The 57,671-nt window shown below is 47.6% G+C and carries 63 protein-coding genes (2 of these 63 running past the window's edge); all 63 read left to right on the forward strand.

Annotated elements, in window-relative coordinates:
* Positions 1-707, forward strand: partial view of a ribonuclease HII gene (locus tag P397_RS0107030; protein WP_028106011.1) — the 3' portion only. 46 nt of this gene lie to the left of the window's left edge; the window shows 707 of its 753 coding nt (coding positions 47-753); its start codon lies off the left edge, out of view; its stop codon occupies positions 705-707.
* Between the two features lie 13 nt (positions 708-720).
* The gene (locus P397_RS0107035) at positions 721-1,599 is read left to right on the forward strand and encodes a flagellar hook-length control protein FliK (RefSeq protein WP_028106012.1); all 879 of its coding nucleotides are present in this window, start codon (positions 721-723) and stop codon (positions 1,597-1,599) included.
* Positions 1,596-1,856 (forward strand): EscU/YscU/HrcU family type III secretion system export apparatus switch protein, encoded by a 261-nt coding sequence (locus tag P397_RS0107040; protein WP_026832618.1) that lies wholly within the window; start codon positions 1,596-1,598, stop codon positions 1,854-1,856. The genes P397_RS0107035 and P397_RS0107040 overlap by 4 nt, the downstream gene beginning before the upstream one ends.
* Positions 1,857-1,944: 88 nt before the next feature.
* Positions 1,945-3,105 (forward strand): ADP-forming succinate--CoA ligase subunit beta, encoded by a 1,161-nt coding sequence (gene sucC, locus P397_RS0107045; RefSeq protein ID WP_026832619.1) that lies wholly within the window; start codon positions 1,945-1,947, stop codon positions 3,103-3,105.
* A gap of 13 nt (positions 3,106-3,118) precedes the next feature.
* On the forward strand, positions 3,119-4,033 hold the full coding sequence (gene sucD, locus P397_RS0107050; RefSeq protein WP_028106013.1) for a succinate--CoA ligase subunit alpha: 915 nt from the start codon (positions 3,119-3,121) through the stop codon (positions 4,031-4,033).
* Between the two features lie 64 nt (positions 4,034-4,097).
* The gene (gene dprA, locus P397_RS17155; protein ID WP_035414093.1) at positions 4,098-4,925 is read left to right on the forward strand and encodes a DNA-processing protein DprA; all 828 of its coding nucleotides are present in this window, start codon (positions 4,098-4,100) and stop codon (positions 4,923-4,925) included.
* Positions 4,926-4,972: 47 nt separating this feature from the next.
* The gene (topA, locus tag P397_RS0107060) at positions 4,973-7,069 is read left to right on the forward strand and encodes a type I DNA topoisomerase (protein WP_026832621.1); all 2,097 of its coding nucleotides are present in this window, start codon (positions 4,973-4,975) and stop codon (positions 7,067-7,069) included.
* 3 nt (positions 7,070-7,072) lie between these two features.
* A complete protein-coding gene (gene trmFO / locus P397_RS0107065; protein WP_026832622.1) occupies positions 7,073-8,377 on the forward strand; it encodes an FADH(2)-oxidizing methylenetetrahydrofolate--tRNA-(uracil(54)-C(5))-methyltransferase TrmFO in 1,305 nt (434 codons plus the stop codon).
* Between the two features lie 172 nt (positions 8,378-8,549).
* Positions 8,550-9,428, forward strand: coding sequence for a tyrosine-type recombinase/integrase (locus tag P397_RS0107070; protein WP_028106014.1), 879 nt, complete (start codon positions 8,550-8,552; stop codon positions 9,426-9,428).
* Positions 9,429-9,441: 13 nt separating this feature from the next.
* Positions 9,442-9,993, forward strand: coding sequence for an ATP-dependent protease subunit HslV (gene hslV, locus P397_RS0107075; RefSeq protein ID WP_026832624.1), 552 nt, complete (start codon positions 9,442-9,444; stop codon positions 9,991-9,993).
* Complete coding sequence (gene hslU, locus P397_RS0107080; RefSeq protein WP_026832625.1) at positions 9,980-11,356, forward strand: ATP-dependent protease ATPase subunit HslU; 1,377 nt, start codon at positions 9,980-9,982, stop codon at positions 11,354-11,356. Before hslV ends, hslU begins: the two co-directional genes overlap by 14 nt.
* A gap of 16 nt (positions 11,357-11,372) precedes the next feature.
* The gene (gene codY, locus P397_RS0107085; RefSeq protein ID WP_026832626.1) at positions 11,373-12,152 is read left to right on the forward strand and encodes a GTP-sensing pleiotropic transcriptional regulator CodY; all 780 of its coding nucleotides are present in this window, start codon (positions 11,373-11,375) and stop codon (positions 12,150-12,152) included.
* Between the two features lie 251 nt (positions 12,153-12,403).
* On the forward strand, positions 12,404-12,766 hold the full coding sequence (flgB, locus tag P397_RS0107090; protein WP_028106015.1) for a flagellar basal body rod protein FlgB: 363 nt from the start codon (positions 12,404-12,406) through the stop codon (positions 12,764-12,766).
* Positions 12,767-12,769: 3 nt separating this feature from the next.
* Positions 12,770-13,168: a flagellar basal body rod protein FlgC gene (gene flgC, locus P397_RS0107095; RefSeq protein WP_026832628.1), complete on the forward strand. Its 399-nt coding sequence runs from the start codon at positions 12,770-12,772 to the stop codon at positions 13,166-13,168.
* Positions 13,169-13,184: 16 nt separating this feature from the next.
* Positions 13,185-13,472 carry a flagellar hook-basal body complex protein FliE gene (gene fliE / locus P397_RS0107100; RefSeq protein ID WP_026832629.1) on the forward strand — a complete coding sequence of 96 codons (288 nt, stop codon included), beginning with the start codon at positions 13,185-13,187 and terminating at the stop codon, positions 13,470-13,472.
* 28 nt (positions 13,473-13,500) lie between these two features.
* The gene (gene fliF, locus P397_RS0107105) at positions 13,501-15,069 is read left to right on the forward strand and encodes a flagellar basal-body MS-ring/collar protein FliF (RefSeq protein WP_028106016.1); all 1,569 of its coding nucleotides are present in this window, start codon (positions 13,501-13,503) and stop codon (positions 15,067-15,069) included.
* A gap of 4 nt (positions 15,070-15,073) precedes the next feature.
* The gene (fliG, locus tag P397_RS0107110) at positions 15,074-16,081 is read left to right on the forward strand and encodes a flagellar motor switch protein FliG (RefSeq protein ID WP_028106017.1); all 1,008 of its coding nucleotides are present in this window, start codon (positions 15,074-15,076) and stop codon (positions 16,079-16,081) included.
* The gene (locus P397_RS0107115; RefSeq protein WP_035414096.1) at positions 16,065-16,790 is read left to right on the forward strand and encodes a FliH/SctL family protein; all 726 of its coding nucleotides are present in this window, start codon (positions 16,065-16,067) and stop codon (positions 16,788-16,790) included. Before fliG ends, P397_RS0107115 begins: the two co-directional genes overlap by 17 nt.
* Complete coding sequence (fliI, locus tag P397_RS0107120) at positions 16,783-18,096, forward strand: flagellar protein export ATPase FliI (RefSeq protein ID WP_028106019.1); 1,314 nt, start codon at positions 16,783-16,785, stop codon at positions 18,094-18,096. The genes P397_RS0107115 and fliI overlap by 8 nt, the downstream gene beginning before the upstream one ends.
* A 13-nt stretch (positions 18,097-18,109) precedes the next feature.
* Complete coding sequence (locus tag P397_RS0107125; RefSeq protein ID WP_026832634.1) at positions 18,110-18,544, forward strand: flagellar export protein FliJ; 435 nt, start codon at positions 18,110-18,112, stop codon at positions 18,542-18,544.
* Positions 18,541-19,095 carry a MotE family protein gene (locus tag P397_RS0107130; protein ID WP_028106020.1) on the forward strand — a complete coding sequence of 185 codons (555 nt, stop codon included), beginning with the start codon at positions 18,541-18,543 and terminating at the stop codon, positions 19,093-19,095. Before P397_RS0107125 ends, P397_RS0107130 begins: the two co-directional genes overlap by 4 nt.
* Before the next feature lie 16 nt (positions 19,096-19,111).
* Entirely contained in the window at positions 19,112-20,269 is a 1,158-nt protein-coding gene (locus P397_RS0107135; RefSeq protein ID WP_028106021.1) for a flagellar hook-length control protein FliK, read from the forward strand.
* Complete coding sequence (locus P397_RS0107140) at positions 20,262-20,732, forward strand: flagellar hook capping FlgD N-terminal domain-containing protein (RefSeq protein WP_028106022.1); 471 nt, start codon at positions 20,262-20,264, stop codon at positions 20,730-20,732. The genes P397_RS0107135 and P397_RS0107140 overlap by 8 nt, the downstream gene beginning before the upstream one ends.
* Positions 20,732-21,568 (forward strand): flagellar basal body rod protein FlgG, encoded by an 837-nt coding sequence (gene flgG, locus P397_RS0107145; protein WP_028106023.1) that lies wholly within the window; start codon positions 20,732-20,734, stop codon positions 21,566-21,568. Before P397_RS0107140 ends, flgG begins: the two co-directional genes overlap by 1 nt.
* On the forward strand, positions 21,565-21,801 hold the full coding sequence (locus tag P397_RS0107150; protein WP_026832639.1) for a flagellar FlbD family protein: 237 nt from the start codon (positions 21,565-21,567) through the stop codon (positions 21,799-21,801). The genes flgG and P397_RS0107150 overlap by 4 nt, the downstream gene beginning before the upstream one ends.
* Positions 21,776-22,225 (forward strand): flagellar basal body-associated FliL family protein, encoded by a 450-nt coding sequence (locus tag P397_RS0107155; RefSeq protein ID WP_028106024.1) that lies wholly within the window; start codon positions 21,776-21,778, stop codon positions 22,223-22,225. Before P397_RS0107150 ends, P397_RS0107155 begins: the two co-directional genes overlap by 26 nt.
* A 9-nt stretch (positions 22,226-22,234) precedes the next feature.
* Positions 22,235-23,218, forward strand: a complete 984-nt coding sequence (gene fliM / locus P397_RS0107160) for a flagellar motor switch protein FliM (RefSeq protein ID WP_012370738.1) — start codon at positions 22,235-22,237, stop codon at positions 23,216-23,218.
* 1 nt (position 23,219) lies between these two features.
* Positions 23,220-24,350: a flagellar motor switch phosphatase FliY gene (gene fliY / locus P397_RS0107165; RefSeq protein WP_028106025.1), complete on the forward strand. Its 1,131-nt coding sequence runs from the start codon at positions 23,220-23,222 to the stop codon at positions 24,348-24,350.
* A 12-nt stretch (positions 24,351-24,362) separates the two neighbouring features.
* The gene (locus P397_RS0107170) at positions 24,363-24,728 is read left to right on the forward strand and encodes a response regulator (RefSeq protein WP_026832642.1); all 366 of its coding nucleotides are present in this window, start codon (positions 24,363-24,365) and stop codon (positions 24,726-24,728) included.
* A 14-nt stretch (positions 24,729-24,742) separates the two neighbouring features.
* Complete coding sequence (locus P397_RS0107175; RefSeq protein ID WP_235183952.1) at positions 24,743-25,222, forward strand: flagellar biosynthetic protein FliO; 480 nt, start codon at positions 24,743-24,745, stop codon at positions 25,220-25,222.
* On the forward strand, positions 25,219-25,887 hold the full coding sequence (gene fliP / locus P397_RS0107180; RefSeq protein ID WP_028106027.1) for a flagellar type III secretion system pore protein FliP: 669 nt from the start codon (positions 25,219-25,221) through the stop codon (positions 25,885-25,887). The genes P397_RS0107175 and fliP overlap by 4 nt, the downstream gene beginning before the upstream one ends.
* Positions 25,888-25,897: 10 nt before the next feature.
* Positions 25,898-26,170 (forward strand): flagellar biosynthesis protein FliQ, encoded by a 273-nt coding sequence (fliQ, locus tag P397_RS0107185; RefSeq protein WP_012370733.1) that lies wholly within the window; start codon positions 25,898-25,900, stop codon positions 26,168-26,170.
* Complete coding sequence (gene fliR / locus P397_RS0107190) at positions 26,167-26,934, forward strand: flagellar biosynthetic protein FliR (protein ID WP_028106028.1); 768 nt, start codon at positions 26,167-26,169, stop codon at positions 26,932-26,934. The genes fliQ and fliR overlap by 4 nt, the downstream gene beginning before the upstream one ends.
* A 1-nt stretch (position 26,935) precedes the next feature.
* On the forward strand, positions 26,936-28,027 hold the full coding sequence (gene flhB, locus P397_RS0107195) for a flagellar biosynthesis protein FlhB (protein WP_026832646.1): 1,092 nt from the start codon (positions 26,936-26,938) through the stop codon (positions 28,025-28,027).
* Positions 28,028-28,041: 14 nt separating this feature from the next.
* Positions 28,042-30,066 (forward strand): flagellar biosynthesis protein FlhA, encoded by a 2,025-nt coding sequence (gene flhA / locus P397_RS0107200; RefSeq protein ID WP_026832647.1) that lies wholly within the window; start codon positions 28,042-28,044, stop codon positions 30,064-30,066.
* A gap of 3 nt (positions 30,067-30,069) precedes the next feature.
* Complete coding sequence (locus P397_RS0107205) at positions 30,070-31,128, forward strand: flagellar biosynthesis protein FlhF (protein ID WP_028106029.1); 1,059 nt, start codon at positions 30,070-30,072, stop codon at positions 31,126-31,128.
* Entirely contained in the window at positions 31,128-31,979 is an 852-nt protein-coding gene (locus P397_RS0107210; RefSeq protein WP_235183953.1) for a MinD/ParA family protein, read from the forward strand. The genes P397_RS0107205 and P397_RS0107210 overlap by 1 nt, the downstream gene beginning before the upstream one ends.
* A 21-nt stretch (positions 31,980-32,000) precedes the next feature.
* Complete coding sequence (locus P397_RS0107215) at positions 32,001-34,001, forward strand: chemotaxis protein CheA (RefSeq protein ID WP_028106030.1); 2,001 nt, start codon at positions 32,001-32,003, stop codon at positions 33,999-34,001.
* Positions 34,002-34,012: 11 nt separating this feature from the next.
* Positions 34,013-34,441 (forward strand): chemotaxis protein CheW, encoded by a 429-nt coding sequence (locus tag P397_RS0107220; protein WP_028106031.1) that lies wholly within the window; start codon positions 34,013-34,015, stop codon positions 34,439-34,441.
* On the forward strand, positions 34,434-35,042 hold the full coding sequence (locus P397_RS0107225) for a chemotaxis protein CheC (protein WP_026832652.1): 609 nt from the start codon (positions 34,434-34,436) through the stop codon (positions 35,040-35,042). The genes P397_RS0107220 and P397_RS0107225 overlap by 8 nt, the downstream gene beginning before the upstream one ends.
* Positions 35,035-35,517: a chemotaxis protein CheD gene (locus tag P397_RS0107230; protein ID WP_026832653.1), complete on the forward strand. Its 483-nt coding sequence runs from the start codon at positions 35,035-35,037 to the stop codon at positions 35,515-35,517. The genes P397_RS0107225 and P397_RS0107230 overlap by 8 nt, the downstream gene beginning before the upstream one ends.
* Positions 35,518-35,530: 13 nt before the next feature.
* Entirely contained in the window at positions 35,531-36,304 is a 774-nt protein-coding gene (locus P397_RS0107235; protein ID WP_026832654.1) for a FliA/WhiG family RNA polymerase sigma factor, read from the forward strand.
* Positions 36,305-36,315: 11 nt separating this feature from the next.
* Complete coding sequence (locus P397_RS0107240; protein ID WP_152539588.1) at positions 36,316-36,735, forward strand: hypothetical protein; 420 nt, start codon at positions 36,316-36,318, stop codon at positions 36,733-36,735.
* A 129-nt stretch (positions 36,736-36,864) separates the two neighbouring features.
* Positions 36,865-37,599: a 30S ribosomal protein S2 gene (gene rpsB, locus P397_RS0107245; RefSeq protein ID WP_012370721.1), complete on the forward strand. Its 735-nt coding sequence runs from the start codon at positions 36,865-36,867 to the stop codon at positions 37,597-37,599.
* Between the two features lie 82 nt (positions 37,600-37,681).
* On the forward strand, positions 37,682-38,563 hold the full coding sequence (gene tsf, locus P397_RS0107250; RefSeq protein ID WP_026832656.1) for a translation elongation factor Ts: 882 nt from the start codon (positions 37,682-37,684) through the stop codon (positions 38,561-38,563).
* Between the two features lie 110 nt (positions 38,564-38,673).
* Positions 38,674-39,393, forward strand: coding sequence for a UMP kinase (gene pyrH / locus P397_RS0107255; protein ID WP_026832657.1), 720 nt, complete (start codon positions 38,674-38,676; stop codon positions 39,391-39,393).
* A 1-nt stretch (position 39,394) separates the two neighbouring features.
* Positions 39,395-39,952, forward strand: coding sequence for a ribosome recycling factor (gene frr, locus P397_RS0107260; protein WP_014970659.1), 558 nt, complete (start codon positions 39,395-39,397; stop codon positions 39,950-39,952).
* A gap of 83 nt (positions 39,953-40,035) precedes the next feature.
* A complete protein-coding gene (locus P397_RS0107265) occupies positions 40,036-40,773 on the forward strand; it encodes an isoprenyl transferase (RefSeq protein WP_026832658.1) in 738 nt (245 codons plus the stop codon).
* A gap of 19 nt (positions 40,774-40,792) precedes the next feature.
* Complete coding sequence (locus P397_RS0107270; RefSeq protein ID WP_028106033.1) at positions 40,793-41,593, forward strand: phosphatidate cytidylyltransferase; 801 nt, start codon at positions 40,793-40,795, stop codon at positions 41,591-41,593.
* A 12-nt stretch (positions 41,594-41,605) separates the two neighbouring features.
* The gene (locus P397_RS0107275) at positions 41,606-42,760 is read left to right on the forward strand and encodes a 1-deoxy-D-xylulose-5-phosphate reductoisomerase (protein WP_026832660.1); all 1,155 of its coding nucleotides are present in this window, start codon (positions 41,606-41,608) and stop codon (positions 42,758-42,760) included.
* Positions 42,761-42,773: 13 nt separating this feature from the next.
* The gene (gene rseP, locus P397_RS0107280; RefSeq protein ID WP_026832661.1) at positions 42,774-44,015 is read left to right on the forward strand and encodes an RIP metalloprotease RseP; all 1,242 of its coding nucleotides are present in this window, start codon (positions 42,774-42,776) and stop codon (positions 44,013-44,015) included.
* Between the two features lie 29 nt (positions 44,016-44,044).
* A complete protein-coding gene (locus P397_RS0107285) occupies positions 44,045-45,745 on the forward strand; it encodes a proline--tRNA ligase (protein WP_028106034.1) in 1,701 nt (566 codons plus the stop codon).
* A 124-nt stretch (positions 45,746-45,869) separates the two neighbouring features.
* The gene (locus P397_RS0107290) at positions 45,870-50,165 is read left to right on the forward strand and encodes a PolC-type DNA polymerase III (protein WP_026832663.1); all 4,296 of its coding nucleotides are present in this window, start codon (positions 45,870-45,872) and stop codon (positions 50,163-50,165) included.
* Positions 50,166-50,294: 129 nt separating this feature from the next.
* Positions 50,295-50,762 carry a ribosome maturation factor RimP gene (gene rimP / locus P397_RS0107295; RefSeq protein ID WP_026832664.1) on the forward strand — a complete coding sequence of 156 codons (468 nt, stop codon included), beginning with the start codon at positions 50,295-50,297 and terminating at the stop codon, positions 50,760-50,762.
* Positions 50,763-50,778: 16 nt separating this feature from the next.
* Entirely contained in the window at positions 50,779-51,903 is a 1,125-nt protein-coding gene (gene nusA, locus P397_RS0107300) for a transcription termination factor NusA (protein WP_026832665.1), read from the forward strand.
* A gap of 3 nt (positions 51,904-51,906) precedes the next feature.
* Positions 51,907-52,176, forward strand: a complete 270-nt coding sequence (gene rnpM / locus P397_RS0107305) for an RNase P modulator RnpM (RefSeq protein ID WP_026832666.1) — start codon at positions 51,907-51,909, stop codon at positions 52,174-52,176.
* The gene (locus tag P397_RS0107310; protein WP_012370708.1) at positions 52,169-52,471 is read left to right on the forward strand and encodes a YlxQ family RNA-binding protein; all 303 of its coding nucleotides are present in this window, start codon (positions 52,169-52,171) and stop codon (positions 52,469-52,471) included. The genes rnpM and P397_RS0107310 overlap by 8 nt, the downstream gene beginning before the upstream one ends.
* Before the next feature lie 15 nt (positions 52,472-52,486).
* Positions 52,487-54,655 carry a translation initiation factor IF-2 gene (gene infB / locus P397_RS0107315; protein WP_026832667.1) on the forward strand — a complete coding sequence of 723 codons (2,169 nt, stop codon included), beginning with the start codon at positions 52,487-52,489 and terminating at the stop codon, positions 54,653-54,655.
* Between the two features lie 36 nt (positions 54,656-54,691).
* Positions 54,692-55,033, forward strand: coding sequence for a 30S ribosome-binding factor RbfA (rbfA, locus tag P397_RS0107320; protein WP_026832668.1), 342 nt, complete (start codon positions 54,692-54,694; stop codon positions 55,031-55,033).
* Between the two features lie 56 nt (positions 55,034-55,089).
* Positions 55,090-55,998 (forward strand): tRNA pseudouridine(55) synthase TruB, encoded by a 909-nt coding sequence (truB, locus tag P397_RS0107325; protein ID WP_028106035.1) that lies wholly within the window; start codon positions 55,090-55,092, stop codon positions 55,996-55,998.
* Between the two features lie 16 nt (positions 55,999-56,014).
* Positions 56,015-56,944, forward strand: coding sequence for a bifunctional riboflavin kinase/FAD synthetase (locus P397_RS0107330; protein WP_026832670.1), 930 nt, complete (start codon positions 56,015-56,017; stop codon positions 56,942-56,944).
* Positions 56,945-57,067: 123 nt separating this feature from the next.
* A complete protein-coding gene (rpsO, locus tag P397_RS0107335) occupies positions 57,068-57,337 on the forward strand; it encodes a 30S ribosomal protein S15 (protein ID WP_012370703.1) in 270 nt (89 codons plus the stop codon).
* 136 nt (positions 57,338-57,473) lie between these two features.
* Positions 57,474-57,671 carry the start of a polyribonucleotide nucleotidyltransferase gene (pnp, locus tag P397_RS0107340; RefSeq protein ID WP_028106036.1) on the forward strand. Its footprint extends 2,022 nt past the window's final position, so the window shows 198 of its 2,220 coding nt (coding positions 1-198); the start codon lies at positions 57,474-57,476; the stop codon falls past the right edge of the window.

The following is a 57,671-nucleotide window of genomic DNA, read 5'->3' on the forward strand; positions in this document are numbered from 1 at the left end:
GTGAGCTGGAAGAATGGAAAGTGCGGCTCGGCGACGATTCACGAAAAGGAGTCATCACCGCCCTTAAACAAGCGGAACGACGATTGGAGCGTGAAGAACAGCAACGCTTCCACTTTCAAGAACGGTCGTCTTTTGAAGAGCAGTACCGCGAGCAAGGATACACGCGGATTGCCGGTGTCGATGAGGTCGGACGGGGACCGCTGGCAGGTCCAGTCGTGGCGGCAGCTGTCATTTTACCGGTTGATTTTTACCATCCGGGTCTGACCGACTCGAAACAAATGTCGAAAAAACAACGGCTCGCTGCCTATCAACACATTCAGGAAGTCGCAGAAGTCGCAATCGGCATCATCGAACCGGAAGAGATCGACCGGATCAATATCTATCAGGCATCGAAACAAGCGATGCAACAAGCCGTCTCGACGTTGCAGCCGGAAGCCTTGTTGGTGGATGCGATGGAACTGAACGTCGAGATTCCGCAGCTGTCCTTGATCAAAGGCGATGCCCGCAGTATCTCGATCGCAGCCGCGAGTGTCATTGCGAAAGAAACACGGGATACGATGATGGAACAGTACGCCCGACTGTATCCGGAGTATGGTTTTGAACAACATGCGGGGTACGGAACAGCACAACATTTACGCGCACTTGACACTGTAGGCGTGACCCCGATTCATCGGAAAACATTTAAGCCGGTCTTGGACCGACTCTAGGAGGTGAGTGGTCGTGCAGATTGAACATCGTGCCTTACTGCCGTTCAAGATCATTGATGCGTCCAATCAACCGTTGCGTGAAGGGGCGAATGTCATCGGGAAAGTGTTGAAGTTATTACCCGACGGTTTGATGGAGCTGCAAGTCGGTCAACGCGTTTTGACAGCCGGAACGACAGCGGAGCTCAAGGAAGGAGCGACCTATCGGTTCACCGTCACCAGTGCCGAAGGACAACCGGTCCTGAAAATCGTGTCGCAGGAAATGGCGTCGCCGAAAACGGTCACGTTGCCCGTGTTTGACCGTCTCGGACAATTTTTGACAGAACCGGTTCCGCAAACGACACGGGATCTTTTGCAACAACTTGGTCAAAAGGTCATGGAAGGATCAGGACCTGCCTTTAAGCAAGCCATCATCGAACTGGTACAATTGGCGCGCAGTGCGGACGGGACGACGGAGGGACAACTCGACCGGAAAACGAGTGATCAGGTACTCGCGCAACAGGTCATGCAGGCGACAAATGAGACGGGGCGCGGTGTTTTTTTGTTTCACTTACCACAGTTCGGTCCGTTTGAAGAAGTGGATTTGACGATGGAGGCACCGTTTGACCAAAAAGAGTTTAACCCGGATCATGCACGCATTGCCTTTTACTTAAAACTGCCTCAGCTCGGAGAAATTGCCCTCGATCTGTTAATCACGGACCGGAAAATCGCGATTTCTGTTTTCCATCCGGACGAACGGGTTGCAGCCTTCATGGCGCATTACCAACCCGCGATCGAACAACGTCTGCAGGAGCAAGGATATGAATTGATCCGCTTTGAACAAGTGGAAGCGGTGAAAGAACGGATTTCCTTTCAACCGACGAACCGTGACGGAAGGGTGGATTATCAGATATGAAAAAAGCCATCGCGTTATCCTACGAAGAACAGATGCAAGCGCCTAAAGTCGTTGCCAAAGGTTCGGAACGGGTTGCCGAACGGATTCTCGAGGAAGCGTTGCAACACGGGATTCCGATTCGCCAAGATGAGACGCTGATCACCTTACTCGATGCCGTCCAAGTATCGGAACAAATCCCCAACGAATTGTATGGGGTCATCGCCGAGTTGTTTGCCTTTTTATATCAGCTTGACCAAACCGGAATTTCGAAGAAATAAATGCTTTCGGTCGATAACGATAGACAGCGCTTCCAATTTTAACTACAATGAAAGAGCCGAAACTAAAGGGGTTAAGGGGGATTTTTTCATGAATGTACATGAATATCAGGCAAAAGAGTTACTTCGTTCATACGGTGTACCCGTTCCGAACGGAATTGCGGCATTTACAGTCGAAGAGGCAGTCGATGCAGCGGAACAATTGTCAGGTCCGATCAAAGTCGTAAAAGCACAGATTCACGCAGGGGGTCGCGGTAAAGCCGGTGGTGTTAAATTGGCGAAATCGCAAGAAGAAGTGAAGGAATATGCGACAGAGTTACTCGGCAAAACACTCGTCACGCATCAAACAGGTCCAGAAGGTAAAGTCATTCAACGTCTTCTTGTAGAAGAAGGATGCGCCATCGATAAAGAATACTATCTCGGGATTGTCCTTGACCGTGTAACAGGACGGGTCGTCATCATGGGTTCAAGTGAAGGCGGAATGGACATCGAAGAAGTGGCGGAAGCGACTCCGGAAAAAATCATCAAAGAAGTGGTGGATCCGGCAGTAGGTCTTCAAGCGTTCCAAGCCCGTAAACTCGCATTTGCGATGGGTGTTCCGGTTAAACTCGTCAACAAGTTCGTCGGCATGGTCACGAAGCTGTATACGTTCTTCGTCGACAAGGATTGTTCAATCGCTGAAATCAATCCGCTTGTCACAACAAAAGATGGGGATGTATTGGCTCTTGATGCCAAGCTCAACTTTGATTCAAATGCACTGTACCGTCATCCGGACGTCGTCGCACTGCGTGACGAAACGGAAGAAGATCCGCGTGAAGTCGAAGCTTCTAAAAATGACTTAAACTACATCGCGCTCGACGGCAATATCGGATGTCTTGTCAACGGTGCGGGACTCGCAATGGCAACGATGGATATCATCAAACACTTCAGCGGGGACCCGGCAAACTTCCTCGATGTCGGCGGTGGCGCGACAAAAGAGAAAGTAACGGAAGCCTTCAAACTGATTTTGTCAGATGAAAACGTCAAAGGAATTTTTGTTAACATCTTTGGTGGAATCATGAAGTGTGACGTCATTGCAGAGGGTATCGTGGCCGCGACAAAAGAAGTCGGCTTAGAATTGCCGCTTGTCGTCCGTCTTGAAGGAACAAACGTCGATGCCGGAAAACAAATTCTCAAAGATTCAGGTCTAGCGATTACAGCAGCTACATCAATGGCAGACGGCGCAGAAAAAATTGCTGCGCTCGTGAAGTAAGGGGGAGCTAAGGATGAGTATTTGGGTAAATGAATCAACAAAAGTCATCATTCAAGGAATTACAGGGAATCAAGGGATGTTCCACGGGGAACAGATGATTGATTACGGAACAAACCTCGTCGGTGGTGTCACACCAGGTAAGGGTGGAACGGAAGTATTAGGTGTACCCGTGTTTGATACAGTCGCTCAAGCGGTTGAAAAAACAGGTGCTAATGCTTCCATCATCTACGTACCGCCTGCATTCGCAGCGGATGCAATCATGGAGGCAGCAGATGCCAATATCGCATTGATCATCTGTATCACAGAAGGTATTCCGGTACTTGACATGGTCAAAGTGAAACGTTACTTGGGCGGGAAACCGGTCCGGTTGATCGGACCAAACTGTCCGGGTGTCATCACGCCGGGCGTGGCGAAACTCGGAATCATGCCGGGATATATCCACACACCGGGTCATGTCGGAATCGTGTCGCGTTCTGGAACGTTGACGTACGAAGCGGTGCATCAATTAACGACAGCAGGAATTGGTCAATCAACAGCTGTCGGTATTGGTGGCGATCCCGTCAACGGAACGGACTTCATCGATACGCTTCAAGCGTTTAATGAAGATCCGGACACAAAAGCCGTCATCATGCTTGGTGAAATCGGTGGAACGGCGGAAGAAGAAGCGGCGGAGTGGGTCAAAGCCAATATGACGAAGCCGGTCATCGGATTCATCGGCGGACAGACTGCGCCTGAAGGCAAACGGATGGGTCATGCCGGTGCTATCATTTCAGGTGGTAAAGGAACAGCTGCTGAAAAAATCAAAACCCTTCGTGCGAATGGCATCGAAGTGGCAGAAACACCAGCGATCATTGGTGAGACATTGATTCGTGTCATCAAAGAAGCCGGAATTTATGATGAATGTGTCACAGGTTCAACAGTAAAATAAAAAAGATGATGGCTGTCCTGATGAAATCAGGACGGCTTTCTTCTATATAAAAGGAGCCTCTTGGATGAACAGAGAACTGTATGCACGTTTTGCGACTTGCCGCGTTCCGTATTCACTCGTTGTCTTGATCGAGCAGTATGGTCTTTTGCCTGCAGAAGACTTACCGGTCGCAAAAGCCGTTAAACATCGCTACCAACAAGCCTTACGATTGGATCAGGTCCCAACGAACCTCCTTGTTCCGGGTGATCCTCATTTTCCGCTTCAGTTGCTCCAGATTCCCCATCCCGTCTATGGCTTGTTTTATCAAGGGGATTCGTCCCTTCTACAGCAACCGATGATCGGTATCATCGGAAGCCGGAATCCGTCCACCACTCATGAAAAACGTCTCTCTTTTCTTCAACCCTTTTTTAAACCGCCATTCGTTACCGTCTCCGGTGGAGCTCTCGGCATCGATTCGCTTGTCCATCGCCTTTCCCTGAAACATCACCAAGCAACAATTGCTGTCATGGCAAGCGGCTTCGAGACCCTTTATCCGGCACAACACCTTCCTTTATTTCAACGCATCCAACAATCCGGACTACTCCTGTCCGAATATCCACCTTCCACACCTATTCGAAAATATCACTTCTTAGAACGGAACCGTATCATTTCCGGTCTGTCTTCCAGCTTGATCATCGTCGAAGCAGCACAGAAAAGCGGTACGATGAATACAGCCGGTCATGCACTCGAACAGGGCAAAGACGTGTATTGCCTGCCGGGATGTCCAATAGAAAAAAACTTTCAAGGAACAAATCAATTGATTGCTGAAGGCGCCATTCCACTGTTAAATCCTGAAGAAGTTTCAAAAAGTATCTTGATGAACGTTGACAAATGGGAATCGAGACTACTATGATAAGTGAGATTAAAATACGAGTACGCCTCTAATAGGGAGCGATTGCAATGGCAAAATATCTAGTAATCGTCGAATCACCTGCAAAGGCAAAAACCATCAAACGTTATCTCGGTTCGAACTATACCGTGAAAGCTTCGATGGGGCATGTTATCGATTTGCCAAAGAGCCAAATGGGTGTTGACGTTGAACATGACTATGAACCGAAGTATATTACGATTCGTGGTAAAGGTCCGGTATTAAAAGAATTAAAAACTGCGGCTAAAAAAGCACAAAAAATTTATCTCGCGGCCGACCCCGACCGTGAAGGGGAAGCGATCGCCTGGCACTTGGCGAAAGCCCTCGGCGTCGATGAATCGACGGAATGTCGGGTCGTCTTTAATGAGATCACAAAAGATGCCATCAAAGATTCGTTCAAGAGACCCCGCAAGATCAACTATGATCTTGTCGATGCACAACAGGCACGGCGTATCTTGGACCGTCTTGTGGGATACAGCATGAGTCCGTTACTTTGGAAAAAAATCAAAAAAGGATTATCGGCAGGACGTGTTCAATCCGTTGCGGTGAAGATGATCATTGACCGGGAACAGGAAATCAATGCCTTTTTACCAGAAGAGTACTGGACGATCAAACTCGAGTTGGATGCCAACGGTGAAAAACTAGAAGCAAACTTTTATGGAATAGATGGCAAAAAACGTGAGTTGCACTCGGAAGAAGAGGTCAACGAAGTGTTGGCGCAACTTTCCCAGTCGTTTACCGTTGATTCTGTGACGAAAAAAGAGCGGCGGCGTAATCCGGCACTTCCGTTTACGACCAGTTCGCTTCAACAAGAAGCAGCGCGTAAACTGAATTTCCGAGCGAAGAAGACGATGATGATTGCCCAGCAATTGTATGAAGGAATCGAGCTCGGAAAAGAAGGGACCGTCGGTTTGATCACCTACATGCGAACAGACTCGACACGAACTTCTGAAACGGCGAATCTCGAAGCGCACGGCTTCATTGAAAATGCGTACGGAAAAGAATACATTGCCGTTGAGAAACGGAAAGAGAAAAAAGCGGCAAATTCGCAAGATGCCCACGAAGCCGTTCGTCCGACATCCACGATGCGGGACCCGCAACTGGTCAAATCGTATTTGTCACGCGATCAGTTCCGTTTGTACAAACTGATTTGGGAACGGTTTGTCGCCAGCCAGATGGCACCTGCCGTCCTGGACACTGTAAAAGTGGATCTTGTTTCAAACGGAGTGACGTTCCGCGCAAACGGTTCAACGGTCAAGTTCGCAGGATTCATGAAAGTCTATATCGAGGATACAGACGACGAAGCCGTGACTGACGTTAAGGAAGGGTTATTGCCTCCACTTGACGATGGAGAAGTGTTGCAACAAGAAATGATTGAACCGAAACAACATTTCACGCAACCACCGCCACGTTATACAGAGGCACGTCTTGTCCGGGCGATGGAAGAACTCGGGATTGGTCGTCCGTCGACATATGCTCCGACACTGGATACGATTCAAAAACGTGGGTATGTGACGCTGGAAGAGAAAAAATTCTTGCCGACGGAACTCGGTGAACTCGTCATCGATATGATCAGCGACTACTTCCAAGAATTCATCACCGTCCAGTTTACGGCCGATATGGAAGCCTTGCTTGATGCGATCGAAAAGGGTGATATGCAGTGGACAGAAGTCGTCGATCCGATTTATAAATCGTTCGCGAAACGTTTGACACGGGCAGAAGCCGAGATTGAAAAAATCGAAATCAAGGATGAACCAGCCGGAGAAGACTGTGAAGTCTGTGGGCACGCAATGGTCATCAAGATGGGCCGTTATGGTAAATTCATGGCGTGCTCGAATTTCCCGGAATGCCGGAACACCAAACCGATTCAAGTTGAAATCGGTGTCAAATGTCCGACATGCGGAACGGGTGAGATTGTGGAACGCCGGAGTAAAAAGGGCCGCCTGTTCTACGGTTGCTCCAATTATCCGGAATGTGAATTCGTTTCGTGGGATAAACCGGTCGAAGAACCATGTCCGGTGTGCAGCAGTATGATGGTACAAAAGAAAATCAAGAACGGTGTGAAAGTAGAATGTACGTCTTGTGGACATCATGAAACACGCATCGATCAGGAGCAAGAGGAGGAATGACCGGTGAAACGAGTAACCGTGATCGGCGCCGGACTCGCAGGTTCTGAAGCAGCATGGCAACTTGCGAAACGTGGCGTTCAAGTAGATTTATATGAAATGCGACCGGTGAAGCAGACCCCTGCTCACCATACGGATCAATTTGCAGAGCTCGTTTGTTCAAATTCACTACGGGCGAATCAATTGACGAATGCAGTCGGTGTATTAAAAGAAGAAATGCGTCAACTGGATTCCTTGATCATGAAGGCAGCTGACTTGGCGAGTGTTCCGGCAGGTGGAGCACTTGCCGTCGACCGCCATGACTTTGCAGGATACGTGACCGAGACACTAAAGAATCACCCGAACGTTACCGTTCATCATGAAGAGATTGAAGCGATTCCGGACGGTCCAACGATCGTTGCGACGGGACCGTTGACGAGTGCTGCTTTATCGGAGTCATTAAAACAGTTCACAGGAGAAGATTATCTCTACTTCTTTGATGCCGCAGCACCGATTCTTGACGGTGATACGATCGACCGGGAGAAGGTCTACCTCAAGTCACGTTATGACAAGGGCGAAGCCGCTTACTTGAACTGTCCGATGACAGAAGAAGAGTTTACGCATTTCCATAACGAATTGATTCAAGCGGAAGTCGTTCCGCTAAAAGAATTCGAAAAGGAAATTTATTTTGAAGGCTGCATGCCGTTTGAAGTACTCGCATCGCGCGGACCAAAGACGTTATTATTCGGACCGATGAAACCGGTGGGTCTCGAAGATCCGAAAACCGGAAAACGTCCGTATGCCGTCGTTCAACTTCGTCAAGATAATTCAGCCGGTACGCTGTTCAATCTGGTCGGTTTCCAAACGCATCTGAAGTGGGGCGAACAAAAACGGATCATCCGCCTGATTCCAGGTCTTGAGAATGCAGAGATCGTCCGCTATGGCGTCATGCACCGGAATACGTTTGTGAACTCGCCGAACCTGCTCCAACCGACTTATCAAACGCGGACACGTCATGATTTGTTCTTTGCCGGACAAATGACGGGTGTGGAAGGGTATGTCGAATCGGCCGCTTCTGGTTTGATGGCAGGAATCAATGCAGCGCGTCTAATTAATGAAGCAGAACCGGTGGCTTTCCCGAAAGAGACGATGATGGGGGCAATGGCTCACTACATAACGACGACGGAAGGAAAGAACTTCCAACCGATGAATGCAAACTTTGGACTTGTTCCGGCGCTGGTCGGACAGACCGGACGCATGAAGAAACCAGAGAAGTATGCACTCTTTGCCGAACGGGCACTCGAAGCAATCAAAGACTTTACGGATATGTAAGAAAAGATGGGGGAAAAGGCGCATTTCAGCGTTCTTTTCGCCCATTTCTTAATTTGTCATAAAAGCGTGATAATTTTGTCATCTTTCTGGTTTTTGGTCTATTGTCAGACTACTTCCGGTATGCTATGCTAAGGTCGATTCGAGTATGAAATGGTTAGAAGGAGGCTCACTTATGGGAGTAGACTCAGAGTTTGACCTACTGCGGAAATCTTTTTTGCGGTATGTACACATCGAACGTCAATTATCTCCAAATACGGGCCGCTCTTATGGTCAAACACTTCGACAATACGCCGCTTTTTGCCTCGATCATCAGCTGAGATCGATTGAATTGGCAACTGCACGGCGTTATTTGTTTGCCCTTTACGATCAAAACGCATCCAGATCGACCATTGCCCAAAAAGTCTCTTGCTTAAAACAGTTCGGACGGTTTATTACACGGGATACGGACAACGTGAATCCATTCGACGGACTGAAGGCACCAAAACGTGTTCAGACGTTACCAACGTTTTTAGTACCGTCCGAATACGAACGTTTTCTGGAGGCTTTCCGGACGTCAGATGCGTTTGGTGTCCGAAACGTGGCATTGATCGAATTGCTGTATGCAACTGGCATGCGTGTCAGTGAACTAGCCGGATTGAACCTCAAGGATTTGGATCAGGATTTAGAATATGTTCATGTGTATGGAAAAGGGAGAAAGGAACGCATTACACCCATTGGATCGTTTGCGAGAAAAGCGCTAGCCGCTTACTTAGTTGAGCGGACACCAATGGAGGGTGATGAACAGGCGCTGTTTCTTTCCCGGTCAGGTCGGCGTTTGACGACCGACGGGATTCGAAAGATTCTCAAAAAAGGGGATCCCCTGCTTTCGAAACACGTCACACCACATGCCTTACGACATAGCTTTGCAACAGATCTTCTGGAACGTGGAGCCGATTTACGAGCTGTACAGGAATTGCTTGGTCATGCTTCATTATCGACAACAGGACAGTACACACACGTCACGACGGAACGCCTTCGTCATGTTTACCAGCAAGCGCATCCGCGTGCCTAAGGGAGGAAACAAAATGTTTCATGCAACGACGATTTTTGCCATTCAACATAACGGTCAATCCGCGATGAGCGGGGATGGACAAGTGACCTTCGGAAACCAAGTCATCATGAAGAAAAGTGCGAAAAAAGTACGACGTCTCTATGGCGGCAAAGTGATTGCCGGTTTTGCTGGAAGTGTTGCCGATGCGTTCACACTATTTGAAAAGTTTGAAGCGAAACTCGAGATGTACAACGGGAACCTGCAACGAGCTGCTGTCGAATTAGCAAAAGAATGGCGCGGCGATAAGATGTTACGGCAACTTGAAGCGTTATTGCTCGTCATGGACGGCAGTCATTTGTTGCTTGTATCCGGAAACGGGGAAGTGATTGAGCCGGATGATGGGATCTTAGCAATCGGCTCAGGCGGCAACTATGCTCTGGCAGCAGGACGGGCGTTAGTACGCCATGCAGCACATCTGACGGCTGAAGAAATCGCACGGGCGGCTCTTGAAACAGCTGGAGAGTTATGTGTGTTTACGAATGATCAAATCATTTTAGAAACGATTGGGGGAAGTGCAGATGCATGAATTTACACCGAGACAAATCGTGGAAAAACTAAATGAACATGTCATTGGTCAAGCCGATGCCAAACGGGCTGTTGCGATTGCGCTTCGTAATCGTTACCGTCGTCAGTTACTTGATCCAAGTTTGCGTGATGAAGTGACACCTAAAAATATTTTGATGATCGGACCGACTGGCGTCGGTAAAACGGAGATTGCACGCCGACTGGCGAAATTAGTCCGGGCACCGTTCGTCAAAATTGAAGCGACAAAGTTTACGGAAGTCGGCTATGTCGGACGAGACGTCGAATCGATGGTCCGTGATTTAGTGGAGGCATCACTTCGCCTCGTAAAGGATGAGAAGAAAGAAGCCCTGAAAGAACGTGCCGAGGCAGTCGCAAACGAACGAATCGTCGACGCTCTGGTCGGGAAAAAATCTTCCGCTGGTCTTGGAGGCGGCAATCCGTTTGAGATGTTATTCGGAGGCAACCAAAAACCACCTGAACAAGAAACTGCGAACGATACAGCAGACCGCTCGGTGATTCGTCAACAACTTTTCCAAGGTCAACTAGAAGACCGCATGATTGATGTTGACATCGAAGAGCGGCAAATGGATCTGTTCTCCGGCCAACAGGGGATGGAAGGTCTAGCAAACTTACAAGACATGCTCGGACAAGTGATGCCGAAGAAAACGAAAAAGCGTCAATTGAGTGTCAAAGAAGCACGCCCGATTTTGACGGCGGAAGAAGCGGAACGGTTACTCGATTTAAATGAAGTGCATGATGAAGCGGTCCGTCGCGCGGAACAGATGGGCATCATCTTCGTCGATGAAATCGATAAGATTGCGACAAAAGGTCACGACAGTGCCGGTGTGTCGCGTGAAGGCGTCCAGCGGGACATCTTACCGATTGTCGAAGGGTCAACGGTCGTCACGAAATATGGACCGGTCAAGACCGATCACATGTTATTTATTGCAGCCGGTGCCTTTCATATGGCAAAACCGTCCGATTTGATTCCCGAACTGCAGGGACGTTTTCCGATCCGGGTGGAACTCGACAGTCTGACGGAAGACGATTTCGTTAAAATTCTGACAGAACCAAACCAAGCTTTACTCAAACAATACAAAGCCTTACTTGGGGCGGAACAGGTACATGTGACCTTTACCGAAGAAGCCATTCGTCAAATTGCACGGATTGCGGCACAAGTGAATGATGAAACAGATAATATCGGTGCTCGCCGTTTATATACCATCATGGAGCGTGTGCTGGAAGAATTATCATTTGAAGCGGCAGATATGCCGGAAACAGATGTGACCATTACACCGCAATATGTCATGGATCGAGTCGGAAAAGTAGCAGATGATCGTGACCTAAGTCAGTTCATCTTATAAGTGGAGGAAGAAAATCATGAATTTACTGGCAAAAACACGAAAGCTCAACACGATGTTACAACAAGAAGCAAGCACACACGTAGACTTTAAGGTCATGGCAGATCGTTTAAGCGAAGTCATGGAGTCGAATACATTCATTGTCAGCCGTCGTGGAAAGTTGCTTGGCATTGCGATCAAGCAACAGATTGAAAACGCACGGATTCGTGGTTTCCTCGAAGAACGCCAGTTCCCGGAAGATTACACGAAAAAATTATTTAACGTAACAGAAACGACGGCAAACATTGCCATCGACAGCGAGCATACGGCTTTTCCGATTGATAACCGGGAGATGTTTGAGACATCAAAAACAACGATCGTTCCAATCATCGGCGGTGGAGAACGCCTTGGAACGCTTGTTCTTGGTCGAATGATCGAAGATTTCAACGAAGAGGACCTTGTTTTGGCAGAGTACGGAGCAACCGTCGTCGGAATGGAAATCTTGCGTGAAAAGGCACATGAAGCAGAAGACAAGGCGCGAAAGAAAGCGGTCGTTCAAATGGCGATCAATTCACTCTCCTATTCGGAGCTTGAAGCCATCGAACACATCTTTGAAGAGTTGGATGGGAACGAAGGATTACTCGTTGCTTCAAAAATTGCGGATCGTGTCGGCATTACACGTTCAGTCATCGTCAATGCACTTCGTAAGCTCGAGAGTGCCGGTGTCATTGAATCCCGTTCACTCGGGATGAAGGGCACATACATCAAAATCTTGAACGATAACTTCCTTTATGAATTAGAACGGATTAAATCGAACTAAAAAAAAGGAAATGTAAGAATTATGAAGAAGACCTAGTAAAGTACTAGGTCTTCTTTTTTTATAGGTATTATTTATCATTTTTATAAGAAAAGGGTTTAAAAAGCGAATAATTAACATCTCATTCCCCTCTTTTTCAAAAAACTTCTTTTCAAACATTGACCTATTTGTTTCAATTATTTCAGATATATTACTAACCGCTTACGGTATAATACTAAGTTTTACCATATAAAAATAAGAGTGGAGGTTGAATGATGAACTGGCTTGGTTCAGATTATGCAACGATGACACAGGCCGTCAATCGGACGGTGGCAGCGCAAAAAGTAATTTCAACAAATATTGCGAATGTCGACACCCCGGGTTATAAAGCAAAACGTCTTGTGTTTGGGGATGTCTTGAATTCGGAAATGAAAATGAGTTTAAAACGCCACGCCACGATTGGATCTTCCGGGAGTATCGTTGAACAATCATCTGCGATGCGTAACGATGGCAACGGTGTCGATATTGATCTCGAAATGTCTGAATTATCACGCAACCAGATTGAGTATGAAGCACTGGTCGAACAGTTGAACCGGAAATTCTCTGGCATTCAATCTGTCATTCGGGGAGGACGTTAAACAATGAGTATGTTCTCGGGATTTCATACATCTGCAACGGGACTGACAGCACAACGGCTTCGACTGGATACCGTTTCGGCGAATATCGCCAATGCTCAGACGACACGTGGAGAATTGGTCAACGGCGAATGGCAGCCTTACGCCCGAAAATTGGCGGTCTTAAAAGAAACGGGCAACGGTGTGACCGTGAGTGAGATTCGAAAGGATCAAGAGCCGTTTAAATTAGAATACAATCCGAACCATCCAGATGCGGATGATTTAGGATATGTCAAAATGCCGAATGTCGATTTATTAAAGGAAATGGTCGATATGATGGGGGCGACACGCTCCTATGAAGCGAATGTCACCGCGTTGAATGCAACAAAAGCAATGTTAGTCAAAGCAATGGAAATCGGTAAGTAATGAAGGAGATGACAAGATGGCGATTCAACCGATTCAAAATATGCAGATGGTCCTACCGTCTCAGTCTGTCGCAAAAACGACACCAAGTGATTTCAGTGAAGTATTGAGTCAAGCCATGAACGGATTAAATGAGGCTCAACAAGCTTCGTCTCAGGCACGGGTCGATCTTGCGACCGGAAAGACAACCGACTTACATAACATCATGATCAAAACAGAAGAAGCATCGCTTTCTATGCAGCTCGCTATCGAAGTCCGCAATAAAGGCATCGAAGCATACCAAGAAATGATGCGTATGCAACTGTGATTGTTGAGGAAAGCGTGGGAGATGTTTGATGAATGAAGGACTAAAAACGCGCTTTGGCGCATTAAAAACGACGTGGCAAGAATGGTCACTGGCGAAAAAGGCGACCATCATCGGATTGGTTCTAGTGGTAATAGCAGCCATCATCGTCGCATCGATCTGGTTGACGAAACCAACAATGACACCATTATATTCGAAACTTTCTCCAGAAGAAGCAGGTCAAGTAACAGAGAAACTAAATGAAGATGGCGTCAAATCAGAAGTTGTCAGCGGTACGGACGGTGTGACGATTCTTGTCCCGGAAGAAAGTGCTGAAAACCTAAAAGTTGAACTCGCAACAGCGGGTATTCCAAAGTCCGGTCAAATCGATTATTCCTTCTTTAGTGAAAACGCCGGTTTCGGAACGACGGACAAAGAAATGAATATTTTAGAGCGAGACACCATGCAGACCGAACTCGAAAACTTGATTACACAAGTGAACGGGATTGACGCAGCGAAAGTCATGATCACCTTACCTGAGAAAAGCGTCTTTTTATCCGATCAGGAAGAAACCTCAACGGTGTCGGTCGTCTTGACGTCTAGTGCCGGGAGTGACTTGAATCAACAGACCGTCCAAGGGCTGTACCATTTGATCGCAAAAAGTATTCCGAACTTAAAAGAGGAAAACATTACGATCATGGATCAATACTTTACGTACTATGAACCGGGCAAAGGATCACAGACTGCTGGCGGTACAGATCCGATGCAATTAAAAAAGACGACGGAAAACGATTTACGAAAACAAATCCAACAGATGTTGTCGGTTGTCCTAGGACCACAAAAGGCGTTGGTTTCCGTGACAGCGGACGTAGATGTCACCCAACGCCAAGAAGAACAAAAATTAGTTGAACCGGTTGATCCGGATAAAATCGAAGGAATCGTCACGTCTGCTGAAAAAGTAGCGGAAGCCTACACAGGAGCAGCCAACGAAGGCACAGCCGGAACCGGTGAGAACGAAACGATCAACTTCCCGGAAGGTACCGGCACGACAGGTGATACCAGTGAAAAAACACACGATATCATCAACTATGAAGTGAATCGGATTACGAAACAAATCACGGGTGCACCTTATGAAATCCGCGATTTAGGGATTCAAGTCATCGTCGAGCCACCAAAAGGTCAAAATCAAATCGATCCACAACTGCAAACCGATCTTCAGACGATGATGTATTCCATCATTCGCACATCTTTAACAAAAGAAGATGCCAAAACGACGTTAACGGATGCAGAACTGGCGAATAAAGTCGTCGTCATGTCTCGTCCATTTGCTGAGACACCAAAAGAAACGGTGACAACGGAAACGACACCGATGTGGGTCTGGTTCGCACTCGGTGCTGCCGCATTGGTGGTAGTAGGTGCAATCTTCCTCTTGATGCGCAGAAAACGAACAGCTGAAATCGAGGAACTGGAAGAGTGGACGCCGATTGAAACGGATATTCCTGAGCTGTCAACGGAAGATACAAGTGACGGTGCAGTCAAACGGAAACAGCTTGAAAAACTTGCCTCATCTAATCCAGATGAATTTGCGAAGTTATTACGCACATGGTTAGCGGAGGATTGATGACATGAAAAAATTAGAAATGAACAGTCGCGAAAAAGCTGCGATTTTAATGATTTCGCTTGGACCGGAAGTGGCAGCGAGTGTCTATAAACATCTGTCGGAAGAAGAGATGGAATGGCTGACCTTACAAATTTCCAGTATGAAACGGATTGATCCGGAAGAAAAACTGGAAGTGCTGGAAGAATTCCATGAGTTGGCAATGGCACAAAACTACATCACACAAGGTGGCATTGGATTTGCGAAATCGGTTCTTGAAAAAGCGCTCGGTGAAGAGAAGGCGATGGAGCTCATCTATCGCCTGACATCGACCTTGCAGGTCAGACCGTTTGAATTCGCAAGAAAGGCGGATCCGAAGCAATTACTGAATTTCATTCAAAATGAACATCCGCAGACGATTGCCTTGGTATTAGCGCATCTGGACCCGGCAAAATCGGGACAAATTCTATCCGAACTTCCGGCAGAAGCGCAATCAGATGTGGCGCGACGGATTGCGACGATGGATCGGATGAATCCAGAAATTATCAGTGAGGTCGAACAAATTCTGGAACGGAACCTGTCACAAGCCGGCATGCAAGATTACGCCCAGTCGGGTGGTATTGAAGCCGTTGTCCAAGTCTTGAACGGTGTCGATCGAACAACCGAACGGACCATTTTGGATACGCTTGAAATTCAAGATCCGGAATTAGCAGAAGAAATCAAAAAACGGATGTTTGTCTTTGAAGACATTGTCACACTCGATGCCCGTGCCATTCAACGCATCATCCGCGAAGTATCGAATGAAGACTTGTTGCTTTCGCTTAAAGTGTCTTCAGACGATGTCAAAGAAATGGTGTACCGAAACATGTCGCAACGAATGGTCGAATCATTTAAAGAAGACATGGAATTCATGGGACCCGTTCGGTTGCGTGATGTTGAAGAAGCACAAAGTCGGATTGTCGGCATCATTCGCCGCTTAGAAGATATGGGTGAGATCGTGGTAGCGCGTGGTGGAGGAGATGATATCGTTGTCTAACGTCATTAAACGGCAAATTGTTTTTGAACGGGATCAGAAAACGATTTTTCACCAGACAAGCTCACCGCAGACAGTTGATCCGGAACCCGTCGTTTCGTATGAAGAGATGATGAATGAAGGACAGGAACGACTGCAACAACAACAAGCGGTATTAGAACAACAAGAACAGGCGCGGCGGGCTGCACTGGAACAAGACCGAATCGCTGTGCTAGAAGAAGCGCGACAACAAGGATATGCGGATGGTTTTGAATCCGGGCAACAAGCTGGACAAAATGTGTATCAACAACGGATTGAAGAGACGAATCAATTTACGCAACGTCTTGAACAAATGTTTGCTGACCGAATTGTCATGATGGAAGACGAACTATGTGCGCTTTCGCTGCAACTGACACATCAGTTTTTGGAACGGCTACATGATACGGACGAAGAAGCACTGTATCAGACCATTCATAAGTTGATTTTGCAATTCCGCGATCGTGAAAAACTAATTGTTTACACATCTGCCGAAGACTTTGAACGGGTCGTCTTACTAGAGGAGCGACTGCATACGATTTTAGGCGGAACGGCGACCATCAGCCTGCGGATTGATCCGGAACTGGCAGCGCGGGACTTCCGGGTTGACTCGGAGAACGGAGCGATTACAGGTGGATTGACTGCCGGTTATGATCTATTGCTAGCGCAGTTATCTGAGGTGTTGCAGGATGTATAAACTCAAACAATTGCAAGCCGCGATTCGGGATGTCCGTCCGGAAGATTTGGTCCAACATTCGGGTAAAGTCGTTCAAGTCATCGGATTGATGATTGAATCGCGTGGACCAACGGCGGTCGCAATCGGAGAACGGTGTTTGATCCGGATTCATCGCGGAGAGGAAATCGAAGCGGAAGTGGTCGGATTCAGAGAAGGACATGTCTTGTTGATGCCGTACGGTGAGACGACAGCCATTGCTCCCGGGTCAATCGTCATCGCAACCGGGAAACCACTCCATGTTCCGGTCGGAGAAGAATTGATTGGCAAAGTCCTCGACGGATTAGGACGTTCCTTGGACGGAGAGTCACTGAAACATTTACGAACGACGTCAATCGTCCGTAAACCACCGAGTCCACTGGATCGTCCGCGGATCGATCAAGTATTATCGACCGGAATTCGTGCCATTGATGGGTTACTGACGGTCGGACAGGGGCAACGGGTTGGATTGTTCGCCGGTTCCGGAGTCGGGAAATCGACCTTGCTTGGGATGATTGCGAAACGTTCGACAGCCGACATCAACGTCATTGCACTGATTGGTGAGCGGGGGCGTGAAGTGAAGGAATTCATCGAAGCGGAACTCGGTGAAGAAGGCATGAGTCGGTCGATCATCGTCGTAGCGACCAGTGATCAACCGCCACTCGTCCGACTGAAAGGCGCTTATACGGCAACGGCGATTGCAGAATATTTCCGGGATCAAGGCAAAAATGTCGTGCTGATGATGGACTCCGTCACCCGGTTTGCCATGGCGCAACGGGAGATTGGTCTTGCAACGGGAGAACCGCCGGCATCAAAAGGTTATACGCCGAGTGTATTTGCCTTGTTGCCTCAATTGCTCGAACGCAGCGGGAAAACGACAGAAGGTTCGATTACCGCCTTTTACACGGTTTTAGTGGACGGGGATGACATGAATGAGCCGATTGCCGATGCGGTTCGCGGAATTCTCGACGGTCACTTCGTGTTAGATCGAAATTTGGCCAATAAAGGGCAGTATCCGGCGATTCATGTGTTGCGCTCAATCAGCCGGGTCATGAATCAAATCACATCCACTGAACATAAGGACAGTGCCATTACATTTCGGCAATTGCTTTCGACCTATCTCGATGCAGAGGATTTAATCAATATCGGTGCCTATAAAAGCGGTACGAATAAGGAGATTGATCGTGCGGTCGAAAAGTATCCCGAGTTGATCGGGTTTTTGAAACAACGGGTGGAAGAAAAATCTGATTTTGAAGAAGGAATGAATCGTTTGATCACGACAATCCGTTAAAGGAGGTGCAAGTATGAAGACGATATATGAACGCATCATCCCTTTAGCGGAGGCGGAAAAGGATCGTGTTTCAAAACATACTGCTGAAAAAAAGAAACAATATGAAGTGGAAGTTGAAAAGTTGTATCACCTTCTGGTTCGTTATGAAGCGTTTTTAAAAGCTCAAAACGAGACGGGCGCCGTTGAATTGTTAGCCTCCCAGTACCGGGAGCGTGCACGCGATGTCGTTAAACAACAAATTGAGCGGCAACAATTGTACGTGACACAAGCTAAAAACCAATATGAGCGGGCTCAAATCGATTTAAAAGAAGCATTAATCGAAGAAAAGAAGTTTACCCGACTGCAATCCAATCAATTAGAAGAAAATCGGCGGTCACTTGCACTGGTCGAGCAAAATCAGATGGATGAATTGGCCTTACTACAGTTTGGAAGAAGGCGAACGACATGAGTGATCAAAAATCATCAAAACAATGGATTCTGCCGTTATTGATCATTCCGTTATTATTGCTCTTATTTACAGCTTATCTGGTCTTAAATTATGCAAACGGTCGTCCGATTTTTTCAATGCCTTTTTCTTCTGAGGAAACGACCACACAATCGTCAACGTCGAGTCAACAAGCCGATCTTGAAAAACGCTTGAAGTTGGCGAACGCAGAAATTAAGAAATTACGTGTTCAAGCTACGGAACAAGCGGACGTCCTTCAAGCCAAAGAACAGGAAGTCGTCCGGTTAATCGCAGAGCGGGATCGGTTGAAAAAAACACCTGTTACACCCGCTGCAACAAGCGAAGACACGGACAAGAAAAAAAAGGCGGCAAATGTGACGGATGTTTACGCAGAAATGCCTGCAAAAGAAGCAGCTAACATTTTAAATGAATTGAGCCCAACGGAAGTTGTGCCAATCATCCAAGACATTGACGCTGAACAACAAGCCGCGATCATGGCAAAGATGGATCCTAAAAAAGCAGCCACGTTGACGCAATTGTTGGCAGTCGAATGAGAGGTGAATCGAAACGATGAATTTGATGGAACTGCAACAGGTACAGACAGCGAAACCGATTACGAAGTTGAACGGAAAGGACATTCCGGCGACGGGCGTCGGAAACTTTGCATCGTTACTGCAGTATTTTGCGCAGACGGCGACAGCGGGATCGGAAAACGTGTCACAGGAACAAAACACAACGCCAGTAGAATCGAATGAAGCAGAAGTGGAACAACTTGTGCTTCAGTTGGCGAAGCAGCCCGAACAGGTCTTGCAATTATTGGACCAACCTGTCCTTGAAGAATTGAAACAAGATCCGAAAAAGGCGATGGAATTGATTCAGTTCATTAAAACGATGCAAGAGGGGCAAGGCGAGCAAGCACTGGATCTGTTGCAACAGGTATCACCTCCGGTCCAGCAAGCGATTGTAGCCGCCATCTCGTCGATTGTTGGTGCAATCAAAGAGAACACCTCCCCTAAAGAGGTGACTGGAAATCCGGTAATCCGAGCGAATGTGGATCCAAAAGCAGTGGTTCCTTTCAACACACTCCCGGCGGTGAATCCGACAGGAATCGCTAAAGCCGGACAGAAGTCAGCCGATTCACCGATTCTGAATCGTCCCGTTTCGGCAGAGTTAATGGGCAATACAGTCAAGACTTGGATTGAGGGAAAAAAAGGACTTGAACCAATGAAAGTAGTGGCTGATCCGGAAGGAAAAGAACAACCCGTCGCGTTAACCGGATTAAAAATCGACCGGATGACGTTAGCGGCGCCGACACTCACACGTAATCTGATCCCGAACTCGAGTGTCGATGAACAATTGGCCAACCGAATCGAAGCGGCTCTCAAACAAGCCCCCTTCTTAAAAGGCGCTGATGGCTCGACCCGGATGTCGATTCGTCTGTATCCCGAGCAGTTGGGTGAAGTCGTCGTTCAGCTGGATCGTAAAGAAGGAATGTTGACGGTCAAGCTATTTGCAGCAACAGAACAAGCCAAGCAACTGATGGATCAACAGCTTGGAAAACTGCATACGTCCTTGCAAGCACAAGCACCACTCGTCAAAGTCGAAACGGGACTGCTTGCTTCGACCGTAAAGGAGTTTGAACAAGGATTACCGCAGGAACGCCGAGAACGGCAACAAGAAGAACCTGTACCTTACGAGGAAGAACCAGAGGAGGATGAAGATGACTGATTCCATCAAAAATGAGGCATCGTCTTACCAGTTACCGGAGAAAACAAAAGTACCATCCAGTAATTCGATGGACAAAGACATGTTCATGAAAATCCTGATTGCCCAGTTATCGAATCAGGATCCGACCGCCCCGATGGAAGATAAAGAGTTCATCTCCCAAATGGCGCAGTTTTCTTCACTCGAACAGATGCAATCGATCGGCAAAGGGATTGAAACAATGATGCTCAATCAACATGCGGGTGCCTTGATGACGTACAGTAACCTGATCGGAAAATCCGTCAGTTACGAAAGTGAGACCGTCACAAAAGATGCCTCTGGAGCAGATACGACGTCGACCGTTAAAGAAACAGCGAGCGTTTTAAGTGTCAAACGCGACGGAGTCGACATCATCGCCGAGTTATCGAACGGAAAAAGCGTCAGTGTCTACGACCTGACTGAGATCAAAACAAAGGAGGAAAAATAATGTTACGTTCAATGTATTCAGGAATCAGTGGGTTAAAGAACTTCCAAACGAAGTTAGACGTGGTCGGGAATAACATCGCCAACGTCAATACGTTTGGGTATAAAAAAGGCCGTGTCACGTTTAAGGATCTTGTCAGTCAATCCGTCGGTTCTGCATCAGGTAACGGTGGTGGAGTCGGTGGGGCAAACCCGAAACAGGTCGGACTCGGGGCATCGATGTCGACGGTTGACAGTGTCTCGAATCAAGGGGCGTTACAAAATACAGGTCGTACACTGGATATCGCCATTTCGGGCGAAGGTTTTTTCCAGATTCAAACGGCTGACGGTGTTCGTTATGCACGGTCTGGTAACTTCTATACTGATCTTGACGGGAATTTAGTAACCGGAGACGGGAACTACGTCATTGGATCGAACAACGCTGGTCCTTTAGGAACACCAACAATTCCGTTAGGTGGTGACTACAAAACAATCCAAATTCCGGCTAATGCGCAAAATCTGGCAATTGCAAAAGATGGTCTCGTCACTTATGTTGACCCGGCAGGCACGCTTCAGCAAGCAGGCTATATCTCGTTAGCAAACTTCCCGAACCCGGGTGGTCTTGAGAAGTCAGGGTCGAACTTATACGCGATTTCACAAAACTCTGGTTTACCGACATCGGCGACACCAAGCACAAATGGTCTGGGACAATTGACATCCGGAACGCTCGAAATGTCGAACGTCGATTTATCGGAAGAATTCACGGAAATGATCATTGCCCAACGTGGATTCCAAGCGAATACGCGAATCATCACGACGTCTGATCAAATTTTAGAAGAACTCGTCAATCTCAAACGATGATTACGCTGACGACATTACGTGAAGCGCCGCTTGTCTTAAATGCAATCTTGATTGAAGCGGTTCGGTCAACACCCGATACAACGATCCAACTGGTCGGGGGACAGACTTATGTCGTAAAGGAATCGTTAGAAGAGGTAAAAGCAGCGACAATCGACTTTTACCGACAAGTCGGTTTAACGGGCTTGAACAGTGCTAGGAGGCTCGAAGATGGCAGAAGAAAAGAAGAAGAGTAAATTAAAATTACCACTCATCATGATCATCGTCGCAATCATGATGGTCGGTGCCGGGTATATGCTTTCGAAATATTTGTTAACGAGTGATGCGACGGAAGCAAAAGTAGAACAACCGACCGGTGCCGAACTTGAGGAACGAAGTTTTCAAACCGATGACTTGACGACGAACATCGCAGACGAGCGGTTTTTAAATGTTCAGTTCACGATTGTCACGGATGATGCGGCGACGCGGGAAGAATTAGAGTTACGAAAATTCCAAATCAACAACATCATATTAGGGGACTTGGCTTCGATGAAAAAGCAAGATTTGGATTCAAAACAAGACATGGCGAAGCTGGAAGAAAAATTACGGGGGCAATTTAAAAAGCTTCTGCAAGAAGGCGATGTTCAACGTGTCTACACGACGAAAAAAATCATCCAGTGAGGTGGGCGCATGAGCGAAGTATTATCACAACATGAAATTGACGCCCTGCTATCAGCCATTTCAAGCGGAGATATGGAAGTCGAGGAAATACGCAGTCAAGAAGAGGAACGACGGGTAAAAGTATATGACTTTAAACGGGCGTTACGATTCTCAAAAGATCAAATGCGTAACCTGACACGAATCCACGAGCAATTCGCTCGGGTTCTGACGACACATTTCTCAGCACAACTTCGGACGTACGTCCAGTTTACAGTCAACACAGTGGAACAACTGCCGTATGACGAATTCATCCATTCGATTCCGAACATGACGTTGATCAATCTCGTCAACCTCCATCCATTGGATGGACGGGTCATCTTTGAAGTCAACCCGAACATCGCCTATGCGATGCTTGACCGTCTGCTTGGCGGTCCGGGTGAAGGGATGAACAAAATCGAGAATTTGACCGAAATCGAGACACGGATTTTAACACAACTGTTTAAGCGGGCCTTTGTCCAGTACGGTGCAGCATGGGAATCGATCGCGGAGATCGAAGCGGAATATGACGATTTAGAAATCAATCCGCAGTTTCTCCAACTCGTTTCGCCGAATGAGACGGTCATTCTTGTCTCGATCTATGTAACGGTCGGTGAGGTCAGCGGGACGCTGAACGTCTGTCTGCCGTTCGTGACACTCGAACCGATCATCCCGAAACTGTCCAGCCACTTTTGGATGCAACAAGAAAAACGAAAGTCAGCCGATAACCAAGAGTCGGAACATATGCAAACACAGTTGATGGGATCAATCGTCGATTTGAAAGCAGTGCTCGGCCAGACGGAACTTTCGTTTGGAGAATTGTTACACCTCGAGGTAGGCGACTGCCTGTCCCTGCAGACACGTACATCCGATCCGGTTGAATTGTTCGTCGATGATCGGAAAATGTTCAAAGCGCGACCTGGTCTGAATGGGAAGCATCTCGCTTTACAAGTCTTACAACGAATTGAGGAGGAATAACATGAGCGATATGCTTTCGCAAGATGAAATCGATGCGTTATTACGCGGGACCCCATCAGCTGACGAACCAACTGACACAAGTTCGTCAGATGAATTAAATCAACTGGATGACATGGAAATTGATGCACTCGGCGAAGTCGGGAATATCTCGCTTGGCAATTCGGCGACCGCTTTGTCCGCCTTATTGAATCAAAAAGTTGAAATCACAACACCGCATGTCCGGATGATTACGATGGAAGAGTTGCGGAGTCGGTATCCGATTCCACACGTCGCCCTTCGTGTCGGCTATACGGAAGGTTTTAAAGGCGAAAATGTCTTGATTTTAACGCAACGGGATGCTTCCGTCATTGCGAATTTGATGATGGGGGGAGACGGTGTCGTCGACGAAAGTTTGGAGATGGAGCCGATTGCGTTATCCGCCGTTCAGGAAGCGATGAACCAAATGATGGGTGCGGCAGCGACTTCGATGTCGACCGTCTTCTCGATGCGGATCGATATTTCGCCACCTGCGGTTGAGATCTTTGACTTCTCGCAAGAAAAAAGTATCGTTGACAGCTTCTCGTTATGGGAGAGTATGGTCATCATTGAGTTTGATTTAAAAATCGGGACACTGATTGATTCCAAAATCGTACAGTTGGCACCTCTTGAATTTTCCAAACAATTGATTCAGAAATTATTCAGTGCCAGTACGACAACAACCGAGCCGGCTCCAGCGGCTCCAATCAGTAGACCTGAGCCGGTCCAAGAACAGCCGGCTGCGTCCCAAGCGGCACCGGAACCACGGTATGAAGCGCCACCGGAACCGAAAAAAGAGCCGGTCGGTGTCAGTCCCGTTCAATTCGGTCAGTTTTCCGATGTGCAACAAGAAGGTCCTCCGGGAAATATCGGGATGCTGTACGATGTCCCGTTGAATGTCACCGTTGAGCTTGGACGGACACGCCGCTCAGTCCGGGATATTTTGGAACTGACGCAAGGTTCAATCATTGAACTCGATAAATTAGCAGGTGAACCGGTTGATGTATTCGTAAACAATACATTGATTGCAACAGGTGAAGTCGTCGTCATCGAAGAAAACTTCGGTGTACGGATTACAGAGATCGTTAATACAAAAGAACGTCTGCGGATGTTCTAAGGAGGAAATAGGATGAGTGCAAAAGTTTTGATCGTAGATGACGCAGCTTTCATGCGAATGATGATTAAGGAAATTTTATCGAAAAATGGATACGACGTCGTGGGGGAAGCGGAAAACGGTCGTGAGGCTGTTTCGAAATACAAAGAGTTATCTCCGGATCTCGTTACACTGGATATCACAATGCCTGAAATGGACGGAATTTCTGCTTTGAAAGAAATTAAAGCCTTTAACCCGGCTGCGAAAGTCATTATGTGTTCTGCGATGGGACAACAATCGATGGTTATTGACGCGATTCAAGCAGGGGCAAAAGATTTCATCGTCAAACCGTTCCAAGCGGATCGGGTACTCGAAGCCGTTTCGAAAACTGTTTCGTCATGAGAAGATTGGCCTGTTTGACCTGTCTTCTCCTGTTATTGCTGACGAACCATGCGGGTGCGGAAACAGTAGAAGAGAATTTGAATCCATCTAAGAATAACGAACCTACAACACAACAGGTCGACGGGTCATCGACGGTGGTCACGGTCGTAAAAGTCGTCGTGGCCCTCGTAGTCTTAATTGGCGGGTTTTTACTTGCCGTCCGTTTCATCAATGAACGGACAAAAGGAGTCCGTCATTCGAGCCGTCTTTCGCATCTCGGAGGTGTGCCGCTCGGTAAAGATCGATCCGTTCAGCTTGTCAAGGTTCACGGGAAGATCTATGTGGTCGGTGTCGGTCAGAATGTTGAATTGCTTGATACGATTGAAGACGATGAGGAGTGGACATCGTCTGCGGATCTTCCGGACAGTCAACACCCGTCGTCGTCTGCCTCTCCCTTTCTGGAATCGTTTAAGCAACAGCTGGAGCAGTTCCAGAAGAATCGAGGACAGTCATGACGACGATTGAAAATCTGATTTCGCTCGATACACCGTCGGATACAGCGACGTCCATCAAACTGTTAGTCTTACTTACATTGTTATCGCTTGCTCCCTCTTTGTTGATTTTAATGACCTGTTTCACCCGAGTCATCGTTGTCTTGTCCTTTGTCCGTTCGGCACTCGGGACGCAACAGACACCTCCCAACCAACTGCTGGTTGGACTGGCATTGTTTATCACGTTGTTCGTCATGGCACCCGTTTTGACGGAACTGAACACGACGGCACTACAACCGTATATGGATGACAAAATCAGTCAGGACGAAGCCTTTGAAGAGGCCGGCGGGACGATGAAACGTTTTATGTCGCAGTACACACGAACCAATGATTTGGAATTATTTTTGAAATACGGCAATTATGAGAAACCGGAAAAGGTCGAAGATATTCCGCTCGTCGCGTTGGTACCAGCCTATGCGATCAGTGAATTGAAGACGGCTTTCCAAATCGGCTTTATGATCTTCATTCCGTTTTTAGTCATCGACATGGTCGTTTCGAGTGTCTTGATGTCAATGGGGATGATGATGCTGCCGCCTGTCATGATTGCCTTACCATTTAAATTATTACTGTTCATTTTAGTAGATGGTTGGCATTTGATTGTCGAGTCTCTGCTGGTCAGCATGCGATAGGGGGGACGACATGACGCAGGAAATGATTATTCAGTTGGCAAGTTCAGCGGTTTGGACGTTGCTTAAGGTGTCGGCACCGCTCTTGCTCGTCTCACTCGTCGTGGGTCTTCTCGTCAGTATTCTACAAGCGACGACTCAAATTCAAGAACAGACGTTATCGTTTGTCCCAAAAATCGTTGCCGTCTTCTTGGCGCTTGTCTTTTTTGGGCCGTGGATCATGGAAGAGTTAAAAACGTTTACGATTGAAATTTTCAAACAGATTGCCGAGGTTTCACGAAAATGACGTTATTGTCCTTTGTGAGTGTGTTTTTACTCGTTTTTGGTCGACTCGTCGGTTTTCTTGTCGCAGCCCCATTGTTTTCATCCAAACAGTTACCGGCTCAGCATAAATTGGCGATTGCCGCCGGACTCGCTTATTTTGCGAGTTATGCGGTCAAGACGAATGTCCAAGTGGATGACATCGATTTCTTTTTCCGGATGGGCACAGAAGTCATCATCGGACTGGCGCTCGGTTTACTCGCCAGTTTCTTGCTCTATGCACCACAAATTGCCGGATCCATCATTGATTTACAGATGGGTCTTGCGATGGCCTCGGCGTATGATCCGATGTTTGGAGGACAATCACCGATTATCGGTCGATTTTATTACATGATGACACTCCTCGTGCTGCTTGCGTCCGATATGCATTTGATTTTACTGGACGGTGTTTATACGAGCTTTCAAATTTTTCCGCCTGGCAGTGCAATCCAGGTTTCCGGCGAAGCGGGGATGAGTTTAGTCGTCCGCATCATCGGTCTTGCGATGTTGACGGCTTTACAAATGGCCATGCCGTTAGTCGTCTCCTTGTTTCTGGTCGATTTGGCACTCGGATTTTTAGCCAAAACAGCTCCCCAGTTTAACATCTTTGCGATTGGTTTCTCCGTTAAACTACTGATGGGTTACGCCATTTTGTTTTTACTGGCCGGCGCGATGATTACCGGGATTTCTCGATTCATCCCGCTGTTACAAGAATTATTGTCGGACGCGATTCAATTACTGGGAGGTTGAGATGAAGACGTATAAATTAACTCTCGACCTTCAGTATTTTGCAGGCGAAAAGACAGAAAAAGCTTCCCCGCGAAAACGGGATGACTCTCGTAAAAAAGGTCAGGTAGCAAAATCAGCCGATTTGACGAGCAGTCTGATGTTATTTGCAATGTTTTTAGTGCTGTTTTTCTTTGGTCCGTTTTTAGGGAAACGATTCGTCATGGTGCTGGAAGATGGATTAAGTGCCCAAACGGTATTGGTCGCAGTCGAAGAGGGGCGGATCCAGGAAATCATGATTGAGATGTTGGTTCAGATGGCGATTCTTGTCGCACCATTCTTCTTGACCGCCGTCGTAATCGGAATTTTAGGAAATTTCGTGCAAATCGGTGCCCTGCTCAGTGCGGAATCAATTCAACCGAAATTGGATCGGATCAATCCGCTGCAAGGTGTAAAACGGATCGTCAGTATGAAAGCATTCATTGAATTTTTAAAATCAGTTTTTAAACTCCTTGTCATTGGTGTGACCAGCGGAACCGTCTTATGGAACAACAAGGTCGAAATTTCACGATTGACATCAGAACCGATTGGAGACGCCTTGGCAATTGTGGGTCACTTAACCTTTTTACTCGGTATATCGGTCAGTATTGCATTGATTGCACTGGCGATTCTTGATTTTGCCTATCAAAAGTTCGATTTTGAAAAATCGATCCGGATGAGTAAACAAGATTTAAAAGACGAGCATAAAAATACAGAAGGTGATCCGCAGATTAAAGGAAAAATCAAACAGCAACAACGTGAAATGGCAATGCGGCGGATGATGCAAGAAATACCGAATGCCGATGTTGTCATTACGAATCCGACCCATTATGCGGTGGCGATTCAATATGATGACGGCAAACATGCAGCACCGATCGTCGTTGCCAAGGGAGTGGATGCTGTCGCATTCCGGATTCGGGAGAAGGCGACAGCCGCTGAGATTCCCATTATTGAAAATAGACCGCTCGCACGAGCATTATTCGCAAAATCAGAAATAGGAATGGCAGTGGATGAATCATTTTATCAGGCACTCGCTGAAACACTTGCCTTTGTCTATCAAATGAAACAAGCGAAATGAAAGGATGAAGCATCATGACCATTTCAACACGAGATTTAACCGTCCTGCTAGGCGTCATTATGATTGTCTTCATGCTCGTCATTCCACTGCCAGGATTTTTACTCGATTTCTTAATCATCATTAATATTTTAATCGCATTGATGGTCTTACTTGTCGCGATGAACGCCAAGGAAGCATTGGAGTTCTCGGTTTTCCCGACCTTACTTTTGATTGTGACCTTATTCCGGTTGGCACTGAACGTGTCGACGACCCGTGCGATTCTCTCGAACGGGAACGGCGGGGAAGTCATTGAAGCGTTTGGTAGTTTCGTGGTCGGAGGAAACGCCCTTGTCGGATTCGTCGTCTTCTTGATTCTTGTCTTGATTCAGTTTCTGGTCATCACAAAGGGATCGGAGCGTGTTTCGGAAGTTTCGGCACGTTTTACGTTAGATGCGATGCCCGGAAAACAGATGGCGATTGACGCTGATTTGAACTCCGGGATGATCGACGAGTTGCAAGCACGGACACGGCGGCAAAAAATTCAATCGGAAGCTGATTTTTACGGAGCGATGGATGGAGCTTCGAAGTTCGTCAAAGGAGACGCAATCGCCGGAATCATCATCGTCATCATCAACTTGATTTTCGGAATGATCATCGGGGTAGTGCAACAAGGACTCCCGATGACGGAGTCAATCGAATTGTACACACTATTGACGGTCGGAGACGGACTTGTCAGTCAAATTCCGGCACTGTTGATTTCTGTCGCGACGGGTATCATCGTCACCCGTTCAACTTCGGACGGAAATTTAGGAGAAGACATCGTCGGACAGCTTTCGCGGACACCATTGCTTGTCATGATCGGTGCCGGCGCAATCTTCTTGTTAGGGTTATTCACGGCCATTCCGGATTACGTGACGATTCCTGTTGCAGCTGCAGCCGGTTTCTTCGCCTGGCAATTGACCCGGACGTCGAAAACAACCAAAGAAGAGGTCGCCGTCGAAGAAGCACCTGCGGAAAATCTGCGGTCAAGCGAATCAGTCATCTCCCTTTTGAATGTCGATACGATCGAATTCGAATTTGGATATGGGTTGATTCCGCTCGCGGATGAAGCACAGGGCGGTGACTTGCTGGACCGGGTCGTCATGATCCGCCGGCAATTGGCGCTTGAACTTGGGTTTGTGTTGCCGACGGTTCGGATTCGTGATCATCTGCAACTGCCTCCAAATCATTACCGGATTAAGATTCGAGGTAGCGAGATGGCGACAGGTGAATTGTTGCTCGACCATTACTTAGCGATGAGCCCCGGCGTCGATGATCCGGAGATCCAAGGGATCGAAACGGTTGAACCGGCATTTGGCATGCCGGCTCTCTGGATTGATGAACGGACAAGAAGTCGGGCCGAGATGTCCGGTTATACGGTCGTTGATCCACCATCCGTCGTAGCGACACATTTAACGGAGTTGTTAAAGAAACATGCCGCTGATTTATTGGGACGAGAAGAGACGAAGCAGCTGGTTGATCATCTGAAGGAGTCTCATCCAATCTTAGTCGACGAAGTGACGCCACAGTTGTTATCGATTGGGGAGTTACAGAAAGTCTTCGTTCAGTTGTTAAAAGAAAAAATTTCGATCCGAAATCTGCCGTTGATTTTTGAAACGTTAGCCGATTATGCCACTGTGACAAAAGACAGTGACCTGCTAGCAGAATATGTCCGCCAAGCGTTGGCACGACAGATCACGGAACAAGTGTTGCAAGGTGAGATTCTTCATGTCGTCACTGTATCAAGTGAGATGGAACTGGACATTCAATCGGCGATTCAAAAAACCGAGTTCGGTAATTATTTAGCACTTGATCCGGATCGAGCGACCCGCTTCATCGAATCGTTCAACGAACTGACGACGGAATTCGAGCGTTACGGCGCTCAACCGATCATCTTAGCGTCTCCAAGTATCCGGATGTTCGTTCGTCAATTGACAGAACGTTATTTCCCTGATGTTCCTGTCCTGTCTTACAACGAGTTAATTCCGACGATCGAAGTCAAGAGTATTGGGGTGATTTAACAGATGATGGTCAAACGAGTTATTGCGAATTCCGTCAGTGAAGCGATGGAACTGGTCAAAAAAGATATGGGCGAAGATGCGATTATCTTAAATACCCGACAGATTAAAGTAGGCGGATGGTTGGGTCTGTTCGCTCAAAAAAAAGTTGAATTGGTTGCTTCGATCGAAGAACATCCGGTTCAGGTCCCGGTGTCTAAAAAACAGGTACCTATTGTACCACCAGTCAAACTGCCTGTTCGAAACGACCGCGGGACGCAACCGGTCATTCCAAAAATCGTGTCGTTCGCCTCACGCCGGATGCCGGATGCTCTCCGGGCGTATGAAGCCCTGTTAGCGGAGCCGGCTCTTCAACAACGAGCAGAAGAACTCTACGATATGATGGTGTCGACGTATTACAAGACGAATGATGTGACGCAAGTGGAACGCGTGTTGCTTGATACGGTTGAACAAGACATTCGCGTCACGCAGGCGACCGCACGCTTCATCATGGTGACAGGTCCGACGGGGGTCGGCAAAACGACGACCCTTGCCAAACTGGCTGCCTACTATCGTTTGACGAAACAACAAACGGTAGGATTAATTACGACAGATACATACCGGATTTCAGCCATCGAACAGTTGCGCACCTATGCGGATATCATCGATATTCCGTTGCGTGTCGCCTATGACTTACAGGAATTTGAACAGGCGAAAGCTGACTTGGCCGATTGTGATGTCATCTTGATTGATACAGCAGGACGCAATTTCCTTGATGCAGGTTACGTCGAACAGTTGAAAAAGCGGCATGATTTTTCGGATACGGATGTGTTCCTTGTCCTCAGTTTAACGTCAAAATATCGTGACTTGGAACAAATTCAACAACGGTTTGACCAAGTACCGCTTGCTGGATTTATTTTTACCAAGGCCGATGAAACGACGGAATTATGGTCGATTTACGGTTTGGCGATGCAAACGCGGATTCCTGTGTTTTGTCTGACGACAGGTCAAGAAGTGCCTGAAGACATCATCTGGCCGACAAGTGCAGAAATTTCCCGAATGATTGTAGAAAGAGGGTTAAGATGATGCGAGAAGATCAGGCCCGCGCTTTGCGGTCTAAAGTTTCGGTGCGACAAACGAAAACAATCGCCATTGTCAGTGGCAAAGGCGGCGTAGGCAAAACGAACGTCGCAGTGAATCTCGGGGTTGCGTTATCATTACAAGCAAAAAAAGTATTGATCATTGATTTAGATATCGGGATGGCGAACGTCGGGGTTTTACTCGGAAAGTCTTCTAAAACTTCCTTGATGGACTGCGTCAAAGAGCGGACATCCTTGACCCAAGCCGTCGTCGAGGCGACACCGGAATTACATTTCATTCATGGGGGAAGCGGCTTCACGGAATTGATGGATCTGACCGACCATGATGTTGAGTTCATGATGAGCGAGTTTCGGTTTTTTTACGACTATGACTTCGTGTTACTTGACTTAGGAGCGGGCGCAACACATCAAACGTTTGATTTTATCAGCAGTGCGGATGAAGCATGGTTGGTCGTTACGCCGGAACCGACGTCGATCATGGACGGATATGCGTTCGTCAAACTTGCGCATCATCACGCTAATGAACTTCCGGTTGCCGTCGTCGTCAATCGGGCGACGAACGGACAAGAAGCACTCGAGACGTTTGATCGTCTCCATCAAGTGAGTCAAAATTTCTTAGACAAATCCTTACGGTTCATTGGATTTTTACCAGATGATCCGACCGTCATGAAAGCAGTCAAAGCCCAGCGTCCGTTTTATCTGTTTGACCGGACGAGTGACGTCAGCTGGCGGCTCGATCACATTACGACGGCACTGACAGGCATTCAAGTACAGGAACAAAAATTTTTAGATCGGTTATTGAACCGTTTGAAAAAACGACATAATCGGGTGCGCTAATCACGAAGGAGGATATGATCCATGGATTTAAATGAATATTTAGGCTTGTTTCTCGATGAGTCAGTCGAACATTTACAAGCAATCAACTCGAGTCTGTTGATTTTTGAGCAACGTCTCGATGACGAAGCCGTCATCGATCAGATTTTCCGCTCTGCCCACACACTAAAAGGGATGGCGGGAACGATGGGGTATGATGCGATTGCGGATTTGACGCATGAAATGGAAAGTGCTCTGGATTTAGTGCGCTCGAAAACGCAACCGGCGACGCCGGAATTGATTGATGTCTTGTTCGTCGCGGCGGAACAGCTCGAGACGATGGTAGAAGATATCAGTCAAGGCGGAACAGGAAAATTGGATGTGGCGGCGACCGTCGTCCGTCTCAAAAAATTCATTCAAACGGATTCAGAAACAGAAGTGACTGTAGCTGAGACACTCATCCCGGTTTTGAAAAATTTTGAGTGTGATGTCTATTCCGAGTCGGTTGTCCGTCAATCAATGGCGTCCGGTTATCATGCCTATGTAATAACCGTTGAGTTGTCAGCGGATGTGATTTTGAAGGCAGCACGTGTGTACATGGTCTTTGACCGTCTGCAGAGTCTCGGGGATGTCATTTTGTCGAACCCGACATCTGACGAACTCGAACAAGAACAGTTTGAAACCAGTTTTGATGTCCTGTTCGTGACGATGAAATCGGAACAAGAAATTCAAGAAGGCATCAAGTCCGTCTCGGAAGTAGCCCATGTGACGATCCAACCGTTTGAAGCGCCGATTGAAGCGGTCGCGGCAACGGAAACCTTGCTTGTCCCAACGACAAATGAGGCGGCGACCGTCAAGACAGTTGAAGTGACGGAAGCGACGGAAGTTCAGGCACCGGTTGCAGCGAAGACGATTCGAGTCAATTTAGAGCGGATCGACCGATTGATGAACTTATTTGAAGAATTCATCATCGACCGCGGACGTTTGGAGCGGATTGCGGCGGAAGCCGGTTCGTCTGATTTGACGGAGACCGTCGAACGGATTAAACGGGGAACAAACGAACTACAATCGCTTGTCCTGACGTTGCGGATGATGCCGATCGAACAAGTATTCAACCGTTTCCCGCGGATGGTGCGGTCCGTTTCAAAAGATGTCGGGAAAAACATCAAACTCCACATTACAGGAGCGGAAACCGAACTTGATCGGACGGTCATTGACGAGATTGGCGATCCCCTCGTTCATTTGATTCGTAATGCAGTCGATCACGGAATCGAGAGTAAAGCCGACCGGATTTTAGCCGGAAAACCGGTGGAAGGAAATCTGTCGTTGCGGGCGTATCACTCCGGGAACCGTGTATTTATCGAGATTGAAGATGATGGAGCGGGAATCAACCACGAGCGTGTCACACAAATCGCGCTTGAAAAAGGGTTGGTGACGGATGAAGAAGCAGCGTTGTTAACGCCAGAAGAAGCATCAATGTTATTGTTTGCACCTGGGTTCTCGACGGCAGAAACAGTGACCGATCTGTCAGGACGCGGTGTCGGGTTGGATGTCGTCAAATCGAAAATCGAATCGCTTGGCGGTGAAGTGTTCGTCGAAACGAAACGTGGAGCAGGCACCATTTTTAGAATCAGTCTGCCGCTGACGTTATCCATCATTTCCGCAATGTTAGTCAAATTGGGACAAGAGACATATGCCATCCCGTTGACGGCCATCATTGAGACGACCTCGCTCAAACAAGAGGCGATTTTACAAGCGCACCGGGAGAAAGTCTTTGATTTCCGGGGCCAACTCGTTCCGTTGATTTCATTGAATCAAGTGTACGGATTGCCGCAAACGGATGCAGAAGCCTACTCCGTTGTCGTCGTAAGAAGCGGCGAAAAATTAGCCGGTCTGATCGTATCTGAATTGATTGGTCAACAGGAGATTGTCATGAAACCGCTCGGAAGTTATCTTGAAGGAATTCGTGCGATTTCCGGTGCGACGATTCTTGGCGACGGACAAGTGGCATTGATCATCGACAGTAATGCATTGTTACGAAAGTGAGGGAATGAAGAATGGAACAAAAATGGGTTGTCTTTCAACTAGAAGAAAATGCGTACGGAATTGATGTCCAATCTGTTCGTTCGATTGAACGGGTCATCCCGATTACACGTATCCCGAATGCGGCATCGTATGTCAAAGGTGTCATCAATCTGCGCGGTGTCGTGACACCGGTCATTGACTTACGGACACGGTTAGGTTTTGAAACGATCGACGAAACAGAAGAGACGCGGATCATCATTGCGACACTGGAACATGGGGATGCCGGCTTTATTGTTGATCGAGCCAACGAAGTCGTCGAAGCAACCGATGTTCGGATTGAACCGTTGACGGATCAGAAGCAAGATGAATCCAACTACTTGACCGCCATCGCTAAAGGGGAAAATCAATTGTTTTCGTTGCTTGAACCAAATCGTTTGTTTGAAGAGATCGTCCATGCTTAATCGGATGGAACAAGACGTCTTTCGGGAAATCGGCAATATTGGAGCTGCGCACGCGGCAACGGCCTTATCGACATTGCTTGGACAACCGGTCGAAATCGAAGTCCCTTCAGCAGATTTGGAAAGCTTTTCAACGATCATCGAACGGGTGGGGGGAGCCGAGGCGTATACCGCCGGTGCACTCCTTCGCTTTTCGGGGGATATAAAAGCCTGTTTATTATTTTTAATGCCGCTCGAAGATGCAGAAAAATTGGTTGCCCAGTTGCTTCAACAGCCGTTTCGATTTTTCTCGGATCAGCATGCGCTCGGGGTTTCCGCATGGGAAGAAATCGGCAACATTTTGATCGGCGCCTATGCCCGCTCGATTTCCGACTGGCTGAATCTATCGGTCCATGTGACGGTCCCGGCATCTGCTTTTGATATGGTCGGAGCAATTTTGGAAGTAGCCTTACTTGAGTCGACAAAATTTGGTAACATGGCAGTATACATCGATACACGTTTATCCAGTTCAGGGAATGACTTGAATGGTCATTTACTGTTATTACCTGAAGAGGGTGCGTTCACATCAGTATTCGAACGATTGGGTGTGGACATCGATGGATGAAGTCGTTCGGATCGGAATAGCAGAATATGCCGTCAGCCAAAAACCGATCATTCTTCGAACAGCTGGCTTAGGCTCTTGTGTCGGTGTCATCATTTACGATCAAGAACGTGGACTTTCCAGTATGGCGCACGTCATGCTGCCAGACTCCGCGATCAGTCGGAACGTTGCACTTGAAATCGGTAAGTTTGCCGATACGGCGGTCGTGGAATTAGCGCGTCGTCTTAGACACAGCGGTGCCATCCGCTTACGGGCGAAGATTGCCGGCGGCGCCCAAATGTTTCAATTCAAGTACGAACATGAATCGATGCGGATCGGTGAACGAAACATTGCGGCAGTCAAACTGGCTTTACGAAAAGCAAACGTCCCACTCGTTGCGGAAGACGTCGGGGGAACGAACGGTCGGACGATCGAGTTCCACTCCACTACTGGCCGACTCGTGATTCGGACAGTGAACGTCGGAACGCTGGAAATTTAGAGGAGGAATGGTCATGCGTGAGGAATTACAACAACTTTGGGATCAATGGCTATCGACGCGTGATATAGCGGTAGCTGACCGGTTACTTCTGAATTATGAACCTCTAGTTCAATACCACGTTCAACGTCTCAGTGCGACACTTCCGAAAAGTGTTGACCGTGATGAGTTAAAAAGTCTCGGGATGATGGGGCTGTATGATGCCTTACAGAAATTCGATCAAAACCATAACAATAAATTTGACACGTACGCCGCTTTTCGGATTCGTGGTGCGATTCTCGATGGACTGCGGAAAATTGATTGGCTGCCCCGGTCGTTACGGGAAAAATCAAAACGCGTCGAAGCAGCGGTTGAAATTTTAGAGCAGAGCCTCCAACGGACACCGACAATCGATGAAGTGTCTTCGATCGTCGAGATGAGTCCGGAAGAAGTGAAGACGGCGCTTGCAGAAAGTTATTTCGCGAACATCTTATCGATCGACGAAGCCGTGACGTTGCAGGATGAAGGAAAAGCAATGTCGGTCTCTTACCTGGATCCCGATGCCGCGACGCCGGAAGATACGTTACTGATGCGTGAACTGATTTCGAAATTAGCGGAAGAAGTCGAGCAACTATCAGAAAAAGAACAGTATGTCGTGTCGCTCTTTTATTTTGAAGAGTTGACACTAACGGAAATCGGAGAAGTGTTGGGGCTGTCGACTTCCCGGATTTCGCAGATTCATTCGAAAGCGCTCCGGAAATTGAAACAGGCGTTAGGAAGTGCGTATCTTTCTGATCGTGTCGCGATGTGAAAGGATTAATGATGACACTCTTTTATATTTTACTTGCTGCACTCATGTGTTATGGTCTGTTGCTTTTATTTAAACAACAGGCAATGTTGAAGGACCGGATTACGAATCTAGAACGTCAAAAACAAGAAACGGAAGAAATCTTGTTGCAATTCATGGAGCATGTCAATGAATTGACGGGTACGGAAGCATCCGTCTCTTCTCCTCGACAAAACATCGAATTGATTGTACCGGCGGACGAAGACGAACGGCCAGAACCTCTTACAGAGGGAAAACCAGTCGAACTTGTTCCGGAAAAGCCGGTCTTTGATGTAAAACAACAGCTGGAGGAAGGGGCCGATCTGGATCAATTAGCCCGTTCCTTGAACCGGGGGGCGGGAGAGGTCGCCTTGATTGCCAAACTTTCTAAGAAAACGAAGGTTGCCCGGCGCTAATCTTTATGCTATATTAGTCTACGGTGTTAATTACGCACGCATGTATCGCCGGCTGCGGTGCCTTTAATAGGTTAGCTGGAACAACGATCATCGCGGAGGACATCCAAAACCCAAAAGGAGGAATTCATCATGGCAGTAATCTCGATGAAACAATTGTTAGAAGCTGGTGTACACTTCGGTCACCAAACACGCCGTTGGAACCCAAAAATGGCAAAATACATCTTCACAGAACGTAACGGAATCTACATCATTGACCTACAAAAAACGGTTAAAAAAGTAGACGAAGCTTACAACTTCATCCGTGAAGTAGCGTCTGAAGGCGGAAACGTTCTTTTCGTTGGTACGAAAAAACAAGCTCAAGACACTGTGAAAGAAGAAGCGATCCGTGCGGGTCAATACTTCATCAACGAACGTTGGTTGGGTGGAACACTCACGAACTTCTCAACAATTAAAAAACGGATTAACCGTTTAAAACAACTCGAAAAAATGGAAGAGAACGGTACATTCGAAGTTCTTCCTAAAAAAGAAGTCATCATTCTTAAAAAAGAAATGACTCGTCTTGAGAAATTCCTTGGCGGTATCAAAGATATGCCAGGCGTTCCAGATGCACTCTTCATCGTTGACCCACGCAAAGAGCGTATCGCGATTGCAGAAGCACACAAACTCAACATCCCAATCGTTGCGATCGTTGATACAAACTGTGATCCAGACGAAATCGACTACGTCATCCCAGCAAACGACGATGCGATCCGTGCAGTCAAATTGCTTACTGGTAAAATGGCTGACGCAATCCTCGAAGTTAAACAAGGCGAAGATAACGTAGCACCTGAAACTACTGAAGAAGTAGTAGCAGACGCTGAGTAATTCGTGATGCCAGGTGATAAAGGGAATTGACCTTTTATCACCTTTTTTTTGAAAATAAGGACGTTATAAGGAGGAATATCGAATGGCTATTACAGCAGCTATGGTAAAAGAACTTCGTGAAAAAACTGGTGCAGGGATGCTTGACTGCAAAAAAGCACTCGTCGAAGCAGACGGGGACATGAACGCAGCAATCGATTTCTTACGTGAAAAAGGAATCGCGAAAGCAGCAGCAAAAGGCGATCGTATTGCAGCAGAAGGTTTGACAGCTGTCGCAGTTGACGGAAACAAAGCAGCACTCGTTGAAATCAACTCAGAAACAGACTTCGTTGCGAAAAACGAACGTTTCCAATCACTCGTTCAAAACATTGCAGACGCAGTACTCCGCAATGGTTCTGAAACGGCTGAAGCAGCACTTGCTTCTGAATACGAAGCAGGAAAAACAATCGACACATACATTTCTGAAGAAGCATCAACAATCGGAGAGAAAATTTCACTCCGTCGTGTGGCTCTCTTCGCTAAAGAAGATAACGCAGCATTCGGTTCTTACCTCCACATGGGTGGACGGATCGGTTCTGTTGTCGTCATCGAAGGAACAACAGACGAAGCTGTCGCAAAAGACGTTTCAATGCACATCGCTGCAGCACGCCCACTTTACGTGGACCGTTCTTCTGTCACAGAAGAAGAAAAAGCACGTGAAGAAAAAGTCTTGACAGAGCAAGCATTAAACGAAGGCAAACCTGCCAACATCGTTGAAAAAATGATTGCTGGTCGCATGAACAAATTCTACGAAGAGATCTGCCTCGTCGATCAGACGTTTGTTAAAGATCCAGACTTCAAAGTCGGTAAATACGTAGAATCAAAAGGCGGAAAAATCGTTTCATTCGTACGCTTCGAAGTTGGAGAAGGTATGGAAAAACGTGAAGAAAACTTCGCTGAAGAAGTTATGAATCAACTTAAAAAATAAGAATCAGGATTTCCTGATGACAAAAGAAGGAACACGTATGCTTCAATCCACTTTCGTGTGGAAGTGGGTCGTGTTCCTTTTTTACGGAATTTAGCAAGGGGGACATAGTCATGCAACCGAAATATAACCGGATTGTGTTAAAATTGAGCGGAGAAGCGCTCGCAGGAGATCAAGGGTTCGGAATCCATCCTGGAATTGTCAATTCAATTTCCAATCAGATTAAAGAATTGGTTGAATTGAACGTTGAAGTCGCTGTTGTCGTAGGTGCAGGAAACATCTGGCGCGGTAAAACAGGAGCAGAGCTTGGAATGGACCGGGCCAATGCCGATTATATGGGGATGCTTGCAACCGTCATGAACTCGCTCGCTTTACAAGATAGTTTGGAGTCGGTCGGTGTTGAGACACGCGTCCAGACGTCGATTGAAATGCGACAAGTTGCTGAACCGTACATCCGTCGTCGGGCAATGCGTCATCTTGAAAAAGGACGTGTTGTCATCTTTGCCGCCGGAACAGGGAATCCTTATTTCTCAACAGACACGACGGCAGCACTTCGGGCAGCTGAAATCGAGGCGGAAGTCATCTTGATGGCGAAAAACAACGTCGACGGTGTCTATTCTGCTGATCCGAATCTCGATCCAGAAGCGAAGAAGTTCGAAACGTTATCTTATCTGGATGTTTTAAAAGATGGCCTTCAAGTCATGGATTCGACAGCGACATCGCTTTGTATGGATAATGATATCCCGCTCATCGTCTTCTCGTTAATGGAAGAAGGAAACATTAAACGGGTCGTCATCGGTGATGAAATCGGGACACTCGTAAGGGGGAAATAATATGTCACAAGCAATCATGAAACAAGCAGAAGAACGGATGGAGAAAGCGCATCTGTCACTTAAAAAAGAACTCGCGACATTACGTGCGGGTCGTGCCAACGTAGCGATTCTTGATCCGGTCCAAGTGGAATATTACGGTTCACCGACACCACTGAACCAGGTGGCGAACGTCAATACACCGGAAGCCCGCTTGATTTTGATCACGCCGTGGGATAAATCCATGGTAACGGAAATCGAAAAAGCGATTCAACGCGCTGATTTAGGGCTCGCTCCTTCATCGGACGGAACGGTGATTCGTCTTGCGATTCCACCACTGACAGAGGATCGTCGGAAAGAACTCGTGAAACTTGTCAAAAAGTACACGGAAGAAGGAAAAGTTGCTCTTCGGAACATCCGTCGTGACACAAATGAACAATTGAAGAAACAAGAAAAAGACGGAGCGTTGACGGAAGATGATCTTCGTGGTTACACAGAAGACGTTCAGACGTTAACGGATAAGTTCGTTAAATTGCTGGATCAAACGGCAACAGATAAAGAACAAGAAATCATGGAAGTATGACGCAATACGACGTCATGTTGGGGACTCTTTGTCACACGAAGAGTCCCTTTCTTCTTAAACTAAACGAGGGGAGGAAGAAGTAAATGTTTCAATGGTTAAACCAGACTAAAGAAGTGATTGGACAACAAGTGCCTGAACATATTGCAATCATTATGGATGGAAACGGACGTTGGGCTAAAAAACGAGGCCTTCCCCGCATCATGGGTCATCGTGAAGGAATGAAATCCGTTCGAGAAGTCGTCCGGACCGCGAATGAATTAGGTGTCAAAAGTTTGACGTTATACGCCTTCTCAACCGAGAATTGGACACGTCCTGAAGAAGAAGTCAGTTTCTTGATGAAGTTACCGGCACAATTTTTAGAGTCCGATCTAAAAGATCTGAAGGAACGGAATGTGAAGGTCGAAGTAGCGGGCGAAGTTTCCCGTTTACCGATCTACACACGTGAAGCCGTCCAGCAAGCCAAAGAAGATACGGCAGGCAACACGGGATTACGATTGATTTTTGCCTTGAACTATGGCGGACGGGATGAGATCGTTCAAGTCATGCAGAAAATTGCCGAAAAAGTGCAGAGCGGTGTGCTGCTCCCTGAGATGATCACGAACGAAGTCATCGAACAAGAATTGATGACCGGTTCGATGACGGATGTCGACTTAGTCATTCGGACGAGCGGTGAGCAACGGCTGTCGAATTTCTTGTTGTGGCAAGCAGCGTACGCGGAATTTTACTTTACAGACGTCTTGTGGCCGGAGTTTCGGCGCGATCAGTTCCTGGCGGCGATCGAAGACTACAATCAACGGACACGTCGCTTTGGCGGAGTCTGACTAAACGAGGATATTGCTTATGAAAACACGAATCATTACCGGAATTTGGGCAGGGGCGATCTTTTTAGGATTACTGTATTTAGGCGGCCTCCCATTCCTGGCATTTATGGCAGTTTTAACTGTGATCGGTTATACGGAATTAATCAAAATGAGGCAACTGTCGTTTAAGACGATTCCTGTCCTCTTATTTGGACTTGGCACATTGCTCCCGTTCATCGGCATTTATGAACAGGCGAGTGCACAGACCCTCTCACTTGGTTTAACACCGCTTGCTTGGGGCATGCTGATTGTCTTAATTGCTTTATTTTGGACGGTTTTTTCGAAAAATGTCTTTACGTTTGATGATGTGGCATTTCTCTTGTTGACCTCTGTTTATGTAGGCGTCGGATTTGCATCGTTTACGTATATCCGCCTGCTTGAAGACGGACTGGTCTTTTCGTTGCTGATCATTCTGCTGATTTGGTTTACGGATTCAGGTGCCTATTTTATCGGGAAAAGTCTCGGCAAAACAAAGTTGTGGCCTGCGATCAGTCCAAACAAAACAGTAGAAGGGGCAATTGGTGGAGTCGTACTCGCCATCGTGCTCGGACTTGTGTTTGAATGGATTCATCCGACAGTCGGTTTTGGACAAGTCGTCTTGTTGGCAATGATTGTTGCCGTAGTCGGTCAGTTGGGCGATTTGGTCCAATCGGCGTACAAACGTCACTACGGCGTAAAAGATTCTGGTGCGTTGCTACCGGGACATGGTGGGATTCTTGATCGATTCGACAGTATGATCATCGTCTTTACCGTACTGATCGTACTCGGTATATTCGGCTAAGGGGGAAAAACGATGAAACATGTCAGTATTATTGGTGGAACCGGTTCGATCGGAACACAAACATTGGATGTCATTTCGGCAAACCCTGATCGTTTTCAATTGGTCAGCTTTGCATTTGGTAAAAACGTACAGGTTGCGTTACCGTGGTTGAATCGTTTGCGTCCGGATCTCGTTGCCGTGTTAGATGAAACGGTCAAGAGCGAGTTGGAAGCGGTTCTCGACTATACGCCGACAATTCTTGTTGGAGAAGCGGGATTAATTGCGGTCGCGACGGCAGAAGCAGCCGATATCGTGATCACGGCAGTTGTCGGGGCAGTGGGACTGCGTCCGACGCTTGCAGCGATTGAAGCCGGAAAAACAATCGGGTTGGCCAATAAAGAAACGCTTGTGACGGCAGGACACCTCGTGATGAAAAAAGCACGTGAAAAAGGCGTCATGATTCTCCCGGTAGACAGTGAACATGCGGCCATTTTCCAGTGTTTGAACGGGGAACGCCGTCAGGACGTCCGGCAAATTATTTTGACGGCATCAGGCGGGAGTTTCCGGGATCAGACGCGGGAAGAGTTGGCGAACGTAACCGTCGAACAGGCACTTGATCATCCGAACTGGTCGATGGGCGCAAAGATTACGATTGATTCGGCAACGATGATGAACAAAGGGTTCGAAGTGATTGAGGCCCACTGGTTGTTTGATGTCACGTATGATGAAATTGATGTCGTCATCCACCGCGAATCGATCATTCATTCGATGGTCGAATTTAATGACGGAGCGGTCATGGCGCAACTGGGAATGCCGGATATGCGTGAACCGATTCAATATGCCCTTACATATCCGTCCCGCCTTGAAATTCAAGGGGGAGAACGGTTAAACTTAAAACAAATCGGACGCCTGAATTTTGCGGAAGCTTCATTTGAACGCTATCCACTGCTCCGTCTTGCGTTTGAGGCAGGACGTGCCGGTGGTTCGATGCCTTCCGTGCTGAATGCTGCGAACGAACAAGCCGTGGACCGCTTTTTAAAAGGGGAAATCAGCTTTTTAGAAATTGAAGCGAGCGTCGAGGCGGCCCTTCAAGCACACGAAAATGTCGAAGATCCGTCTCTTGAACAAATCCTTACGGCGGACCGATGGGCACGTGCGTTTGTCGCGTCACTCTCACTCGCTAACTAAGGATGGGATAGCAATGACGACCTTTATATCAATCGTATTGATGTTCGGTGTACTAGTTGCCGTACATGAATGGGGTCATCTCGTAATGGCGAAACGCGCGGGAATTCTTTGCCGTGAGTTTGCCATCGGGTTTGGTCCAAAAATCTTTTCTTTTTTTAAAAACGAGACACTGTATACGGTTCGTCTTCTACCAATCGGCGGTTATGTCAAGATGGCCGGAGAAGAACCTGAATTTGTTGAAGTCAAACCCGGTCAAACGATTGGTTTGGCGCTTCAAGACGGAGTCATCCAAAAGATGTATCTGGACCCGGCACACCCGAAGACGGATCAAGTCGTCACGGTTGAAAGCATCGACTTGTTGCATAAGTTAGAAGTAGTCGCTTTACAAGATGAGGTCTCGACCCGTTATCCGGTCTCAAAGACGGCATTCCTGGTCGAAGGACAAACGGAAACACAAATTGCTCCGTATGACCGGACGTTCGGATCGAAGTCAGTCTTTAAGCGGGTCTTAGCGATTGCGGCAGGTCCGGCGATGAACTTTGTCCTCGCCTTCGTCATCTTGTTTGGACTTGCTTTATACAACGGTTCACCAACCGGCGACAGCGTAATCGGAACGGTTCAAAAAGGTTCACCTGCCGATCAGGCGGGTCTTGTCGAAGGAGACCGGATCGTTTCCGTTAATGGTGATCAGACGGAGAAATGGACGGACTTGCGTGCCGGATTCCAAGATCAGGCCGGCAAAGAAACAACCGTCGTCTACGAACGAGACGGGCAAGAGAACACAACGGCGATCACACCAAAGGTTCAACAACAAGGGGATCAGAAGGTCGGCATCATCGGCGTCACGAATGAGACCGAAAAATCATTCGGAACGGCTCTGCAGACCGGTGTTTCTGAAACATGGCGGATGTCAACGCTGATCGTCGGTGCTGTCGGCGATCTTGTGACAGGCGTCGTCGGTGTTGATCAATTGTCTGGTCCGGTCGGTATCGTCAAAATGACCGATCAAGTCGCAGACAGTGGTTTTTCGATGTTGTTGACATGGACAGCGTTGCTTTCGGTCAACTTGGCGGTATTTAACTTATTGCCGCTGCCGGCTCTTGATGGTGGACGATTGTTGTTCCTCTTCCTCGAAGCGTTGCGTGGAAAACCAGTTGATCCGCAAAAAGAAGGGTTGGTCCACTTTGTTGGATTTGCACTTTTGATGCTCTTGATGTTAGTCGTCACATGGAACGATATCCAGAAATTCTTTTAAATTATTAGTCAAAGGGGTTCACGACTCAAATGAAACAATCCAAACTATTTATGCCAACTTTGCGTGAAGTACCATCTGATGCAGAAGCCGTCAGCCACCAACTGTTGTTACGGGCAGGCTTCATGCGTCAAAATGCTGCCGGAATCTATTCTTACCTGCCGTTAGCCAAACGTGTCCTCGGCAAAATCGAGACGATTGTGCGTCAGGAAATGGAAGCGGCTGGAGCGCAGGAACTGTTGATGCCAGCGATTCAGCCGGCTGAACTATGGGAAGAGACAGGGCGTTGGGACATCTACGGTCCGGAATTGATGCGTCTGACCGATCGTCACGACCGCCGGTTTGCGCTTGGTGCTACTCATGAAGAATTGATCACATCGATTGTTCGTGATGAGTTGAACTCTTATAAAAAGCTCCCTGTTAACTTGTTCCAAATTCAAATGAAGTACCGTGATGAGCGACGCCCACGTTTCGGATTACTCCGCGGACGCGAATTCATCATGAAGGATGCGTATTCGTTCCATGCGACACAAGAAAGCCTCGAGGACGAATATCAAAATATGTTTGATGCCTATACGAAAATCTTTACCCGTGTAGGACTCGAATTCCGTCCGGTCGTCGCCGACTCCGGTGCCATTGGGGGAAGCGGGACACACGAATTCCACGCGTTGGCTGCAATCGGAGAAGACACGATCGTCTACTCGGATCAGTCGGATTACGCGGCGAACCTGGAGATGGCGGAATCGGTTGATGCCTACACGAAACAAAATCAAACACCGGAAGCGCTCGAAGAAGTGCATACAGGTGAGGCGAAGACGATTGAAGCGGTCAGTGAAGTCTTAGGACTGCCTGCTGTTGAATCAATCAAAACGGTCATTTTCAAGACGGAACAAGGTCTTGTCATGGCGCTTGTCCGGGGAGATCATGAAGTCAATGACATCAAGCTGAAGAACTATCTTGGTGCACTGGACATCACGATGGCATCCGATGAAGAAATCGAACAGGCTCTTCATTCGACACCAGGTACACTCGGACCGATCGGAGCAGAGATGAAAATCGTTGCGGACTACGCCGTTCGGGCGTTGACGAATGCTGTTTGCGGTGCGAACAAGTCGGAAACGCATTACGTTCATGTTGATCCAAGCCGTGATTTCGAAGCGGAATATACGGACTTACGGTTTGTCGAAGAAGGTGATGTGTCACCGGACGGTGCAGGACACGTCAAATTTGCCCGCGGGATTGAAGTCGGACAAGTCTTCAAACTCGGCACACGTTACTCAGAAGGTATGAACGCAACGTTCCTTGATGAAGGCGGAAAAGCGCAACCGTTGATCATGGGTTGTTACGGCATCGGTGTTTCGCGGACGTTATCTGCTGTCGTCGAGCAACATTACGATGAGCGTGGGATCATCTGGCCAAAAGCGATTGCACCGTTTGATGTTCATTTGATTGCCGTCAACGGAAAAAATGCCGATCAGATGCAAGTCGCAGAAACTGTTTATCAAGAACTGACGGACGCTGGATTTAGCGTATTGTTTGACGATCGAAAAGAACGAGCGGGTGTGAAATTTGCTGATGCAGACTTAATCGGCTTACCTGTCCGAATCAATGTCGGTAAAAAAGCACCGGAAGGAATCGTTGAACTCAAAGCCCGTCGTGGCGGCGAAGCTGAAGAGATTGAACAAACAAATCTTCTTGAGGCTGTTCGTTCGCTTTATGAAGGTTTAGAATAAACTATGGGAACGGTCACTTTTCGTAAAGTGACTGTTTTCTTGTCTCACACCCATTCGCCCCTTGGGCAATCTGCAAGAGGAGGAGGAGTGGCTGTCACGGTGTGAAGCGATAACGACAGCACAAATGCGAGTGGATACACAACAACGCATGGCGCTCTTAATGAGCGATTTGGAATTACCGACGGGGATCGTCGAAGAATATTTTACCGATGCCTCGCTCGAAAAATTACGTGTTCAAAAAGCAACCGCGACGTGGACCTTCCATATCCGGATTGCACAAGTCTTACCCCAAAACGTCTATCAGATGTTTTACAGCCGTCTCAAAAGTCGTTACCAACAATTTGCGGAAGTCAAATTGTATCTGGAATCGGAGGGACGCCCGGATGCAAAACTGTTTATTGATTACTGGCCCTATATCGTCGAAGACTTGGCGGATGCCTCATCCGCGATGCGGAATCATCTCAGCCGTGTCTTGCCGGAGTATCGCGACCATAAATTATTTATCCCTGTTCGAAGTGAGCCGGAAGCCGGCTTTCTCAAAAATGATCTATGCGGCGAAATGCAACTCTTGTACGGCGCATATGGTTTTCCAAAATTCAATTGTGAACCAGTCGTCCAAATGGATCAGACAACGCAAGAAGCGTTACGCAATCAAGTGAAACAAGAAGATATTGAAGAAGCGAAACGGATGCTCGAACTTCAATTCAAGCGGGAACAATCACGTGACGACGATGAGGGACCGGTCGATATTCGAATCGGAAAACCGATTCAAGATGAAGTCGTCCCGATTAAGACGATTCAAGACGAAGAACGCCGGATTGCAATCCGTGGTCTCGTCTTTTCAGCTGAGAGCCGCGAACTGCGGAGCGGAAAAACGATCTTTACGTTCAAACTGACGGACTATACCGATTCTTTGGTCGTCAAAATGTTTGCGCGGGATGAAACCGATGTCAAAATCTTGTCGGCGATAAAAAAAGGCATGTGGATTCAAGTCGCAGGTCGGGTTGAGTTTGATACATTCCTACGCGATTTATGCATGATGATCGCGCAATTATCTGAAGTCAAGATGGAGTTGCCGGCCGATCCATGGGCGGGCGAGAAGCGTGTCGAATTGCATGCCCATTCCCAAATGAGTCAGATGGATGCGGTCATGAACGTGACGAAATACGTCGAACGTGCGGCAGCATGGGGACACCCGGCAGTTGCCATCACAGATCATGCCGGGGCGCAAAGCTTCCCGGATGCGTATTATGCCGGAAAGAAAAACGATATCAAGATTTTGTACGGCATTGAAGCGAACGTCGTCAATGACGGGGTGCAAGTCGCGTATCATCCGGTCGATCAGGAGTTAGAGAAAGCAACGTTCGTCGTGTTTGACGTCGAGACAACCGGATTGTCTGCGATGTATAACAAAATCATTGAGCTCGCGGCAGTCAAAATTTACGATGGGGATGTCATCGACAAGTTTGAAGCGTTTGCGGATCCGAAACATTTGTTATCAGCGACGACAATCGATTTGACCGGCATCACGGATGAGATGGTACGGGGGAAACCGGATCCGGAACAAGTCGTCAAAGAGTTCATGGACTGGGCGGGAGATTCGATCCTTGTTGCCCACAATGCCTCATTTGATATCGGGTTCTTGAATGCGACGTTACGGTCCGGCGGTCACGACGAGTCACTGTTACCCGTCATTGATACGTTGGAGCTTGCACGTGTCCTGATGCCAAGTCTTAAAAATCACCGGCTGAATACACTTGCGAAACGGTTTGATATCGAATTGACCCAGCATCACCGGGCAATTTATGATGCGGAAGCGACCGGATACTTGATGCTCAAGTTACTCCAAATGGCGGATGAGATGTTTAACATGAAAACCCATCTCTCGCTCAACCGGGAAATGGGGAAAGATATTTCGCGGGCCCGTCCATACCATGCGACGGTTTATGCGAAAAATCGGACCGGACTTAAAAACCTGTACCGCTTGATTTCGCTTGCGCATACGAAACACGTCCACCGTGTCGTTCGGACACCACGCTCGCAACTTGTGGCGCACCGAGACGGTCTTCTGATCGGTTCGGCTTGTGACAACGGTGAAGTGTTTGATGCGGCACTCAATAAATCAGATGAAGACTTGGCGAAGGTCATGCGTTTTTACGATTTTATCGAAATCCAGCCTCCTGCCATGTACGGTCATCTGATCGAACGGGAAATCGTTCAAAATGAGTTGGAACTGCGGGAACTGATCAAAAAAGTCATTCGCGTGGCTGAAGAAAATGACATTTTGCCGGTTGCGACAGGAAACGTCCATTACCTCGATCAACATGACGCGACCTACCGGGAAGTGCTGATTCGGACGCAAGGCGGCGCCAACATGTTGAACATGCGAAAACAATTGCCGCCGGCCCATTTCCGGACGACACAGGAAATGATGCATGACTTTAAGTTTTTAGGACCGGACCTGTCAGAGCGGCTTGTCATCACGAACAGCCAACAAGTGGCCGACTGGTTTGAAAATATCGATATCATTCCAAAGGATTTGTTTACGCCGAAAATCGAAGGAGCCGACGAGGAAGTCCGGTCACTGTCTTATGATATGGCACATCAGATTTACGGGGATGTATTACCGGAAATCGTTGAAGCACGTCTTGAAAAAGAGTTGAAATCGATCATCGGTCACGGATTTGCCGTCATCTATTTGATTTCCCATAAACTCGTTAAAAAATCACTTGATGACGGATATCTCGTCGGTTCCCGTGGTTCCGTCGGTTCCAGTCTCGTGGCGACGATGACGGAAATCACGGAAGTGAATCCGTTGCCGCCGCACTATGTCTGTCCGAATTGTAAAGAATCGGAATTCTTTGATGACGGGTCGGTGGGTTCCGGCTTCGATTTACCGGATAAAGCATGTAAAACATGTGATGTCCCATTGATTAAAGACGGACATGATATCCCGTTCGAAACATTCCTTGGTTTCAAAGGGGATAAAGTACCGGATATCGACTTGAACTTCAGTGGGGAATACCAACCTAAAGCCCATGCCTATACGAAAGTCTTGTTCGGGGACGACTATGTCTACCGGGCGGGCACGATCGGTACGATTGCTGAAAAAACGGCGTATGGTTACGTCAAAGGGTACCAGTCTGAAAATGATCTTAATTACCGGAATGCCGAAGTAGACCGGCTGGTCAGTGGTGTGACCGGCGTCAAACGGACGACGGGGCAACACCCGGGCGGAATCATCGTTGTGCCGGATTACATGGACATCTATGACATCAGTCCGATTCAGTTTCCGGCGGACGACATGGGCTCCGAGTGGAAAACGACTCACTTTGACTTCCACTCGATTCACGATAATCTGCTGAAGCTCGATATCCTCGGACATGATGATCCGACGATGATCCGTATGTTACAGGATTTATCCGGACGCGATCCGAAAACGATTCCCGTCGATGATGCGGAAGTCATGAAGATCTTTAGTTCGACGGAATCGATTGGCGTGACGCCGGAACAGATTGACTCGAAAACCGGAACACTCGGGATTCCGGAGTTCGGGACAAAGTTTGTCCGTCAGATGCTGGAAGAAACGAAACCGACGACGTTCTCAGAGCTCGTCCAGATTTCCGGTCTGTCCCACGGGACGGACGTTTGGCTCGGAAATGCCAGTGAATTGATCTACAACGGAACGTGTGAACTGAAAGACGTCATCGGATGCCGGGATGATATCATGGTCTACTTGATTTATGCGGGTCTTGAACCGTCGCTTGCCTTTAAAATCATGGAGTCGGTCCGAAAAGGAAAAGGACTTTCGATTGAGATGGAAGAAGCGATGATTGAAAACCATGTGCCGCTCTGGTACATCGACTCATGCAAAAAAATCAAGTATATGTTCCCGAAAGCCCACGCCGCGGCATACGTTCTGATGGCTGTACGGATTGCCTACTACAAAGTGCATCATCCGATGTACTATTACGCGTCGTACTTCACGGTCCGGGCCGGTGATTTCGATATCGGGGCAATGAACAAAGGGTCGGCTGCCGTCCGAAAAGTCTTACAAGACATCAAGGACAAGGGATTCGAAGCGACAGCGAAAGACAAAGGACTTTATACCGTTCTTGAAATCGCACTCGAGATGATCGAACGCGGCTTTACATTCAACAAAGTGGATCTTTATAAATCAAGCGCGTCGGAGTTTCTGATTGACGGCGACACATTGTTACCGCCGTTTGATGCTGTGACCGGTCTTGGGACCAACGCGGCAAAACAGATTGTCGAAGCCCGAAAAGGGGGCGAATTCTTGTCAAAAGAAGATTTGCAAAAACGCGCTAAATTATCAAAAACAATTATTGAAACACTCGATAATCTCGGTTGTCTAGAAGGTCTTCCGGATGAAAACCAACTCTCGTTATTTGACCTCTAAAGCCTTGCGGATACTTGCTTACACCGGTTCATTATGCTATATTGAGTGAGGAAATGTTTTTTATACTACGACTTGGAAGGAGTAGGGGGACCTGCTCCTTTCTTGTTTGTTTTTTGAAGGAGGATGAAGATGACGAACGTAACTGAGAAGGTCGAACTGCTCGCAAAACCGATCGTAGAACGAGAGGGGATGGAGCTTGTCGACGTCGAATTCGTCAAAGAGGGGGCGGATTGGTTCCTACGTGTCTCCATCGATAAGGAAGGTGGCGTTGACCTGGAAGACTGTGTCAACATCAATGAAAAGTTGTCGGAAGCGTTGAATCAAGACGATCCGATCGACGAACCCTACTATTTGGATGTTGCCAGCCCGGGTGCCGAACGACCGCTTAAAAAAACCGAGGATTTCGAGAAGGCGATTGGGAAACATGTCTACATCAAGACCCATGATCCGGTCAAGGATGCAGTAGAATTCGAAGGAACCTTACTTTCGTATTCCGAGGAAATGCTTGAACTCGAAGTCCGTGTGAAGACACGCAAATTGAAAATTGAAATACCGGTGAACAAGATCGCGATGGCGCGGCTTGCGGTAGTGTTCTAAGGAAAGGAAGAGAACGATGGGACCACAGTTACTTGAAGCAATCGAACAAATCGCAAAAGAAAAAGAGATCGATAAAAATATCATCATCGATGCGCTGGAACAGGCATTGATTTCCGCTTACCGTCGCAATTTTGGAAAAGAGTCGGAGGCAGTGAAGGTCGAGTTCGACCAGAAAACCGGAGACATCCGTGTCTTTGCGCTCAAAGAAGTCGTCGAACGGTTAACACAACCGGAAGAACAGCTTTCACTCGAAGAAGCGCATGAAATCGACCCGACGTATGAACTGGGCGATTTCCACAAGGTTGAAGTCACACCAGGTGATTTTGGACGGGTTGCAGCGCAGACGGCCAAACAAATCGTGACGCAAAAGATGCGTGAAGCCGAGCGAGAACGGATCTACAATCATTTCGCCGATCGTGAAGATGAGATCATGACGGGGATGGTCGAACGTCAAGATGCCCGCAATCTGTACGTCAATCTCGAAGGTATCGAGGCTGTTTTGACGACACACGAACAGATGCCGAACGAACGCTTCGGGATTCGTGAATACATTAAAGTGTACGTCACGAAAGTGGATCCGATGGTCAAAGGGTCAGGCGCATCGATTCTTGTCTCGCGGACGCATCCAGGCTTGTTAAAACGTCTGTTTGAAATCGAAGTACCGGAAATCGCAAGCGGCGAAGTCGAAGTGAAATCAGTGGCACGTGAAGCTGGTGATCGTTCAAAAATCGCAGTGGCTTCTGACGAAATCGATCCGGTCGGCGCATGTGTCGGTCAAAAGGGCGCACGTGTCCAACGGATCGTCAACGAGTTGAACGGGGAAAAAATCGATATCGTCCGGTATTCGGATGATCCAAAAGAGTACGTTGCCAACGCTCTGAGCCCGGCACAAGTCGTTGCCGTCTATGTCAATGAGCCGGCGAAAGCAACAATCGTTGTCGTACCGGACTTCCAATTGTCACTCGCAATCGGGAAACGTGGTCAAAATGCCCGTCTTGCAGCGAAATTGACAGGATGGAAAATTGACATCAAGAGCGAATCGGAAGCGGAATCGATGGAACTCAAGGATGTGTTCTTGAAAGTCGAGCCGGCTTCAGAAGCAGTTGACATGGAAGCGGTCCAAGTCGAAGGCGAGGAATAATTCGTGCAAAAGAAGGTACCATTACGTAAATGTGTCATCACACAAGAAATGCGTCCTAAAAAAGACTTAATTCGGGTCGTCCGGACACCTGACAGTGAGGTTGTCGTCGATCTTAATGGTAAAATGAATGGGCGAGGCGCCTATTTGACGAAAGATGCCACTGTCATTGCGACAGCAAAAAAGAAACGCACACTCGATCATCATCTGAAAGTCAAGACGACAGATGCATTATACGATCAATTGCTTGCGATCGCGGGAGGTACACATGAGTAAATGGGAATCGCTCCTTGGTCTCGCGAACCGAGCGCGGAAAGTGACGACTGGAGAAGAACTCGTACTGAAAGAAGTACGAGGGGGACAAGCCAAACTCGTCCTCTTAGCAGCAGATGCGGGGGCTGCCACGCGTAAGAAAGTGACGGATAAATGTACAAGTTATCGTGTTCCGTACATTGAAGTCGGAGATCGAAACATTCTTGGACATGCACTTGGGAAAGACGCGCGTGTTGTCGTGTCAGTCAATGAAGCCGGATTTGCGAAAAAGCTAACGGAACTCCTCTCGAACGATTAACTGGAGGTGGATCTTTTGGGTAAACGTGTATACGAATTCGCGAAAGAACAGAACGTAACGAGTAAGCAGGTCATCGCCCAGCTCGAAAAACTGGAAAAACCGGTCAAGAACCATATGGCGGTTTTAGATGAACAGACAGTACAGCAACTCGACAAAGTATTTAATCCCGAGAAACATCGGGTCCAAAAAACGGAGGCTCCAAAACAAGTGAAATCAGATAATAAACCGAACAGACCAGGAACATCTAACAAACCAGCAGGGAACCAATCACGTAATACAAAAGGCGGACGTCCAGAATTCGGCAACCGCAACAACCGTGGCGGCAAACGTCGTCCACAGAAAAAAGCAGAACCACGCAAATTAGAAGTAGCAGATCCAAATTCAAAATCAAGTCAACGAAAAGCGGCACGTCGTGCGCAAGAAGAAGCGATGGCGAACGTCGTTCAATACGCGGATAACTTGACGGTCGGCGAACTCGCTGAAAAAATGGACAAAAAACCAAACGAACTCATCATGAAATTGATGGGAATGGGTGTCATGGCGACAATTAACCAAGATCTCGATGATGAGACGGTTGAATTGCTTGCATCTGACTTCGGATTCGAAGTCGAGAAAACAGTTAAAGTCGATGAAACAGACTTTGATGCATATGAACTGAACCTCGATAACTACGAATTGTCAGAACGTCCACCGGTCGTTACGATCATGGGACACGTTGACCACGGTAAAACGACATTGCTTGACTCGATCCGAAACACAAAAGTCACAGCAGGCGAAGCCGGCGGAATCACGCAGCACATCGGTGCGTACCAAGTTGAAATCGAAGGAAAGAAAATCACGTTCCTCGATACACCAGGTCACGCCGCCTTTACAACAATGCGGGCACGTGGGGCAGATGTCACCGACATCGCCATCATCGTCGTCGCAGCAGATGACGGTGTCATGCCGCAGACGGAAGAAGCCATCAGTCATGCGAAGGCAGCCGGAGTTCCCATCATCGTTGCTGTCAACAAGATGGATAAAGAAGGCGCAAATCCGGACCGTGTCAAACAAGAATTGACGGAGTTCGAACTCGTAGCTGAAGACTGGGGCGGCGACACGATCTTCGTACCTGTTTCAGCACTAAAAGGCGACGGAATCGATGAGTTGCTTGAGATGATTCTGCTTGTCTCAGAAGTTCAAGAATACAAATCAACACCTGACATGCACGGACGCGGAACGGTCATCGAAGCGAAACTCGACAAAGGACGTGGACCGGTCGCAACATTGCTCGTCCAACACGGAACACTTCGTGTCGGCGATCCAATCGTCGTCGGTCACACATTCGGTCGGATCCGGGCGATGGTCAACGATATCGGTCGTCGTGTCAAAGAAGTCGGTCCGTCGACACCAATCGAAATCACAGGATTAAACGATGTGCCAAAAGCGGGCGATCAATTCTTTGCGTTTGAAGACGAGAAAAAAGCACGTCAAATCGGTGAAGCACGTTACCAACGTGAAATCGAAGCGCAACGTCGTGATTCAGCGAAAGTCAGCTTAGAAGATCTCTTCGACCGCATCAAAGAAGGCGAAGTCAAAGACCTCAACATCATCATCAAAGGTGACGTTCAAGGTTCTGTCGAAGCCCTTGCCGGTTCACTCAAGAAAATTGATGTCGAAGGTGCTAAAATCAACATCGTTCACTCGGGTGTCGGTGCGATCACAGAAGGTGATGTCATCTTGGCTTCAGCAGCTAACGCCATCATCATCGGCTTTAACGTCCGTCCGGATGGTAACGCCAAGTCAATGGCAGACCAAGAGAAGGTTGAGATTCGTCTCCACAAGATCATCTATAACGCGATTGAAGAAATCGAACAAGCGATGAAAGGTCTCCTTGATCCTGAATTCGTTGAGAAAATTATCGGTCAAGCGGAAGTTCGTGACGTCATCAAAGTCTCGAAAGTCGGAACAATTGCCGGTGGTTATGTCACTGAAGGTAAGCTGACTCGTTCAGCAGGTGTCCGTGTTGTCCGTGACAGCATCGTCATCTACGAAGGAAAACTCGATACGTTACGCCGCTTCAAAGACGATGTCAAAGAAGTTGCTGCCGGGTACGAGTGTGGGATCAAGATTGAGCGTTACGACGATATCAAAGTAGACGATGTCATCGAAGCGTTCGTCATGGAAGAAGTCAAACGGAAGTAACAGAACGGATCAGAATCCGAACTGGAGGGGTATAGAATGAGCGTACGTTCAAATCGTGTAGCAGAACAGGTGCGTAAGGAAATTACGCAGATGTTGATTAAAGATGTGAACGATCCACGGGTCAAGGCGGTTACGGTAACAGGTGTTGAAGTCACCGGTGACTTGCAACAAGCAACGATCTTTTATTCGGTGCTCGGTGATGAAACAGTGCGTGAAGAAGCACGGGTTGGTCTTGAAAAATCAAAAGGGTTCATGCGTAAAGAAATCGGATCACGGATTCGTTTACGGAAGACACCTGAATTGATTTTTGAGATTGACACATCAGTCGAGTACGGATCACGAATCGACGAGTTGCTCCGGAACTTGAACAAGGATTAAACAGGACAAGGGCAACCACAGGCGTGGTTGCCCTTTTTTAGGAGGGAATGAATAAGATGGAACCAATAGGTGTATTACCGTTAGATAAGCCGGCCGGCATGACGAGCCATGATTGTGTGTTTCGATTGCGTCGTCTTTTTCAAACCAAAAAAGTGGGGCATACGGGTACGCTTGATCCGGAAGTGACGGGTGTTTTACCGATCTGTCTCGGACGAGCGACGAAGCTCGCCCGCTTTATTACAGATGAAGGAAAACGCTATGCAGCGGAAGTGACGATCGGGTACGCGACGACGACGGAAGATGCGCACGGCGAGACCGTTCGGGAAACACCGGTCGAACCGGGCGCCATTTCACAGGAAGACATTGACGGGATCTTACAACAGCTGACCGGTCAATTGGAACAGACACCACCTTATTATTCGGCTGTCAAAGTGAACGGGAAAAAATTGTACGAATATGCCCGTAAAGGAATTGAAGTCGAACGCCCGACACGCATCGTCCAAATCGATACGCTCGAGCGGACGTCCGAAGTGACCTTTGAACAAAACGTCTGTCGTTTCCGGATCGAGATTGCTTGTGGAAAAGGAACGTATATCCGGACACTTGCCGTAGAGATTGGCGAACGTTTAGGATACGCCGCTCATATGAGCGACCTCAGACGGACGAGTTCAGGTGCGATGTCTGAAACAGAGGCAGTAACGCTTGCGACACTGGAAGCATGCGAAACGGTTGAAGAACGAATGCAATACGTGTTACCGATTGAACAGGTCATTCAAAAATGGCCCCGCTTGACGGTTGATGCGGAAACAGCAGGGCGTGTGCTCAACGGTGGTAAACTATCAGGCATTCCGGTCGAATTTGATCGGTTTACTGTCTATAATGAAGAAGGAACACCATTGGCAATTTATCGGCTCGATCCGGATATCAAGATGGGACGCGTCGAGGTCATGCTACAAATCGATTAGGATCGGAGAGATCAGAATGGACATCATTCATTTAACATATCCAGAAAGACCGGTGGAGGATCCGGCGGTCATCGCATTAGGTTTTTTTGATGGCGTGCATCTTGGACATCAGCAGGTGTTGCAAGAAGCTTTAACAGAAGGGCGAAAACGAAACGTTCCGGTTGCGGTCATGACGTTTGATCCCCATCCAAAACAAGTGCTCGGTCAGGGAACGGAGCAGGTTCGCTACATTACTCCACTCGACCGGAAACTCGAAAAGATGAAACAACTTGGAATCGATCGTGTCTATGTCATTGAGTTCACCGTGGCATTCTCTGAACTCTCTCCCCAAGAATTCGTCGATCAATATCTGATTGCTGCAGGTGCAGTTCATATCGTCGCCGGTTTTGATTACTCATATGGTCGGTTTGGAGCCGGAAAGATGGCGACGCTCGATTTTCACAGCCGGGGACGATTTGATCATACGATTGTATCGGAACATCAAGCGCAGGATGAAAAAATCAGTTCGACACGGATTCGCCAGTTGCTCGCTGCGGGAGCTGTCTCAGAAGCGGCTACGTTGTTGGGTGAACCGTACCAAACAAAAGGAATCGTCATTCACGGGGACGCGAGAGGCAGACAAATCGGGTTTCCGACAGCAAACATCCGTCCCGAATTTGCCTACGTCATCCCTAAACTGGGTGTCTATGCGACGTTTGTTCATTTAGAAGACGGACGAAAATATCCGGCGATGACAAACATCGGACGCCGTCCAACGTTTTATGAAACGGGAGAAGTCAGCATCGAAACACACCTGTTACAATTTGATGAAGATTTGTATGGGCAGGAACTAAAACTCGAATGGATGGCCTACTTACGGGACGAACAAGCGTTTGACGGTATCGAGAGCTTAAAAAACCAGCTCGCACACGATAAAATTGAAGCAATGCAGGCATTAACGGTTTGACAGACGGTCATCGGTTCGATATGATGAGTCAGTACGAATACGTACAGCCGGTTGGCTTGGCATCAGGTCTCACCATCCGATGCTCGGCAACACGGTCATTCAAAAGATGGAGGTGGAGTGACAATGGCACTCACTAAAGAACGTAAAAACGAAATTATCGAAGCTTATGCTACGAAACAAGGCGATACTGGTTCGCCGGAAGTACAAGTTGCTGTTTTAACTGAACAGATCACAACTTTAAACGATCACTTACGTACACACAAAAAGGATCACCACTCACGTCGTGGTCTCTTGAAAATGGTTGGTCGTCGCCGTAACTTGCTCACATACCTTCGTAACAAGGATGTTTCACGTTACCGTTCATTGATCGAGCGTCTTGGTCTTCGTCGCTAATCGGAACAGATCAACAAGGAAGCAGGAGCATCGTCTCCGGCTTCTTTTTTTTTGCCGATTCATGGACATTTGACGTCAGAACATCCATAATTAGATTTGAATGAAAAAACGGATAGAAGTGAGAGGGGATTTGTGCATGTCACAAACAAAACAGACGTTTTCGACCGAACTCGGTGGACGTCCTTTAACAATTGAAATCGGTCAACTGGCCAAACAAGCAAACGGAGCAGCGTTGATCCGCTACGGTGAAACGGCAGTTCTGGCGACGGTTGTTGCATCTAAACAACCAAAAGACTTGGATTTCTTCCCATTAACAGTGAACTATGAAGAAAAA

The organism is Exiguobacterium undae DSM 14481 (assembly GCF_000620805.1).
Classification (GTDB): domain Bacteria; phylum Bacillota; class Bacilli; order Exiguobacteriales; family Exiguobacteriaceae; genus Exiguobacterium_A; species Exiguobacterium_A undae.

Excerpts from the sequence above, each read along its gene's own strand:
- rseP (WP_026832661.1), top strand. The coding sequence starts at position 42,774 with ATGACGACCTTTATATCAATCGTATTGATGTTCGGTGTACTAGTTGCC.
- P397_RS0107240 (WP_152539588.1), top strand. The coding sequence starts at position 36,316 with ATGACACTCTTTTATATTTTACTTGCTGCACTCATGTGTTATGGTCTG.
- fliP (WP_028106027.1), top strand. The coding sequence starts at position 25,219 with ATGACGACGATTGAAAATCTGATTTCGCTCGATACACCGTCGGATACA.
- rbfA (WP_026832668.1), top strand. The coding sequence starts at position 54,692 with ATGAGCGTACGTTCAAATCGTGTAGCAGAACAGGTGCGTAAGGAAATT.
- P397_RS0107170 (WP_026832642.1), top strand. The coding sequence starts at position 24,363 with ATGAGTGCAAAAGTTTTGATCGTAGATGACGCAGCTTTCATGCGAATG.
- tsf (WP_026832656.1), top strand. The coding sequence starts at position 37,682 with ATGGCTATTACAGCAGCTATGGTAAAAGAACTTCGTGAAAAAACTGGT.
- P397_RS0107330 (WP_026832670.1), top strand. The coding sequence starts at position 56,015 with ATGGACATCATTCATTTAACATATCCAGAAAGACCGGTGGAGGATCCG.
- codY (WP_026832626.1), top strand. The coding sequence starts at position 11,373 with ATGAATTTACTGGCAAAAACACGAAAGCTCAACACGATGTTACAACAA.
- P397_RS0107230 (WP_026832653.1), top strand. The coding sequence starts at position 35,035 with ATGGATGAAGTCGTTCGGATCGGAATAGCAGAATATGCCGTCAGCCAA.
- P397_RS0107135 (WP_028106021.1), top strand. The coding sequence starts at position 19,112 with ATGAATTTGATGGAACTGCAACAGGTACAGACAGCGAAACCGATTACG.
- fliI (WP_028106019.1), top strand. The coding sequence starts at position 16,783 with ATGTATAAACTCAAACAATTGCAAGCCGCGATTCGGGATGTCCGTCCG.
- fliE (WP_026832629.1), top strand. The coding sequence starts at position 13,185 with ATGGCGATTCAACCGATTCAAAATATGCAGATGGTCCTACCGTCTCAG.
- fliF (WP_028106016.1), top strand. The coding sequence starts at position 13,501 with ATGAATGAAGGACTAAAAACGCGCTTTGGCGCATTAAAAACGACGTGG.
- rimP (WP_026832664.1), top strand. The coding sequence starts at position 50,295 with ATGACGAACGTAACTGAGAAGGTCGAACTGCTCGCAAAACCGATCGTA.
- dprA (WP_035414093.1), top strand. The coding sequence starts at position 4,098 with ATGAACAGAGAACTGTATGCACGTTTTGCGACTTGCCGCGTTCCGTAT.
- P397_RS0107070 (WP_028106014.1), top strand. The coding sequence starts at position 8,550 with ATGGGAGTAGACTCAGAGTTTGACCTACTGCGGAAATCTTTTTTGCGG.
- P397_RS0107310 (WP_012370708.1), top strand. The coding sequence starts at position 52,169 with ATGAGTAAATGGGAATCGCTCCTTGGTCTCGCGAACCGAGCGCGGAAA.
- truB (WP_028106035.1), top strand. The coding sequence starts at position 55,090 with ATGGAACCAATAGGTGTATTACCGTTAGATAAGCCGGCCGGCATGACG.
- P397_RS0107285 (WP_028106034.1), top strand. The coding sequence starts at position 44,045 with ATGAAACAATCCAAACTATTTATGCCAACTTTGCGTGAAGTACCATCT.
- fliG (WP_028106017.1), top strand. The coding sequence starts at position 15,074 with ATGAAAAAATTAGAAATGAACAGTCGCGAAAAAGCTGCGATTTTAATG.
- P397_RS0107290 (WP_026832663.1), top strand. The coding sequence starts at position 45,870 with ATGCGAGTGGATACACAACAACGCATGGCGCTCTTAATGAGCGATTTG.
- P397_RS0107125 (WP_026832634.1), top strand. The coding sequence starts at position 18,110 with ATGAAGACGATATATGAACGCATCATCCCTTTAGCGGAGGCGGAAAAG.
- flgG (WP_028106023.1), top strand. The coding sequence starts at position 20,732 with ATGTTACGTTCAATGTATTCAGGAATCAGTGGGTTAAAGAACTTCCAA.
- P397_RS0107205 (WP_028106029.1), top strand. The coding sequence starts at position 30,070 with ATGATGGTCAAACGAGTTATTGCGAATTCCGTCAGTGAAGCGATGGAA.
- nusA (WP_026832665.1), top strand. The coding sequence starts at position 50,779 with ATGGGACCACAGTTACTTGAAGCAATCGAACAAATCGCAAAAGAAAAA.
- P397_RS0107265 (WP_026832658.1), top strand. The coding sequence starts at position 40,036 with ATGTTTCAATGGTTAAACCAGACTAAAGAAGTGATTGGACAACAAGTG.
- P397_RS0107155 (WP_028106024.1), top strand. The coding sequence starts at position 21,776 with ATGGCAGAAGAAAAGAAGAAGAGTAAATTAAAATTACCACTCATCATG.
- P397_RS0107220 (WP_028106031.1), top strand. The coding sequence starts at position 34,013 with ATGGAACAAAAATGGGTTGTCTTTCAACTAGAAGAAAATGCGTACGGA.
- P397_RS0107130 (WP_028106020.1), top strand. The coding sequence starts at position 18,541 with ATGAGTGATCAAAAATCATCAAAACAATGGATTCTGCCGTTATTGATC.
- fliQ (WP_012370733.1), top strand. The coding sequence starts at position 25,898 with ATGACGCAGGAAATGATTATTCAGTTGGCAAGTTCAGCGGTTTGGACG.
- hslV (WP_026832624.1), top strand. The coding sequence starts at position 9,442 with ATGTTTCATGCAACGACGATTTTTGCCATTCAACATAACGGTCAATCC.
- sucD (WP_028106013.1), top strand. The coding sequence starts at position 3,119 with ATGAGTATTTGGGTAAATGAATCAACAAAAGTCATCATTCAAGGAATT.
- P397_RS0107225 (WP_026832652.1), top strand. The coding sequence starts at position 34,434 with ATGCTTAATCGGATGGAACAAGACGTCTTTCGGGAAATCGGCAATATT.
- flgB (WP_028106015.1), top strand. The coding sequence starts at position 12,404 with ATGAACTGGCTTGGTTCAGATTATGCAACGATGACACAGGCCGTCAAT.
- rpsO (WP_012370703.1), top strand. The coding sequence starts at position 57,068 with ATGGCACTCACTAAAGAACGTAAAAACGAAATTATCGAAGCTTATGCT.
- fliM (WP_012370738.1), top strand. The coding sequence starts at position 22,235 with ATGAGCGAAGTATTATCACAACATGAAATTGACGCCCTGCTATCAGCC.
- flhB (WP_026832646.1), top strand. The coding sequence starts at position 26,936 with ATGAAGACGTATAAATTAACTCTCGACCTTCAGTATTTTGCAGGCGAA.
- P397_RS0107150 (WP_026832639.1), top strand. The coding sequence starts at position 21,565 with ATGATTACGCTGACGACATTACGTGAAGCGCCGCTTGTCTTAAATGCA.
- rpsB (WP_012370721.1), top strand. The coding sequence starts at position 36,865 with ATGGCAGTAATCTCGATGAAACAATTGTTAGAAGCTGGTGTACACTTC.
- P397_RS0107215 (WP_028106030.1), top strand. The coding sequence starts at position 32,001 with ATGGATTTAAATGAATATTTAGGCTTGTTTCTCGATGAGTCAGTCGAA.
- P397_RS0107235 (WP_026832654.1), top strand. The coding sequence starts at position 35,531 with ATGCGTGAGGAATTACAACAACTTTGGGATCAATGGCTATCGACGCGT.
- P397_RS0107140 (WP_028106022.1), top strand. The coding sequence starts at position 20,262 with ATGACTGATTCCATCAAAAATGAGGCATCGTCTTACCAGTTACCGGAG.
- P397_RS0107040 (WP_026832618.1), top strand. The coding sequence starts at position 1,596 with ATGAAAAAAGCCATCGCGTTATCCTACGAAGAACAGATGCAAGCGCCT.
- P397_RS0107275 (WP_026832660.1), top strand. The coding sequence starts at position 41,606 with ATGAAACATGTCAGTATTATTGGTGGAACCGGTTCGATCGGAACACAA.
- fliR (WP_028106028.1), top strand. The coding sequence starts at position 26,167 with ATGACGTTATTGTCCTTTGTGAGTGTGTTTTTACTCGTTTTTGGTCGA.
- sucC (WP_026832619.1), top strand. The coding sequence starts at position 1,945 with ATGAATGTACATGAATATCAGGCAAAAGAGTTACTTCGTTCATACGGT.
- P397_RS0107270 (WP_028106033.1), top strand. The coding sequence starts at position 40,793 with ATGAAAACACGAATCATTACCGGAATTTGGGCAGGGGCGATCTTTTTA.
- fliY (WP_028106025.1), top strand. The coding sequence starts at position 23,220 with ATGAGCGATATGCTTTCGCAAGATGAAATCGATGCGTTATTACGCGGG.
- P397_RS0107210 (WP_235183953.1), top strand. The coding sequence starts at position 31,128 with ATGCGAGAAGATCAGGCCCGCGCTTTGCGGTCTAAAGTTTCGGTGCGA.
- P397_RS0107115 (WP_035414096.1), top strand. The coding sequence starts at position 16,065 with ATGATATCGTTGTCTAACGTCATTAAACGGCAAATTGTTTTTGAACGG.
- pyrH (WP_026832657.1), top strand. The coding sequence starts at position 38,674 with ATGCAACCGAAATATAACCGGATTGTGTTAAAATTGAGCGGAGAAGCG.
- flhA (WP_026832647.1), top strand. The coding sequence starts at position 28,042 with ATGACCATTTCAACACGAGATTTAACCGTCCTGCTAGGCGTCATTATG.
- frr (WP_014970659.1), top strand. The coding sequence starts at position 39,395 with ATGTCACAAGCAATCATGAAACAAGCAGAAGAACGGATGGAGAAAGCG.
- flgC (WP_026832628.1), top strand. The coding sequence starts at position 12,770 with ATGAGTATGTTCTCGGGATTTCATACATCTGCAACGGGACTGACAGCA.
- topA (WP_026832621.1), top strand. The coding sequence starts at position 4,973 with ATGGCAAAATATCTAGTAATCGTCGAATCACCTGCAAAGGCAAAAACC.